This window comes from Arthrobacter sp. 01T414 (assembly GCF_056398965.1).
In genome coordinates this window covers 229,482-287,017 of the sequence record NZ_JBFTQK010000002.1, presented here as the reverse complement: position 1 = coordinate 287,017, position 57,536 = coordinate 229,482, and the positions used below count along the sequence as shown (strand labels likewise).

Below are 57,536 nucleotides of genomic sequence, written 5' to 3'. Positions count from 1 at the left end.
CCACGGACGCGAGCCCGGAACTGGCCACAGCCAACGGAGCGCGCGGCCTTGACTGAGTCCACGCCGCAGCGGCCGCAGGATCAGCCCGAGGAGCCTCCCTTCTCGCTCCGCGGTGGGATCCCGCTGGGCCGGATCGCCGGCATCCCAGTGGTGCTGGCCTATTCATGGTTCGCCATCGCAGCGTTCACCGTGATCGCTTACGGGCCCGTGCTGGAACATAACGACCCCAGCCTCGGCGCCACCGCCTACCTCGTGGCATTCGCCTATTCCGTGCTGCTCCTGATCTCGGTGCTGGTCCACGAGCTGGCCCACGCGCTCATGGCCCGGCTCTACCGCTGGCCCACCCGCAAGATCGTCCTCAATCTGTGGGGCGGCCACACCCAGTTCGAGGAATTCACCGCCTCGCCGGGACGGTCCGTCCTGGTCGCCATGGCCGGACCGGCTGCGAACCTGGTTCTCGCCGGTGCGGGCTGGTTGCTGGTCTCGGGCGGGCAGTTGGATGGCGTCGCGGACACACTGGCGAACATTTTCGTCTGGGCCAACCTGTTGATCGGCATCTTCAATGTGCTGCCCGGCCTGCCCCTGGACGGCGGCCGGCTCGTGGAATCGGCGGTCTGGAAGGCCACCGGCAGCCACGAAAAGGGAACCGTCGCGGCAGGCTGGGCCGGCAGGATCATTGTGATCGCCCTGGCCGTCTGGTTCGTCGCGCTGCCGCTGCTCAGCGGCAACCGCCCTGACACCTCACTCATGCTCATAACCCTGCTGGTTGGCAGCTTCCTTTGGATGGGTGCGTCCGCCTCGATCCAGCAGGCCCGCTACCGGAGCAGGCTGCACCTGGTCGACGCCGCAGCCCTCGCCGAACCGGCGCTCGGGCTGCCGGAGACGGCAACCGTCCTGGACGTGCTGCGGCACTCGCCGCAGGGCGTCCCCGGTGTCGTGCTTTACGGCCCGGACGCACGGCCGACCGCCGTCGTCGACGACTCCGCCGCGGCGGCCGTTCCGCCGGCGCTGGCCGCCACGACGCCGGCAACCGCCGTCGCCTACCCCCTCGCCGCCGGCGCCTACGTCAAGGAAACCGACCGGGGCGCCGAACTCCTGGCTTACCTGGCCCAGATCGAAGGCTCCGACTATGCAGTGGTCGACGACGCGGGCACCATTACGGGACTGTTGCGCCAGTTGACCGTGCTCAACGTCCTGACCGGGAAGCAGCCGAGCGGGTCCGTGGGTCCGCAGGCCGGGGTCGAGGGCCGGAATTAGGGCCAGACCCGGTAGAGTTACCTGCCGGTCGTGAATTCTCCGGCCCACGAACACGGGCCGGAGCCCGCCGCCCCAAACGCGGCCACCGAAGCTTTACAGGAGCGAGGAACACTTCATGAGCAGCGACACCGCCGCCAACGCCACCCCGAGCGGGAACAGCGCCGCCGCCAACAGGACGCCGGCCGGAGCTGCTGGGACAGCCGCCGCACCCTCCACCGCGCCCGTCGGCGCAAACCGCCGCCGCGGGCCCTTCCGCGAGGGCGAGCGGGTGCAGCTGACGGACGAGCGCGGCCGGATGAACACCATCAGCCTCGAAGCCGGCGGGGCGTTCCACACGCACCGCGGCTTCCTCAACCACGACGAGATCATCGGCAAGCCGGATGGCTCGGTTGTGGTCAACAACGTCGGCCAGCAGTACCAGACCCTGCGGCCGCTGCTCTCGGACTTCGTTCTCTCCATGCCGCGCGGCGCGGCCGTGGTCTACCCCAAGGACGCCGGCCAGATCGTCACGATGGCGGACATTTTCCCCGGCGCCCGCGTGGTCGAAGCCGGCGTCGGCTCCGGCGCGCTGTCCATCTCGCTGCTGCGCGCAGTGGGGGACAACGGCTACCTGCACTCCTTCGAACGGCGCGAGGAGTTCGCCGACATTGCCCGCGGCAACGTCGAGACGATCTTCGGCGGCCCGCACCCGGCGTGGCAGATCACCCTCGGCGACTTCCAGGAAGAAGTGGTCCGCACCGAGGCTCCGGGCTCGGTGGACCGCGTGGTCCTGGACATGCTRGCGCCCTGGGAGTGCCTCGACGCCGTCGCTACCGTGCTGGCCCCGGGCGGGGTGTGGATCAACTATGTCGCGACCGTGACGCAGCTGTCCCGGACGGCCGAGGCCATCCGCGCCGACGGCCGCTTCACCGAGCCGGATGCCTGGGAGTCCATGGTCCGCGGCTGGCACCTGGAAGGCCTCGCCGTGCGCCCGGACCACCGGATGGTGGCGCACACCGGTTTCCTGCTGGTCACCCGCCGGCTGGCCGACGGCGTCACGGGTATTTCCGTCAAGCGCCGGCCGTCCAAGACCGAATTCGACGCCGAGGACGTCAACGCCTGGACCCCCGGGGCCGTGGGGGAACGCGCCGTCTCGGACAAGAAGCTGCGCCGGGCCGCCCGCGACGCGATCGCCGGCACCAACGTCAAGGACACCCCCGAGGTTACGAACTAGTCCGTATTTCGGAAGTCTTCAGCAGCACCTGCCGACTTGGGGCTATGGTCTTAATAGAAGTACGGAAGGGGCTGATGCATGATGGAGACTCCGAACAACGACCACGGCCGGACGCCGGCGGAGGAGAAGGCCCTGGCGGCCGGGGATGCGGCCCAGGCCGCGGACGCTGCCGGCGGGGCCGAACAGGCGGGGGCGGCCGAGGTTGACCGTTTTGCGGCCAGCGAGCTCTCCGTTGCCGAACGCCAGGTCAATATCCTGCGCGACAAACTCCGCCACATCGACCGCCAGCTCGCCGCTGCCACGCAGAATAACTCCAAGCTCGTCGGCATGCTGGAAACGGCCAAAGCGGAGATCCTGCGCCTGAAGAACGCCCTGGACCAGGAGGGCCAGCCGCCCTACAGCTTCGGTACCATCCTGCAGCTGAACCCCAAGCGGCAGCCGACCGCCGGGAACAGCGGGCAGGCTGCCACGGAGGAATCCGTGGACATCTTCAATGCCGGCCGCAAGATGCGGGTTGGCATCAGCCCGCTCGTGAACCTGAACCAGCTCGCGGTGGGCCAGGAAGTCCTGCTGAACGAGGCGCTGCTGGTGGTGGCCGGGCTCGGTTACGAGCGGGCCGGGGACCTGGTCACGCTCAAGGAACTCCTCGGACCCGACCGGGCCCTCGTGGTGGGCCGGGCCGACGAGGAACGGGTGATCCGACTCTCCGGCGCCCTGCTGGCCCAAAAGCTGCGGGTGGGGGACGCGCTATCGATCGACAGCCGCACCGGCTACGCGCTGGAGAAGATCCCGCGCTCCGAGGTGGAGAACCTGGTCCTCGAAGAGGTCCCGGACATCACCTACCAGGACATCGGCGGCCTCGGCCCCCAGATCGAGCAGATCCGCGACGCCGTGGAACTCCCGTTCCTGCACCCGGACCTGTACCGGGAGCACGGGCTCAAGGCGCCCAAGGGCATCCTGCTGTACGGCCCGCCGGGCTGCGGCAAGACCCTGATCGCCAAGGCCGTGGCCAACTCGCTGGCCGCCCGGGCTGCCGAGCGCGCCGGCAAGACGGACATGAAGAGCTACTTCCTGAACATCAAGGGACCGGAACTGCTGGACAAGTACGTCGGCGAGACCGAACGCCACATCCGGCTGATCTTCGCCCGGGCCCGTGAGAAGGCCTCCGAGGGCAGCCCCGTGGTGGTGTTCTTCGACGAGATGGACTCACTGTTCCGGACCCGCGGCACCGGCATTTCCTCGGACGTCGAGACCACCATCGTGCCGCAGCTGCTCAGCGAGATCGACGGCGTGGAACGGCTCGACAACGTGATCGTGATCGGCGCCTCCAACCGCGAGGACATGATCKATCCGGCGATCCTGCGCCCGGGCCGGTTGGACGTGAAGGTCAAGATCCAACGCCCCGACGCCGAGGCCGCAGCGGACATCTTCAACAAGTACATCACCACGGACCTGCCCTTCCACGAGCAGGACCTCGCCGAGCACAATGGCGACGTCCAGGCGACCGTGGATGCCATGATCCAGCGCACCGTGGAGGCCATGTACTCCACCGAGAAATCCAATGAATACCTCGAGGTGACCTACGCCAACGGCGACACCGAGATGCTGTACTTCAAGGACTTTAATTCGGGCGCCGTGGTGCAGAACGTGGTGGACCGCGCCAAGAAGTCCGCGATCAAGGACCTACTCACCTCCGGGCAGAAGGGCCTGCGCATCGACCACCTGCTCCGCGCCGTCGTCGACGAGTTCCGGGAACACGAGGACATGCCCAACACCACCAACCCGGACGACTGGGCCCGGATTTCGGGCAAGAAGGGCGAGCGCATCACCTACATCCGCACCATCGTCCAAGGCAAGGCCGGCCAGGAGCCCGGGAAGTCCATCGAGACGATGCCCAGCACGGGCCAGTACCTGTGACGGCGGGACCTGCAGCGTCTTCGGGAGGACTGCCCGTCGGCGGCGCCATGCGGGTGATGGGTTCGGAGACCGAATACGGCATCCACGCGCCCTCCGCGCCGGGGGCCAACGCCACCATGATGTCGGCCCGGGTCATCCAGGCCTATGCCCAGGTGACGCGGCAACGCGCGGCCGGCGGCGCCGAGACCCGCTGGGACTACACCGACGAAGAGCCGCTGCACGACGCGCGCGGCTGGACCCTGGAGCGGAGCGAAGCCGAACCGGAACAGCTCACCGACCGGCCACCGGCCCTCGACGCGGAGGCCATCGCACTGGCCTACGGCCGCGCCGATCTGGACCACGACGGCGAGGACGAGTCCGGCTCGCTGCTCATGAACATGGTGCTCGGCAACGGCGCCCGGCTGTACGTGGACCACGCCCACCCGGAATATTCCAGTCCGGAAGTCACCAACCCGCGCGATGCCGTCACCTGGGACGCAGCCGGGGATCTCGTGGCGCTGGCCGCGGTGCGCCGGCTGGCCGCGGACCCGGACTTGCCGCCAATAAACCTGTACAAGAACAACACGGACAACAAGTCCGTTTCGTACGGTTCGCACGAGAACTATCTGATGCCGCGCTCGGTCCCCTTCGGCGAGATTGTCCGGGGACTGACGCCGTTCTTCATCACCCGCCAGATCATGTGCGGCGCCGGCCGCGTCGGCCTGGGCCAGGACAGCTCCCGGAACGGCTACCAGATCAGCCAGCGGGCAGACTTCTTTGAAACCGAGGTGGGCCTCGAAACCACCATCCGGCGCCCCATCATCAACACCCGGGACGAACCGCACGCCACCGCGGACAAGTACCGCCGGCTGCACGTCATCATCGGCGACGCCAACCTCAGCCAGGGCGCCAACTTCCTCAAGTTCGGCAGCACGGCCATGGTCCTTAGCCTGATCGAGGCAGGGCTGGCACCCCGCATCGAAGTCCACGAACCCGTTGCCGCCCTGCAGACGGTCAGCCACGACACGACGCTGACCGCAACCCTGCGCCTGCTCGACGGGCGCCGCGTGACTGCCCTGGACCTGCAATGGATGTACCTCGAAGCTGCCGCCAAACTCGCCCAGGACACCGGCGTGGCCGATGCCGTCGACGGTGACGGCCACACCCACGCCGTGCTTGAACGCTGGTCAGCGACGCTGACCGAACTGGACAGCGACCGGGCTGCCGCGGCGTCGACGGTGGAATGGCTCGCCAAGTACTCGCTGCTGGAGGGCTTCCGCCAGCGGGACGGGCTGGAATGGTCGGACGCCCGGCTGGGTTTGATCGACCTGCAATGGGCGGACATCCGTCCCGAGAAGGGGCTCTACCACCGGCTGCTGGCCCGCGACCGGATGCAGCGCGTCGTCGCCGATGATGCGATCGCCCGAGCGGTGACGGAGCCGCCGTCGGACACGCGCGCCTTCTTCCGCGGCCGCTGCGTCAGCCGCTTCGGCAGTGATTTGGTGGGCGCCAGCTGGGACTCCGTCATCTTCGATCTGCCCGGCCGCGGCAAGTTGCAGCGGGTCCCCACCCGCGAACCCCTGCGCGGCACCGAGGCCCTCACCGGAGGCCTGTTCGCCCGGCACCGCGAGGCCGGGCCGTTCCTGGCGGAGCTGTTGGGCCTGCCCCCGGGTTCGTAGGGCCAAAGACCCCCCGCACGGGCGTTGGGCGTGGCAGTATTGCTTACAGGATGTCCCGTGCACGAAGGGACATCCGGTGGGAAAAGGCAGTGGGATAGAAGGAGAACACGATGGCAGGCCAGGAACAGCAGCAGCCGCAGTCCCGCGACACCGAGGTCGAGGAGGACATCCGCCCCGCACCGCCGGCAGCACCCGAGGCGCAGGCCTCCGCCGCGACCCAGGGCGTGGACGACCTGCTCGATGAGATCGACGGCGTGCTGGAATCCAACGCCGAGGAGTTTGTCCGGGCCTTCGTCCAGAAGGGCGGCCAGTAGGCGCCCCGCCTCCGGCCGGTTGCGGACACTACTTGAGGAGAACCGAATCTGAGGAGACACAGGGCTGAGAGCCGGAAGTCGTTGATTCACTACGTTGAGGGAGTGCACCAGTGCAGGAAACATCAGCCAACCAGGTAGCAGCGAACGCGACGTCCTCATTCACCGAGCACCTGCAGCGTTCACGGCCCGACTTGCTGCCTTTCAACGCCCTCCCACACGGCCTCGCAGCCGCCCCCGCCGGCGCGCCGCTCCAGGCACCCCACGCGACCACCATCGTGTCCCTGACGTACGCCGGGGGAGTGCTGATGGCCGGTGACCGCCGCGCGACGATGGGCAACGTAATCGCCAGCCGACACATCGAGAAGGTTTTCCCCGCGGACCAGTATTCCGTGCTTGGCATCGCCGGAACCGCGGGCATCGCGCTGGATATCACCCGGCTGTTCCAGGTGGAACTGGAACACTACGAGAAGATTGAAGGCACGCAGCTGAGCCTGGACGGCAAGGCCAACCGGCTGGGCGCCATGATCCGCGGCAACCTTCCGATGGCGATGCAGGGCCTGGCAGTGGTCCCGCTGTTCGCCGGTTTCGACCGGCCCGCCGGCGTCGGCCGCCTGTTCTCCTACGACGTCACCGGCGGCCGCTACGAGGAGCAGGAACACCACACCGTCGGTTCGGGTTCCATGTTCGCCCGCGGCGCGCTGAAGAAGCTCTGGCGGCCCAACCTCTCCGAGGCCGAGGCCGTACAAGTGGCTGTCGAAGCTCTGTATGACGCGGCCGACGACGACTCCGCCACCGGCGGTCCGGACCCGGTCCGGCAGTTGTGGCCCGTGGTTTACATCGTGAACCGCTCCGGCGCCGTGAGGGTCCCGGAGCGCGAACTCGCGGCCGTGGCCGGGGCCATCATCGAGTCACGGGCCGCGGCCCAGCGGGAGGCCTGAGATGACCCAGCAGTTCTATGTCTCACCCGAGCAGCTGATGAAGGACCGGGCGGATTTCGCCCGGAAAGGCATCGCCCGGGGCCGCTCCGTGGTGGTCATCAGTTGCCGCGACGGGATTGCCCTGGTCGCGGAAAACCCCTCCCCGTCGCTGCATAAGATCGGCGAGATCTACGACAAGATCGCCTTCGCCGCCGTCGGCAAGTACAACGAGTTTGAGAGCCTGCGCCAGGCCGGGGTCCGGTACGCGGACGTCCGCGGTTACTCCTACGACCGCGAGGACGTCACAGCGAGGGGCCTGGCGAGTGTCTACGCGCAAAGCCTCGGCGCCGTTTTCACCGCCGAGCAGAAGCCCTTCGAGGTGGAGTTGGCCGTGACGGAGGTCGGGGACAGCCAGGAACTGGACCATCTTTACCGGCTGACGTTCGACGGGTCCATCGCTGACGAGCAGGGGTTCATCGTGATGGGCGGCCAGGCGGACAAGGTGTCCGAAGCCGTCGCGGCCGGCTGGCGCAGCGAATTGGACTTCGCCGGGGCCATCCGGCTGGCCCTGGCCGGGCTGGTGGCGGACAAGGAAACCGACGCGCTGCCGGCGTCGGCCGTGGAAGTGGCCGTGCTGGACCGCGGCTCCGAAAGCAGCCGCGGCACCCGCCGCGCTTTCCGCCGCCTTGACGACGCCGACGTCGTGGCACTGCTGGCTGAGGAGAACTGAAATGGACAAGCGCATCTTCGGAATCGAAACCGAATTCGGAATTTCCTACTCCAGCCCGGAGTCCCGGCCGCTGGCGCCGGAGGAAGTGGCCCGCTACCTCTTCCGCAAGGTAGTCAGCTGGGGCCGTTCCTCCAATGTGTTCCTCACCAACGGCTCCCGGCTCTACCTCGACGTCGGATCGCACCCCGAGTACGCCACCGCAGAATGCGACGACCTGGCCCAGCTGATTGCCCATGACCGGGCCGGCGAGCTGATCCTGGACGACCTCGTGGACGAGGCCCAGGAACGCCTGGCCGCAGAGGGGTTCAACGGAACCGTGTACCTGTTCAAGAACAACACCGACTCGGCGGGCAACTCCTATGGCAGCCACGAAAACTACCTCATTCCACGCCGCGGGGAGTTTTCCCGGCTGGCCGAGATCCTGATTCCCTTCCTCGTGACCCGCCAGCTGATCGCCGGGGCGGGCAAGATCCTGAAGACCCCGCACGGGGCCACGTTCGCTTTCTCCCAGCGTGCGGACCACATCTGGGAGGGCGTTTCCTCCGCCACCACCCGCTCCCGTCCCATCATCAACACCCGCGACGAGCCGCACGCCGACGCCGAGTTCTACCGGCGCCTGCACGTGATTGTGGGGGACTCCAATATGTCCGAAACCACGACCTTGCTGAAGGTCGGCACCGTGGACCTGATCCTGCGGATGATCGAGGCGGGCGTGATCATGCGGGACATGCGGATGGAGAACCCGATCCGGAGCATCCGCGAGATCTCCCACGACCTCACCGGCCGTGCACTGGTCCGCCTCGCCAACGGCCGGCAGCTCACCGCCTTGGAGATCCAGCGCGAATACCTGAACAAGGTGACCGAGTTCGTCGCGGACCGCGGCGCCCACAACGCGCACGTCCCGCTCATCCTGGACCTCTGGGAACGGACCCTCGACGCGATCGAGAGCGGTAACACGAGCACCATCGACACCGAAGTGGACTGGGCCATCAAAAAGAAGCTGATGGACAACTACCGCGAACGGCACGGCCTGGAACTCGACGCGCCCCGGATCGCCCAGCTGGACCTCACTTACCACGACATTTCGCGCAGCCGCGGTCTCTTCTACCTGCTGCAGGCCCGCGGGGCAGCGCGGCGGATCGTGGACGACACAGCCGTGAAGGATGCCGTCGACGCGCCGCCACAGACCACCCGCGCCAAACTCCGGGGCGACTTCGTCCGCAGGGCACAGGAGCTGGGCCGCGACTACACCGTCGACTGGGTCCATTTGAAGCTGAACGACCGCGCGCACCAGACCATCCTGTGCAAGGATCCGTTCCGCAGCGTGGACGACCGCGTGGACGCCCTGCTGGACTCTATGGGCTGACACCCAGCTTTCCGCGTTATTCTGGGTAAGGTGCCGTTTCACGGCTACCGCATGCTTTGCCGCTGGCTACCGTCCGGCGAAGCGTCCATCCTGCCCCGACGAAAGTTCTTACGTGCGCCGACTATTAGCAATTCTCCTCCCCGGACTGCTGCTGCTCACCGCTTGTGGTGGCGGCCAAGCCGCTGCCCCGGAGCCCACCAGCCAGTCCGCCGGCGAGACCGCGAAGCTGGACTCTGTGAAACTGACCGAGAACGGCGACAAGAAGGCCCCCAGCGTTGAGTTCGCCAAGCCGCTCGAGGTCAAGGAGTTCACCGCCAAGGTGGTCACCGAGGGTTCTGGTGACAGGCTGAAGGCCAACCAAATCGCAGACCTCTCCGTCGCCGGTTTCAATGGCACAGACGGAAAGTCGCTGGGGGACAACTTCAGCAAAGATCCCGAACCGCTTGAGCTGAGTGATCAGCTCAAGTCCGGCAACCCAGCCATGTACAACGTCCTCGTTGGCGCAAAGGTTGGATCCCTGATTGCTGTGGCCGTCCCCGGACAGCCAGCGGCGCAGGGCAACGCGGCGCAGCCGCCGCAGTTGCTCATCGCCAAGGTCGTGGGAGCCAAGGAAGCCCCAAAGCCCCTGAGCCAAGAGGAGACGGACAAGCTCGACAAGGACGGAAAGCTTCCTAAGGTCACTTTCAATAGCAAGGGTGTCCCTTCCGCAAGCATTCCGAAGACTGACCCGCCATCTGGGCTTTCCGTGAAGGTTCTCTCCGAGGGCTCTGGGGACAAGGTAGCCGCAACAGACACCATTGAGGCTAACTACACTGGTTGGCGCTGGGAGGACGGCAAGGAGTTTGAGTCCACGTTTGCAAAGAACCAGCCTGCAACATTCCCACTCACCGGGGTAATCAAGGGCTGGACTTTAGGACTCACCGATCAGAAGGTCGGTTCGAAGGTCCTGCTCACCATTCCTACTGATCTGGCCTATGGCCCGAACGCCGCGGCTCAGGGCAAGCCTGCTGGCCCCCTCGTGTTCGTAGTCGAAATCAAGGCCAAGAAGTAGCCAACCTACCCAAAAGGGCGCACCAACCCACCGATCAAGCCATCCAAGAAGGAGCAACCATGTCATTTGGACAGCGCAACCTCGACCGCCAGAAGCCGGAAATTGACTTCCCCGAGGGCGACGTACCCACCGAGCTCGTCATCACCGACCTGATCGAGGGCGACGGCGCCGAAGCCAAGGCCGGCGACACCGTTTCCACCCACTACGTCGGGGTGGCCTGGTCCACCGGCGAGGAATTCGACGCCTCCTGGGGCCGCGGCGCGCCGCTGGACTTCCGGGTCGGCGTCGGCCAGGTCATCCAGGGCTGGGACCAGGGCCTGCTGGGCATGAAGGTCGGCGGCCGCCGCCGGCTGGAAATCCCCTCCGAAATGGCCTACGGCTCCCGTGGCGCCGGCGGAGCGATCGGCCCCAACGAGGCACTGATTTTCGTCGTCGACCTCGTCGCCGTCCGCTAGTCCCCGCCGGCTCCCAGCCCTCACAAGCTCGGGCCGGGACCCTCGCCGGCGTGGGCCCACCCACAGGCTCCCAGCCCTCGCAAGTCCGCACCGGCTCCCTGCCCTCGCAGGCTCGGGCTGGGGCCCTCGCCGGAGCGGCTCCACGGGCCGGGACCCTCGCCGGCGTGGGCCCACCCACAGGCTCCCAGCCCTCGCAAGCTCGGCCGGGACCCTCCGCAATTCAGCGAAAGCGCGGTAACAATCGGAAAGTTCTTCCGGCTGTTGCCGCGCTTTCGGCGTTTCCGGGACGGATGCTTTAGTACCCTTGCGGAGTGTCCGCCTCACGTACTGAACGCCTCCTGAACCTGCTCATCGCCCTGCTCAACACCCAATACGGGCTGCGCCGCAGCGAACTGCGCGAGAAGGTCTACCACGACACCACCAGCTCCGAGGTCGCCTTCGGCCGGATGTTCGAACGGGACAAGGGCGAACTGCGCCAGTTCGGCTTCGAAGTCGAGACCGTCACGGACAAGGGCTGGGGCTCGGATGATCCGGCCACCACGCGGTACCGGATCGGCAAGGAATCCAACCGCCTGCCGGACGTCAGCCTCACCCCGGCGGAGTGCACCGTCCTGATCCTCGCGGCACAGCTCTGGGAACAGGCCGCCCTTGGGTCCGCCGCCCGGGACGCGGTGCGCAAGTTGCAGGCCGCCGGGGGCCTGCCTGACGCCGAACTCCCGCCCGGGGTGCAGCCCCGCATCAGGCCGGCCGGTCAGGCTTTCGAGGACCTCGTCGCCGCCATCCATAACCAGCACCCGGTGAGCTTCAACTACCTGGCCGGCAGTACCGGACAGGAAGAAACCCGCACCGTGGAGCCCTGGGGCCTGGGCAGCCGCTTCGGGCAGTGGTACCTCGTCGGCCACGACCGCGCCCGCGGGGACAAACGGTTCTACCGGCTCTCACGGCTGACCTCAGCCGTCACTGTGCTGGACCAGGAGTCCTTTACGCCGCCGTCGTCCTTCAACGTCCGCGAGCAACTTGCCGCGCTGCCCGAACTGCCCGTGCGCCACGCCCTTGTGGACGTCGCCGACGGCGCACTGCTGGGGCTGCGCAAGCACGCCGAGTCCGCGGCCAGCGCCGACGACGAAGGGGCTGCCGACAGCGGCTCCGCCGCGGTCCCGGCCCGGACCGGGTTCGACCGGCTCAAGGTGCCCTACCGCGACGTCGAAACCCTCGCTGAAGAACTCGCCTCCTACGGTCCCAAGGCCATCGCCGTCGCGCCCCCAGAGTTGCACACTGCCGTGCGCAGGCGACTGGCCGCGGCAGCGGCTTTCGCTGCGTCGCCGATCCCGCTGATCGAATTTCCGCCTGTGGCGCCGGCCAAACGGAGCCGGAAGCGCACCTCCGAGGACCAGCTCAAACGGATGCTCCAACTGGTGCCGTTTCTGGTGCACAACCAGGGCCTGCACATCAGCGAGGTCGCCGACCGCTTCGGTATCACCCGTAAGGAACTGGAAGATGACCTGCGGATCCTGATCTGCTCCGGCCTGCCCGAGGGCTACCCGGACGACCTGCTGGACATTCAGTGGGACGACGACCACGTCTACATAATCGAGGACCTCGACCTCAAGCGTCCGGTCCGTTTCACCGTGGACGAGGCCTGCGCGCTGCTCACCGGCCTGGAAGCGCTCAACGGCCTGCCCGGACTCGCCGAAGGCGGCACCCTGGAGTCCGTGACGCTCAAGCTCATGGCCGCCGCCGGCGAGGAGGGGCTCAAGGCCGCAGCCCTGTCCGGTCCCGAAGTGGCGCCGGAGGACTCCCGCACCCTTGAGACGGCACGCAACGCCATCCGTGACGGCGCGCAGTTGCGGCTGCACTACCTCTCCCCGCTGCGGGACGCCGTCACCGAACGGGACATCGACCCCCAGCGGCTCTACTCGCTGGACAGCACCTGGTACCTCGAGGCCTACTGCCATTCCGCGCAGGGCCCGCGGAATTTCCGCTTGGACCGGATCCAGAGCCTGGAGCCCAATGGAAACCCCGTGTCCTCGACCGCGGCCCCGGCGGACGGGTTCCCCGTCAAGCTGTTCACGCCGAACGACGACGACGTCGTGGTGGTCGTCGAGCTGACCCGGCAGGGCGCCGGACTCGCGGATGACTACTACGCCGAACGAACCGCGGAGCTGCCGGACGGCCACGTGCTGGCGGAAATCCGTTTCGGCAGTGCCGACTGGTTGCCGATGTTCGTGGCCCAGCACGGCGGTGCCGTCAGGATCCTGCAGCCACCGGTACTGGCGGCAGCGGCCGTCGGATGGCTCGACGCCGCCCTCGTGCAGTACGCAGAGGTTACGCGGACCGCCCCGCACGCCAGCTAGACTGAACAACATGCCTTGGTGGTCCTGGATCGTAATTTGGATAGCGCTCGTCGCGCTGTCGTTGCTGTTCTTCGGCGTGCTCGGCGTCCGGCTTTTCCGCCAGTTCATGGCCACGGTCAAGGAACTGGGCGAGGCAGGGGAGCGGTTCTCTAACTTTGCGTCCTCCCCGCTCACCTCCGGTTCAGCCGCTGTTCACGTAGCGGCCGTAGGCTCGGACAGCATTGACGCGGGAGCAGCATCCGTCCCGCGTGCGGAGCCTGGTTCTGCCGTTTTTGCTCCGCCTTCGTCGATGCGACATGATTACCATGCATCCAAAATCGCGCGCCAGGAAGCCCGGCGATTGCGCCGCGTCCGGCGCAAAGCGGAACGGGGCCAGCCGCAGGCACTGCGCGACATCGATCTGCGTTAGACAATAGGATGTACTCAAACGAAAGGACCACCCGGCATGAGGCTTGAAGGCTGGCATCTCATCATCATCATCGTCCTGGCCTTGGTGCTTTTCGCTGCACCGAAGCTGCCCGGAATGGCCCGCAGCCTGGGCCAGTCGATGCGGATTTTCAAATCCGAGGTCCGCGAAATGAAGAAGGACGGCACCCCGGAGGCGAAGGCCGATTCCGACGCCGTTGAAGGCAAGGTCGTGAACCACCCCCGGTCCGCCGGCACCGAAAGCCGCCCGGGCGAGGGAACCGACGTTCCGCCGCCGAACCGCGCCTAGAACCGCATGGCAGTAACCATGAGCCGCCGATCGAACCCCGAGGGCCGGATGGCCCTCCTCGATCATCTCAAAGAGCTGCGGAACCGGCTCTTTAAGTCGGCCATCGCCGTCGTACTTGGCACCGTCGTAGGGTTCCTCGTGTACCAGCCCATGCTGGCGGCGCTGATCAAGCCGATCCGCGACCTGAATGAGCATGAGGGCCGGCAGGCGTCGCTGWATTTCGACGGCGTGGCAAGCTCCTTCGACCTGATGATCCAGGTGTCCGTCTTCCTGGGCCTGATCGTCGCGAGCCCGATCTGGCTCTACCAACTCTGGGCGTTCATCGTTCCCGGCCTGCATAAGAAGGAGCGGCGCCTGGCGCTTTCCTTCGTGGCGGCCGCCGTGCCCTTGTTTGTCGGCGGCGTCCTGCTAGCCTGGCTGGTCCTGCCCAACGCGGTGCGGGTGCTGACCGACTTCACCCCCTCGGGCGGGTCCAACTTCATCAGCGCCCAGGTCTACCTCTCCTTCGTGCTGCGCCTGCTGCTGGCCTTTGGAATCGCTTTCCTGCTCCCGGTGGTGCTGTTCGGGCTGAACCTGGCCGGACTGATCAAGGGCAAGCAGCTGCTCAAGAGCTGGCGGATCACCGTGTTCCTGGTCTGCCTCTTCGCCGCCATGGCTGCCCCCGGTGCCGACGCCATGAGCATGTTCTACCTTGCCGTGCCCATGCTGGTGCTCTTCTTCACCGCCATCGGGCTGTGCCTGCTCAACGACCGCCGGCGTGAGAAGCGGGCTGCCAAGGTCGCCGCCGAGACCGAAGCCACGGCGGACCAGGCGACTCCCAGCTCCGAGCTGGAGAATCTCTAGCCCTCCGCCCACTAGGCTGGAAGCATGTCCTCACTACCCGGGCCGGAATCGCCGTCCGAGCGTTACCGCGCCAGCGCCGAGCGGGCCGCAGAAGCCAAAACCTACCTGGGCGGTTTTACCCGTTCGCTCGCGTTCGACCTCGATCCCTTCCAGCGCGAGGCCTGCCTGTCCCTGCAGGCGGGCCGCGGCGTACTGGTGGCCGCCCCGACCGGCGCCGGAAAGACCATTGTCGGCGAGTTCGCCATCTACCTGGCCCTGCAGCGCGGGCTGAAAGCTTTCTATACGACGCCGATCAAGGCCCTGAGCAACCAGAAATACACCGAGCTGGCGGAGAAGTACGGCGCCGCCCAGGTTGGCCTGCTGACCGGTGATACGAGCATCAACGGCGAGGCACCGGTGGTGGTGATGACCACCGAGGTTCTCCGCAACATGCTCTACGCCGGCTCGGAGACCCTCGATGACCTCGGCTTCGTAGTGATGGACGAGGTCCACTACCTCGCCGACCGGTTCCGCGGCGCCGTCTGGGAGGAAGTCATCATCCACCTGCCCAGCGAAGTTCAGGTCGCCTCGCTCAGCGCCACCGTCTCCAACGCCGAGGAGTTCGGCGCCTGGCTGGACACTGTCCGCGGCCAGACCGACGTGATTGTCTCCGAGCACCGCCCCGTGCCGCTGTGGCAGCACGTCATGGTGGGGCGCAAGATCGTGGACCTGTTCGCCGGCGACACCAGCTTCGACGAGATCGCGCCCGCCGGCGAGGACAATGTCGCCGCCACCGTGGAAACCGCTTCCGCGGAAAAAACTGCCACAGGCAAGGGCGCCGCGATTACCGAGCGCGCCGGCTACGAGGTCAACCCGGAACTGCTGTCCATGGCGCGGGCCGAGAGCCAGATGAACTTCCGCGGCCGTTTCGGGCACGGCGGCCGTAACCAGCGCCGCCAGCAGCGCGGCCAGCGCGATGAGGCGCCGCAGGGCGGCCCGCGCAGCCCGGTCCGGAAAGCCAGCCGCCCGCAGGTCATCGCCAGCCTGGACCGGATGGACCTGCTCCCGGCCATCACCTTCATCTTCTCGCGCGCCGGCTGCGACGCCGCCGTCGCGCAATGCGTCTCCGCTGGGCTCTGGCTGACCACAGAGAAAGAACAACTCATCATCGCCCAACGGGTCGACGAAGCCGCCCAGGACATCCCCTCGGACGACCTCGACGTGCTGGGCTTCTGGAGCTGGCGCGACGGGCTGCTCCGCGGCCTGGCTGCGCACCACGCCGGCATGTTGCCGACCTTCAAGGAAGTTGTCGAGAAGCTGTTCGTGGACGGACTGGTTAAGGCCGTGTTCGCCACCGAAACCCTAGCGCTGGGCGTCAACATGCCCGCTCGCTGCGTAGTGCTGGAAAAGCTGGACAAGTTCAACGGCGAAGCGCACGTGAACATCACCGCGGGGGAGTACACCCAGCTGACCGGCCGGGCAGGCCGCCGCGGGATCGACGTCGAGGGCCACGCGGTGGTGCTCTGGCAGCCCGGCACGGATCCGGCGGCCGTCGCCGGCCTTGCCTCCCGCCGGACCTACCCGCTGAACTCCAGCTTCCGGCCCACGTACAACATGTCCATCAACCTCGTCGCCCAGTTCGGCCGGCCCCGCGCCCGCGAAATCCTTGAGTCCTCCTTCGCCCAGTTCCAGGCGGACCGGTCCGTGGTGGGGCTCGCCAAGCAGGTCCGCAGCCGGGAGGAATCCCTGGCCGGATTCAGCAAGGCAATGAGCTGCCACCTCGGCGACTTCACCGAGTACTCCAGGCTGCGCCGTGCGCTCTCGGATGCGGAAACCACGGCCTCCAAGGGAACCTCACGAGCCCGGAAGTCGCTCACCGAGGACTCCCTCAGCCGGCTGCTGCCCGGCGACGTCGTCGACGTGCCCTCCGGGCGGGCCCCCGGCCTCGCCGTCGTGCTCAGCTCCGACCACCATTCGCGGGAACCGCGGCCGGCGGTGATGACACTGGACAACCAGCTTCGCCGCATTGGCCTGCACGACGTGGAGGGCCCGCTGTCGCCGATCACCCGGGTCCGGATTCCCAAGTCCTTCAACGCCAAGGTGCCCAAGTCGCGCCGCGACCTGGCGTCCTCGGTCCGCAACGCGATCCGGGAGAGCCGGCCACCTGCACCTCCGAACCGGAACGAGGACTTTGGCCGTGCCGCCGCCCTGCCCAACATGGAGAAGAAGATCGCGGAACTCCGCCGCGAACTCCGGGCCCATCCCTGCCACGGCTGCAGCGAGCGGGAGGACCATGCACGCTGGTCCGAGCGCTGGTGGAAGCTCCGGCAGGAGACCGACGGCCTGATCCGCCAGATCCAGGGCCGCACCAACACCATCGCCAAGACCTTCGACCGGGTCTGCGGAGTCCTCTCCAGCTACGGGTACCTCGAGACCTCGGATTCCGGCACGCTCTCGATCAGCCCCGATGGCCAGCGGCTCCGCCGGATCTACGGCGAAAAGGACCTGCTGATTTCCCAGTCCCTGCGGATGGGCGCCTTCAGCGACCTCGACGCGGCCGAAATCGCGGCCCTGGCCAGCGTGCTGGTCTACCAGGCCAAGCGCGAGGACCGCGGCCTGCGGCCCAAGATGCCGAGCGTCTCACTGGAGTCCGCCGTCGACACCGTGGTGCGCGAGTGGTCCGCCCTGGAAGACGTCGAGGAAGCCAACAAGCTGCCGCTGACGGGCGAACCCGAACTCGGCCTCGTCTGGCCGATCTTCAAATGGGCCAAGGGCAGGCACCTACAGGAGGTCCTCAGCGGTACGGACCTGGCCGCTGGTGACTTTGTTCGCTGGGTGAAACAGGTCATCGACCTGCTGGACCAGCTCGCCAAGATTCCCGGGCTGGAACCGCGCGTGGCCCGGCTGTGCGGCGACGCGATCAACCTCGTCAAGCGCGGCGTCGTCGCCTACTCGGCCGTCGCGTGACCGGCCCCTGACGGGCTTCTGACCCTGCTCGCCTCCGCCATCCCCGATGCCCCACGCCCGGCTCGCCGGCCCACGCTTTAAGGAGTTCCCAACCATGACCGCTTCATCTTCCGAGGCACCGCAGGCACCGCGCAAGGTGACGCTGTACCGCAACGGCTCCGTCTACACGGCGGCCGATCCCTTCGCGACGGCGATGCTGGTGGACGGTGACACCGTGGCCTGGGTCGGCTCCGAGCAGGCCGCCACGTCCATCGCTGATTCCTCCATGGAGATCATCGACCTGCAGGGTGCCCTCCTTGCCCCCGGCTTCGTTGACTCGCACGTGCACCTGACCGAAACCGGCATCGCCCTGGACTCACTCCGGCTCGGCGGTGTCCGCTCCGCCGCCGAACTGCTCGACGCCGTCGCAGGCTCGGCGGCCAGCGGTGACGGCACGGTGCTGGGGCACGGCTGGGACGAGACGCTCTGGGCGGATCCCACACTGCCGAGCCGCGAAGAACTTGACCGCGCCGCAGGAGGCCGGCCGGTGTACCTCTCGCGGGTTGACGTGCACTCGGCCCTGGTCTCCTCCGCACTGGCGGCCGCAACCGGCCTCGAAACCCTCGACGGCTTCGCCCCGGACGGGCAGGTCAAACGTGCCGCGCACACGGCCACGCGGCGAGCTGCCCGGGACCTGTCCGCCGAGGCCCTGCGTGGCTACCAGCGGGCAGCCCTGGCGGAGGCGGCGGCGAACGGCTATGTGGCGCTGGCTGAAATGGCGGCCCCGCATATCGGCAGCATCGAGGACCTGCAGCTGGCGGCCGGCTGGAACGCCGCGGGCCGGCCGGGCGACGCCGTGCCGGAGATCCTGCCGTACTGGGGCGAGCTGGCCGGTTCGGCGGAACAGGCCCAGTCCATCCTGGACAGCCTGGGCGTCCCGGTCCTGGGCCTCGCCGGCGACCTGAACCTGGATGGTTCCATCGGGTCCCGGACCGCCGCGCTGCGCAGCGATTACAGCGACGCGCCGGGGGAGCGGGGCACCCGCTACCTCTCGGTGGACGAAGCGGCCGCGCACCTCGCGGCCTGCTCGGTGCTGGGAATCCAGGCAGGGTTCCACGTGATCGGCGACGCCGGGCTGGACGCCGCACTGGATGCCCTGGACCAGGCCGCGGCCGAGGTCGGGGAACAGCGCGTACGGGCCGCCGGCCACCGTTTGGAGCACGTCGAAATCGCCGATTCGGCCGCTATCCAACGGCTGGCCAAGTATTCGGTGACGGTCAGCGCGCAACCGGTTTTCGACGCCCTCTGGGGTGGTACGGACAGCCTTTACGCGCAGCGGCTCGGCTCGCGGCACGCCGCGATGAATCCGTTCGGTTCCTTCTACTCCGCCGGGGTGCCGGTCTGCTTCGGCAGCGACAGCCCGGTGACGCCGCTGCAGCCCTGGTCCAGTGTGCGGGCCTGCCTGGAGCACCACAACGCCGATGAGCGGATCTCGGCCCGTGCCGCCTTCCTAGGCCACACGCGGGCCGGTTGGCGCGCCGCCCGGTACCGGAACCCGATGGCAGGCCAGCTTGTCCCCGGAGCCCCGGCGAGTTTCGCAGTCTGGGAAGTCGAAGAACTCATGGTCCAGGTGGCCGATGGCCGCGTGCAGTCCTGGAGCACGGACCCGCGCGCCCGGACGCCGCTGCTCCCGGCACTGGATACCGGCACCGACCCGGTCTGCCTGCAGACCGTGCGGGACGGCGTCGAGCTCTTCTCCAGCGGCTCGCTCGGCAGCTGAGCCGCCCCCGAGTGTGCTCGGCGCCACCTAAGCCGCGACCGGGGCAGTTGCCTGCATGCTGGCTATACTGGGAAGCTGTGCCTGTCCTCGGCTAACCGCCGGCTGTTCCGGCCCACTGACCGCTCCCTCCAAGGAAAGGCCTCGCTGTGCGTGTCCTCACGATCATCCCGACCTACAACGAGCTGGAATCGTTGCCCAAGACCCTCGGGCGCCTTCGCACTGCCGTGCCGGCGTCCGATGTCCTGGTAGTTGACGACAACAGCCCCGACGGCACGGGCCAGCTGGCAGATCGCATTGCCGCAGAGGATGACCAGGTCCACGTCCTGCACCGCGAGGGCAAGGCCGGACTCGGCGCTGCGTACATCGCCGGCTTCAAATGGGGCCTCGACGCCGGGTACGACATCCTCGTGGAGATGGACGCCGACGGCTCGCACAAGCCAGAGCAGCTGCCGCAGCTGATCGAGGCAGTGGAGCAGGGCGCAGACCTGGCCATGGGTTCCCGCTGGGTCCCGGGCGGCAGCGTCGTGAACTGGCCCCTGTACCGGCAGGCCATTTCCCGGGTCGGAAGCACCTACGCCAGGATCATGCTGGGCGTCAGGATCAAGGATGTCACCGGCGGTTTCCGTGCCTTCCGACGGAGCACCCTCGAGAAGCTCAACCTGGATTCGGTCGACTCGGTGGGCTACGGCTTCCAGGTGGACCTTGCCTGGCGCGTGGCCAAGCTGGGCCTGAACATTGTGGAGCGTCCCATCACCTTCGTGGAGCGCGAGCTGGGTGCGTCGAAGATGAGCGGCAACATTGTGGTTGAAGCCATGATCAACGTGACCAAGTGGGGCCTTGCCGCCCGCTGGAACACCCTCAGCCGCAAGCTTGGGCGCAAATAGCAAACAGGCTGCACAGAAAAGGCCGGGCCGGCACCTCGTGGAGGTGCCGGCCCGGCCTTTTTGGCGCTTAGCGCGGTTTCTAGGCCGAGCGGCGTTCGCCGCGGCGTTCCCGCAGAATGGTGAGCCGGTCTTCGAGGATCTGTTCCAGCTCGGGCAGGGAGCGGCGTTCCAGCAGCATGTCCCAGTGGGTGCGGACGGCCTTCTCGTTGCTGTTGACGGGGCGTTCGCCGTCGACCAGCAGTGCTTCTTTACCGGTCTTGGAAACCCAAACCGGGGGGATCTCCGCCTCGGAGGAGAACGTCACGAATACCTGCTCGCCATCCGCGCAACGGTACTCAACGCGCTGGCGCGGAGCCGGTTCGACGCCGGATTCGGTCTCCATGCTCTGTGCGCCAAGGCGCATACCCCGCAGGCTGCGATCGCTCATCTTTTCTCCCTTATGATCGGTTCGCAGGGCCGGACCCTGCGCTAGCCGGGGGCCACCAGGACCACGCCGGACTACTTTTTGCTTGGCGTTCCCCACTGCAGAAATCGTCAGTAGATACAACGCCGCGCGAAGCGTAATTGTTCCGGCAGGTTGAACCGCCCGGACAAATACTCAACTATACGCGGGTGCACGGCCGCAGGTAAAGCCGGGCCGCCGGGGCAGGGGAGCGGTGCCAAAAAGGGAGGCACCCGCCGGAGCAGATGCCTCCCGGTGCAACGCCGTTATAGAGAACCCGTCAGGCCTCCGGCGTAGTGCCCGGCGCCGTCGTCGTCGGTTCGGTCGAGCGGGCCGCCTGGCTTCCGAACAACCCGTCGGCGCGCGGATCCGGGTTGGTGCCGCCCAGCGCGCCGCCGATGCCCTTGAGCGCTTCGCCCACCTCGCTGGGGATGATCCACAGCTTGTTCGAGGTTCCTTCGGCCAGCTTCGGCAGTGTCTGCAGGTATTGGTACGCCAGGAGTTTCTGGTCCGGGTTGCCCTTGTGGATGGCGTCGAAGACCTTCTGGATGGCCTGGGCTTCGCCGTCCGCCCGCAGGATCGCGGCCTGCGCATCACCTTCGGCCTTCAGGATCGAGGACTGGCGCTGGCCTTCGGCGGTGAGGATGGCGGACTGCTTGGTGCCTTCCGCAGTGAGGATGGCGGCGCGGCGGTCACGCTCGGCGCGCATCTGCTTCTCCATGGAGTCCTGGATGGAGTGGGGCGGATCAATCGCCTTCAGCTCTACCCGGGAGACGCGGATACCCCAGCGCCCGGTCGCCTCGTCCAGCACGCCGCGCAGCTGTCCGTTGATCTGGTCGCGGGAAGTCAGAGCCTCTTCCAGGTTCAGCCCGCCCACAACGTTGCGCAAGGTGGTGGTGGTCAGCTGCTCGACGGCCTGGATGTAGTTGGCGATCTCATAGGTTGCTGCCCGAGCGTCCGTCACCTGGAAGTAGACCACGGTGTCGATGGACACCACGAGGTTGTCCTCGGTGATCACCGGCTGCGGCGGGAAGGAGACCACTTGTTCGCGCAGGTCCAGCAGGGGCAGGAGCCGGTCGACGAAGGGAATCAGGATGGTCAGGCCCGGGTTCAGCGTCCGCTGGTACTTGCCCAGGCGTTCGACCACGCCGGCGCGAGCTTGCGGAACGATCCGCACCGAGCGCACCAGCACGATTATTACGAACGCAACGAGTACCAGCAGCACTATTGCGACTGCGATATCCATACATCACCTTTTCCCCAGTTATGTGGTTTTGCTGTGCGCGGCAGCACCGCTGCCGCTGATCCTGCGGCCGGTTGCGGCAGCAGGAAGTGTTGTGGCCCTATCGGTCGGTCCGTGCCGGGCGCGGCCCCTACGGCGCCCCGGGGCCCGATTGCAGTTCCGGCTTCGGGACGACGACGGCGGTGGCGCCGTCGATGGCACTGACGACGGCGTGCTGCCCGGGTGCGAGTTCGCCGGTGTCCGTGCGGGCGCTCCAGACGTCGCCGCCGATCTTCACCAGGCCGCCGGTGGCGCTCACCGGCTCCATGACGAGCGCGGATTCGCCGATCAGGCGTTCGACGTTGCTGCGCTGGTCGGCCGGGCCGCTCCGCAGGTGCTTGAGCGCCACTGGCCGCACGAAGCCGATCATGAGCAGGGAAACGACGCTGAAGACTACGATCTGGAGCCAGAAGTCCGCGCCGGCGAAGGCGGTGAGCAGCCCGGCGAGGGCGCCGCCGCCAAGCATGATGAAGAACAGATCAAGGGTGAGCATCTCCACCACGGCAAACACCAGGAACACCGTGAGCCAGAGCGCCCACCAGTTTTCGGCCAGCCATTCGAACATCATTCCCCCTTAGTCACGCAGCGGGGGCTGCAGGCGCAGACCCTCCGTAACGTGGTTCCATCCTAAGCCGGACGGCAAGGATGGGGGCAGGGTGCCGGGATCAGCCCGGGAACGTGGCCAAGTCGTTACCCTCTACCGGGCAGTTGCGGGATTCTTCAGCGGTTCGAAGACACTGATCCGGAAACGCGCGGAGACCGCGGTGGGGGACGGCAGCCCTGCCACCCGGGCGGCCAAGGCAGCTGAATCCAGGTGGTGTCCGGCGGGTCCCATCAGGGCGAGGTTGGCGACGTCGGTGTGCGCCAGGTTCAGGTTTAGGTCCAGGTTCCGTCCCTCGTGCGAGCGGAAGTGCCCGGCGAGCGTGGCCGTAAGGCGCTCCTCCTTGGCCGGTTCGATGCCCAGCATGCCGGTCTCGCCGGCGATCTCGGCCAGGTGTCCGGGCCGGGGCGTCACCACGATCAGCCGGCCGCCCGGCCTGAGCACCCTGGCGAACTCGGAAGCGTTGCGCGGCGCGAAAACCACGGTGACGACGTTGACGGCGTCGTCCTGCAGCGGCAGCGGCTGCCACACGTCGGCGACGAGGTTGACCGCCTCCGGGTTCAGCCGGGCCGCCCGGCGCAGTGCGAATTTGGAGATATCTATTCCGACGGCCGAGGCCTGGGTTCGGTCCAGCAGGGCGCGAAGGTAGTGGCCGGTGCCCGTGCCCGCATCCAGGACCGCGGCGCCTGTCCCTGTCAGGAAGGGGGCGGCAAAGTCGGCGACGGCCTCGGCCAGGGGCCGGTAGTGGCCGGCGGACAGGAAGTCGAAGCGGGCCGCGACCATGTCCGCGGAATCCGCTTCGAACACCGTGCCCTTGCCGGTCAAGAAGTTGAAGTATCCCTGCCGGGCGGCGTCGAAACTGTGCCCGGCGGGGCAGACGAGGGAGCGTTCACGGCTACCTGCCGCAAATGGGCTCCGGCACACGGGGCACACAAGGGCGGCGAGGGAATCGGGCAGCATAGAGTCCATCGTAGGGCGGCAGCGTTCCGCCGGGCGCCGTGAACAGACGGCAACGCCGTGCCGGTGTGAGGTATTTCACCTCGGCGGCGGCAAGGGCTAGGCTCGCACTCGTGAAACCCGAACATTTGCCCCTGCTCAAGTCCGTTTCCGCGCCCGCCGTGCACCCTGATGGCTCCCGGGCCGTCGTGTCCGTGGTCCGCCCCGATTTCGACGCCGACGCCTATGTGGGCCAGCTATGGAATGTGCCCGTGGATCCGTCGCTTCGACCCCGCCGGCTCACGCGCGGCTTCCGTGACACTGCACCGCAGTTCTCCCCGGACGGGCAGGCGCTGGGATTCATCCGCGCCGCAGCCGGCGGCAAACCGCAGCTGTACGTCGTCGAAGCCCAGGGCGGGGAACCGATGCCCCTGACGGATGCGCCGCTGGGGGTCAGCGCCTTCACGTGGTCACCGGACTCCCGCAGCATCGTCTTCAGCGCCCGTACGCCAGAGGAGGGCCGCTATGGCACCGTCGACGGCGTCCCCGCCGGGGGCGAGGATGCCCGGCTGATCACGGATTACCAGTATCGGATGAACGGCGTCGGCTACACGGCGGACAAGCCCCTGCAGCTTTTCCTCCTCACCGTCCCGGACCTGGACGCGGAGCCCTCGGTGGCCGCCGCAGGCCGGGCGCTGAAGGCTGCGAAAGCGGCCAAAGCCACCGATGGCGGCAAGGCGGCCGCAGGCCTGCCGGAGCCGCGTCAGCTCACCACGGCCGCCACGGACCACAACGGTGCCAGCTACAGCACTGACGGCCGTGCCGTGTACTTCACTGCGGCACTGCACGAGGGCAGCGACAACGACCTGGTCAGCGGCATTTACAGGGTGCCGGCTGACCCCGGCTCCGGGGAAGTGGGCCCGGAGGCTGTGACGCCCGGTAATGGCGGCGACGCCGGACGGCTATCCGTCACCGCTGTCCGGCAAAGCCGGGATGGCGAGTGGTTGTACTTCCTGGCGCAGGATCTTGGCGCCGAGGGTACGGACTTCGTGGCCCGCAACACTGCCCTGTACGTGATGGCTGCAGGGGGCGGGGATGCCGTCCTGCTCAGCGATCCGGAGACCATGGATCTGGCCGGCGGCGGGATCGAACTGAACGGCCAGGACGGTGCCTTGGTTCTGAATAACGCGCGCGGCACCGTGCAGCTCCTCGAGTTCGGACCCTCCGGTCAACACGGGGTGGCGCTCGACGGCGAGCGCGTTGTCACCGGTGCGGCCGAGGGCTCGGGCACGCTGGTGCTGAGCTTCACCGATGCGGAAACCGCCGGGGACGTTGCCGTCCTTGAGGGAAACCAGTTGAGGGTTGTGAGCGATTTCTCGGCGCCGTTGCGGGACGACGCCGGGATCCTCGCCCCGCAGGAGCTGACCTTCGCGTCCGGGGACGGCTACCCGGTGCATGGCTGGCTGGTCCGGCCGGCAGGCGAGGGACCGCACCCGGTGCTGCTCAACATCCACGGCGGCCCGTTCGCACAGTTCACCGGGGCCCTCTTCGATGAGGCCCAGGTCTACGCGGCGGCCGGGTACGCGGTCCTGATGTGCAATCCGCGCGGATCTGCCGGCTACGGCCAAGCCCACGGCCGCTCCATCAAGGAACGTATGGGCACCGTCGATATGCAGGACGTCCTCGCTTTCCTGGACGGGGCGTTGCAGAAGTTCGAGGAGCTCGACGACGCTGCCCTGGGCATCATGGGCGGATCCTACGGCGGCTACCTGACGGCCTGGACCATCAGCCACGACCACCGTTTCAAGGCCTCCATCGTGGAGCGTGGCTTCCTCGATCCGGTGAGCTTCACGGGCTCCTCGGACATCGGCTGGTTCTTCGGCGGCGAGTACACCGGCCGCACCGCGGACCAAATGACGGCGCAAAGCCCGATGGCCCGTGTGGAGCAGGTCCGTACGCCCACCCTGGTCATCCACAGCGAGGAGGACCTGCGCTGCCCGGTGGAGCAGGGCCAGCGCTACTTCACGGCGCTCAAGCAACAGGGGATGGAGGCCGCCTTCCTGGTCTTCCCAGGCGAGAACCACGAGCTGTCCCGCTCCGGCACCCCGCATCACCGGCGGCAGCGCTTCGAGCAGATCCTGCAGTGGTGGTCACGGCACCTTCCGACGGCGGCCAATCCGGCTCCGGCGGTTGACGCGGCCGTCCTCTAACCGGCAGACTCGCCCGGCAGGAACCCCAGTTCCTGCCGGGCCAGCTCGATGTCCGGCTGAGCCCAGCGGGCGGAGTACTCGGCGTTGTTGCTCAGCGAGCGCAATTCTGCCCGGTCCAGGTACAGGATTCCGTGCAGATGGTCGGTCTCGTGCTGCACGATGCGGGCTTGCCAGCCAGTGAAGTCACGCTGCTGCGCGGAGCCGTCCACCGCAGTGAAGTCCAACCGCACCGACTCCGGACGCAGCACCGCCGCCTGCAGCCCATTCAGGGACAGGCAGCCCTCGTAGAAGGCCTTCTTGGCCGAACCGAGCGACACATAGCTTGGGTTCAGCATGGCGAAGAACGGCAACGGCTCCCTGCCCCGGGCCGCCGCCACCTCAGGGTCGACGTCGAACCGGTCCTCCAGCACGGCAATCTGCAGGGGGATGCCCAGCTGCGGTGCCGCGAGGCCGACCCCCGGCGCCTTGTGCATGACCCTGCGCATCAGGTCGATCAGCCTGCCAAGTTCATCGTCGTCGAGCTGGCCGGCGAAGGGGACCGCCTGCTGACGAAGAACCGGGTGGCCCACCTGAACGATAGGCGGGAGCACGCCTGCGTTGAGGATCTGGTCCACGGTTTCCCGCAGGCGCTCGGTACTGATCTCGGCGATGGGGGCGTTGGTGTTTGCGTCGTTCCTCGTGTCTGAAGACATGGCTACAGACTACTGGCGACCGCACGCTGAAGTGACGAAATCGTAAACGAGTCCCCGCAGTTGTGCCCCTGCCGCCACCTTCAGGACCCCGGCACGTCCCCCGACGGTGACCCGCAGGGGAATCAAGGTACCCACCTTGTCCTCAGCCACAGCGTGGGGATCGCACCTGGCCGGGCGGATACCGAGCCGCACCTCGCGTGCCGGGCCGGACGCGTCCACCCGAAGCCCGCGCGGCCACGGAGCGCTTGGATCCTCTTCCAGCAAGGTGGTCCCGCCGACGCTGTTGATCGTCAGGAATCCGTCCCGGGCAGCACCGGCCGGGTTTCGCGGGGTGATCACCAGCCGCAGGACGGCCGTACGGGCATCCGCGGACAATTCGAGGCGGGGACTGAAACTGAAGCTTGCCACCGCCGCGGCGGCCTGGGCAACGCAAAGCTCGGTGTTGTTCCGGGCCAGCACACCGAAGGGGTCGGAGGCGGCAAGGCTGAGCGTCTCTCCCGCTGTCCGGCCAGGGGCCATCCGGACCTCGACGACGGCGCCTGAGTCGGCCGGGCTCGACCCCGGCGGCACCTGCCCGGGTTCGGCCGCCTCCGGACAGGCGGCCGCCGGTAGCCGGGCCGGCAGGCTCTTCGCCTGGCCGGGCGGCAGCTCGATTCCTGCCGGCGCCGGCGCCCAGTCGATCCGGGCTACAAAAAGCGGACTCCGAAGCCCCGCCGCTGTCACGGTGACGGCTTCGCCGGTGGTGTTGGTGAGTTGGATCTCGATGATCTGCTTGCTGTAGTTGTCGCGGAACTGGCTGACTTCCGCAGTCAGCGGCCCGCTTGCGGCAGCCGCCGGCGTCGCCCCATTGCTAGTTCGTGCCGCGTCGGTGTGTGCCGGGCCGGTGGCCGCGCTGCACGATGCCACCGCGAGCAGGACCAGCACCGCGGCAGCCCGCCTGAGCTTTGGGGGGAGGCTTCCCATGCGGTCAGTCTAGGCCGCGGCACCCCTGCCGGCACGCCCTCGGCGCGGTTCGGCTAGTCTCGGTCCATGACTTCACCGACACCCCTGGACTGTGTGCTGGGCCTGCTTCGGGCCATCGAAGCCGGCGGCGGCGCCGAAGCGCTCGGCCCTTTCCTGGCCAACGAGTACACCCTGACCGAGGCGCCGCACCTGCTCGCTCCTGAGGGATCCATCCGGAGCCRTGACCAGGTCCTGGACGGTGCCGAGCACAGCGGAGAAATCGTTTCCGGGCAACGCTTCGAAGTCCGGCGCAGCACGTGCGAGGGTGGCCGGGTGGTTCTGGAGGCCGAGTGGTCCGCCACCGCAATGATGGATTTGCCGCACTGGGACAAAGGAGACGAGATCCGGGCGCGGACGGCTTCGGTGTTTGAGGTGCGTGAGGGCCGGATCATCAGACAGCACAGCTACGACTGCTACTTTCTGCCGAGCTAGGCGCCCGGCCCGGCCCGCCCTAATGCATGGTGAACCGGCGGGCCACGAAGTTGTTGACGGCCGGGACGGCAGCCGCGGCGGCGATCACACCGTTGCGTGCTGCCAGCGGTACGCGGCTGAGCGGCCGGCCCAGGGCCATGTTGATCTCCGACTGCCGCGCCGCGCGCGCCACGTGGCGCATCCTGTCCCGTTCAAAGGCCGCCAGTCCAGTGCGGTTCCCCGCCAAGAGCGCCGGCACGAGCGGCGCCAGCGCCAGGGCGTCGAGCCAGCCGAGGCTCATGCCCTGGCCGCCAATCGGGCTGATCTCGTGGGCCGCGTCGCCGATCAGGATGACGCGGCCCACCACCATCCTGCGGGCCAGCCGGGATCGCACACCGAAGCCGCTGAGCATGCTGTTGCTGCCGGGTTCGACGTCGACGCCGGTGCGGCGGTGCACCTCACGGGCGAGCCACGCGGCAGCCGCGCTTCCGGCCCCGGCATGGACCGCCTCCGGACCCAGCCGCGCCACCCAGCGGCGGAGTTTCCCCGGCATCGGAAACGATTCGACGATTCCGTCGCCGGCAAGGAACAGCGCGGCATCGGCCCCGAATCCGGTGTCGTCGGCGAAGTCGCCCATGAGGTAACGGTCCGGGTAGTCCCGGCGCCTCAGCGGCACGCCGAGCGCAGCCCGGGCCGTTGAGCGTACCCCGTCGGCTGCGATCACGAGGGGAGCCGCAATGCGTTCCTCCCCGCCGGCAGCCGAGGCCACAACCGTGACATGGGCGCCGTCGTCGTGAAGTCCCGTCACGCGTACGCCGCGGCGCAGTGCGTCGGCGTCGAGGTCCTGCACCCGCCTCTCAAGCGCGGCCTCCGTGGAACTCTGAGGCAGCGAAAGCACGAAGGGGAACCGCTCGGACACTCCGGCGAAGGACATCTCGGCCAGTGTGGTGCCCCGGTTGAGGGCCAGTCCGCGCCGGATCGCGACGCCGCGGCGGACGAGTTCCCGGTCCACCCCGATCCGGCGGAGAGCCTCCAGCGCCGGCGGGTGGATGCCGATGGCCCGTGAGTGCGGTTCCGGTCCGGTCCGCCGTTCCAGCACCCTGACCGTGACGCCGCGCTGCAGCAGCAGGGCCGCCATAAAAAGCCCGACCGGTCCGCCGCCGAGGATTACGACGTCACTCACACGCCGGCCCCGCCGCGGAAAACGGGTGTCTTCTCCAGGAGTAGCAGGTTGCGGAAGGGGGAGCGGGGCACCACGGACCAGCCGGCGGGCACGGTGGCGCGGAGTTCTGCCGCGGTGTAGCTGCGCCGGATTGATGTCAGGCCGTCCTCGCGGATGTAGGAGCCAAGGAACGGCAGGGCACCGGCCGAGAACAGCGCGTAGGCTACCGGACTGCGGCGGAGGTCGTTGTGCACGACGGTACCGGCGCTCAGGGCGGCCGAGTCGGCAAGGAACGCGGTCAGTTCATCGGCGCCGAGATGATGCAGCACGTGGTTGGAGACGACGACGTCGAAGCGGGCACCTTCGGCGAGCAGCTCCGCCGCAGTCTGCCGCCGGAACGTTACGCCGGCGCGGGTCCTGCGGCGGGCGGCAAACGCGGCGGCCCGCGGGTCCGGGTCGATGGCCGTGACCTCAAGGCTCAATCCGTCCCGGGCCGCCCAGCGGGACAGCAGCACTGGCACGTCGCCGCCGCCGCAACCGATGTCCAACAGCGTGGTGGGCGTGCCGGCGGTGAGCCTCGGCCGGAGGTGTTGCCGGTAGATCCCCCTCCAGCCGGATACGGCGCGATTCACCAAGGCGAACTGGGCGTAGGTCCGTCCCAGCCTTGCCGGATCGCAATCGGGACGGTCCATCTCCTCGATGGCGTCCAGGGCCCGAGTCCGCAGCAGCACCGGGGCGCCCCCGCTCAGGCCAGGGCCTGTTCCGCCCGGAGCGCCGTGGGCCGTTCCCGGTCGGCATCCCGGTCTGCATCCCGGTCGGCATCGTGGTCCGGCGTCCGCGGCGCCGTGATCTTAGTGAAGAGCGCGGTCTCCACCGTCAGCCCCGGCCCGAACGCCATCGAGCAGATCCGTTCACCGCCTTCACCGACACCGTCACTGCCGGCGTCGTCGTTTTCATCGTGGGGGTCGCCGCCACCGGCGGGGAGGTCGAGGATGTGCCGGATCACGAAGAGCACGGTGGCGCTGCTCATGTTGCCGTAGTTCCGGAGCGTCTCCCGGGCCGGAACGAGCTGTTCATCGGTGAGCTCAAGCCGGGACTGCACCTTGTCGAGGATGCTCCGGCCGCCAGGGTGGATGGCCCAGTGCCGGATATCGCGGTAGGGGAGTCCGATCAGCGACTCATCCCTGGACAGCAGCGGTTCCAGGGCGCCAATGATGTGGTCGTCGATGATGTGTGGGACGTAGGTGCCGAGCACCATTTCGAAGCCTTCGTCGCCGATGTTCCAGGCCATCGCTTCCTCGCCCACTGGCGTCAGGACCGTCTCGAAGTGGTCCAGGGTCATCAGGCCCGGCTCATCGGGAATTTCTCGGGCGCTGATGATGGCGGCAGCCGCGCCGTCGGCGAACAAGGCCGATCCCATGATCGTGTCCGGGTCATTGGACGTCCGGACGTGGAGGGAACAAAGTTCGGCGCAGACCACCAGCACCACGGCCTCAGGGTCCGCCTCGCAAAATGACTTGGCCGCGCGCAGTGCCGGGAAGGCGGCGTAGCAACCCATGAAGCCCAGATGGTAGCGCTGGACCGCGGGGTTCAGCCCGAGCGCGCGGACAATCTTGTAGTCAGGGCCGGGATTGAAGAAGCCGGTGCAGGAGACCGTGGCGAGGTGGGTGATGTCGCGGGCCTCGATACCCGGGCAGGCCGCCAGCGCCCTGTCCGCCGCCTCGATGAACAGCCTGCTGGCTTCGGTGGCAAAGATGTCGTTCCGGACTTTGGTGCTGGGACTGAGCAAAAGGCCGGTGGCGGGGTCGAAGAACTGCGGATTCTCCGCCCGGCTGCCGGTGGTGAGCTCCCCGACGGCGGTGTAGCGGGTGTCGATGGCGGCGGAGTCGAAACAGGTGCTGACCAGCCGGGAGCCGAGCCGGCTGAGTCCCGGCTGGGCTGCAAACACGTCGCGGGCTTCGGATTGGATCAATACGGTTGGCGGGACAGCAGTTTCCAGGGACCTCAGGTAGACCGTCATGGTTCATTCTCAGCGAGGTCGGCGGATAAGACAATGGATTGACCACAGTGTTCGGCTTGGCCGTCGGAGGATTAGCCCACCGTCTGTTCTAAGCTGGTGACATTGAGCCAGGCGACGCCGTCGGACACCCCAGGGCCGGCCACGCCGAACAGAGGGAGAGACGATGAGCATGGCCACCGGTACGGTTTCCCAGAGGCCCCCGCAGACGCCGGCGTCCCACATTGCCGACACGCATGACCTGATCCGCGTGCAGGGCGCCCGGGAAAACAACCTCAAAGACATCAGCGTCGAGATCCCGAAGCGCCGGCTGACCGTGTTCACCGGTGTCTCCGGCTCGGGGAAGAGCTCGCTCGTATTCGCCACCATCGCCGCTGAATCGCAGCGGATGATCAATGAGACCTACAGCGCCTTCGTCCAGGGCTTCATGCCCACGCTGGCGCGGCCCGACGTCGACCACCTCGAGGGACTCACGACGGCGATCATCGTCGACCAGGAGCGGATGGGATCGAACCCCCGGTCCACCGTCGGAACCGCCACCGACGCCCACGCCATGCTGCGAATCCTCTTCAGCCGCCTCGGGACCCCGCATGTGGGACCTCCCACGGCGTTCTCTTTTAACGTCCCCACCCGGAAAGCCAGCGGGGTGATGAGCACGGAAAAGGCAGGCGGGCGGGTTGAGAAAAGCGTTGTCCAGAACGCGGTCTATCTGGGCGGCATGTGTCCCCGGTGCGAAGGCATGGGCTCGGTCTCCGACTTCGATCTGACCGCCCTCTACGACGAGACCAAGTCGCTGGCGGAGGGCGCGCTGAAGATTCCCGGGTACAGCATGGACGGCTGGTATGGCCGCATCTTCAGCGGTTCCGGCTTCTTCGACATGGAAAAGCCGATCGGCAAGTTCACCAAGAAGCAGCTCCACGACCTGCTCTACAAGGAACCGACCAAGATCAAGGTCGAGGGCATCAACCTCACCTACGAGGGCCTGATCCCGAAGATCCAGAAGTCGATGCTCTCCAAGGACCCTGACTCCATGCAGCCGCACATCCGCGCCTTCGTCGACCGGGCCATCACCTTCACGAGATGCCCAGACTGCGACGGCACCCGGCTCAGCAAGGAAGCGCGGTCCGCGAAAATCAACGGTAAGAACATCGCCGACGTCTGCTCGATGCAGATCAGCGACCTGGCAGCCTGGGTCCGGGATTTGACGGAACCATCGGTAGCGCCGCTGCTCGGCGGACTGCAGCACCTCCTTGATTCCTTCACGGACATCGGCCTGGGTTACCTTTCGCTCGACCGGCCCGCGGGAACCCTGTCCGGGGGAGAGGCCCAGCGGACCAAGATGATCCGGCACCTCGGCTCATCGCTCACCGACATCACCTACGTCTTCGATGAGCCAACAATCGGCCTTCACCCGCATGACATCGAACGGATGAACGGCCTGCTCCTGCAGCTGCGGGACAAGGGCAACACCGTCCTCGTTGTCGAGCACAAGCCCGAAACCATCGCGATCGCGGACCACGTGATCGATCTGGGGCCGGCCGCGGGCAGCGGCGGTGGCGAAGTCGTGTTCGAGGGCACCGTCGAAGACCTGCGGGGGAGTGACACCACCACCGGCCGCCACCTGGATGACCGTGCCGCCCTCAAGGACTCCGTGCGCTCATCTTCGGGTTCGCTGGAGGTCCGCGGCGCTTCGACGCATAACCTCCGGGACGTCGACGTCGACATCCCGCTCGGCGTGCTGTGCGTGCTGACCGGCGTCGCGGGGTCCGGCAAGAGCTCGCTGGTCACCGGCTCGGTCGCGGGCAGGGACGGAGTGGTGGTCATCGATCAGGGTGCCATCCGCGGGTCGCGCCGCAGCAACCCGGCAACCTACAGCGGGTTGCTTGAACCGATCCGGAAGGCGTTCGCGAAGGCCAACGCGGTCAAGCCGGCGCTGTTCAGCTCCAACTCGGAGGGCGCCTGCCCCGGCTGCAACGGCGCCGGTGTGATCTACACCGAGCTCGGCGTCATGGCCACGGTGGAATCCACCTGCGAGGAATGCGAAGGCAAGAGGTTTCAGGCCTCGGTGCTCGAGTACACCCTGGGCGGGCGGAACATCGCGGAAGTACTGGCCATGTCCGTCACCGAAGCTGAGGAGTTTTTCGGCGACGGCGATGCCAAGACCCCGGCGGCCCACAAAGTGCTCGACCGGCTCGCCGACGTCGGCCTCGGCTACCTTAGTCTCGGCCAGCCGCTCACCACGCTCTCCGGCGGCGAGCGTCAGCGGCTCAAGCTCGCCACCCAGATGGCTGAGAAGGGCGAGGTCTACATCCTCGACGAGCCGACCACCGGTCTGCACCTGGCCGACGTCGAGAATCTGCTGGGGCTGCTGGACCGGCTGGTTGATTCGGGCAAATCCGTCATTGTCATTGAGCACCATCAGGCAGTCATGGCGCACGCCGACTGGATCATCGACCTCGGTCCCGGGGCCGGCCACGACGGCGGCAGGATCGTCTTCGAGGGCACGCCCGCGGAGCTGGTAGCCGCACGGTCGACGCTCACGGGGGAGCATTTAGCGGCTTACGTCGGGAAATAGTGAGTCAGCGATCGATATGAAGCAAGGCTCGCGGTAATTACTGTAAATTCGACTAATGGCGGACAATTATTGAGATGCGAAAATTGCTCTTTATATGTTTCAGTTGACATGTAAATAGAATTACTATTTTATTTGGGGGAGTAGCCCGCCGGTTCTTGCTTGCTAGGTTCGCGCGGGCGAGGGTTCAGGCGCCTAGGACCGGGGTCCCTAGTGGCTGTAGAGCCTTGGGTGCCGGAACTTAGAATCCGACGGCACACGCTTCTGCTTTGCCTCAGCGAGCGAGAGCTTTGCCTCAGGCAGCAGGATAATGTTATTCAGTCCTGGAATGAGCTGCGCGATCGAGCTTAGGTGAAAAGGAACTTTGTTCATTGTTGGACTTATTATTTGAGTCTTGACTGGAAAAGGGGCCTTCCAAGCAAAGTGGATGGGCCAGGGGGAGCAGGTACGAAATTGAGCAAGGGCCGCAAAGCATGGCTGGCTGTGCTGGCAGGCGCGATCGCCGTTGTCGCCGTCTTCTACCTATGGGCCTCATGGAAGAGCGATCAGATCATCACGGAGCTCCGCGCCATTGCCGACCGCCTGCAATCGGAGCCGGGGTGGGAGCGCCTGGATACCCAGGAGCCGGTGGGCGGCGCGCTGTGCATTCCTCTCGATGGACGTTGCTCCCAGTACGCGTACCGCTGGGACACTCACCGAAAGTACCGCGAGGGTGACTTGGAACGGTACGTTCAGCAGGTTGGTTTGCTCCCGCAGGAGTTTGAGCCGTGTGAGCGAAATCCCCGTGTGGATGCCGGCGGACTGAACTGCCGGGGCGTTGGGGTTATTGACGGGTGGAACGTACGAATCACGATCAGTGATTACGGTCCGGATGACGAGACCCACATCGTGCAGATCGTAGTCAACAGGTACGGCTACTGACCGCCTGCACCAGCGCGTTCCGCACGCCGTACGAGTTGCTGATTGCCACCAGGCGCAGTCCGGTGACCTATGAATGCAGGGCCGCAAGCCTTTCCTGGAGCTACTTCTACTCGTCCTGTCATAACGCCGATAATCAACATTATGTCAAGTAGAAGTGATCCAATTGCAGAATTTGCAGATTAGGACCCGGTGATACGCCTCCCCTATACCCGGCTTCCTGGGGCTTGAAATCCGCGCCATTGCAGGGATCCAAGCCTGTTCGACAGCGCGCCGGGCGTCTGGTCTGCGCGTCGAGTGGTCGACAGGTTCGAGGAGCAGCGAAGGCTGCTAATTCCGCGGATTTTCGGGGTTTCCTTGACATGGATTCGCATTTTATGCACGCTAAAAGCATTATTTGCAGACGTAGCGGAGGCGCGATGGACCCCGAGCAGGGCCGGCTGATCAGGCTTCCGCTGCGCCAGGACGCGGTGTCCGCGGATGCCGTGTTCGAGGAGATGCTCACGGGCTGGAAACGGCAGCAGTTGGCTCGGAACTTCACGGTCGGCACGATCCGAGGACGGGAAAGTCTTGTCCGGCGTTTCGTGGATCATACGGGGCATTTTCCGTGGGACTGGACCGTCGGTGACGCTGATGCTTTCTTCGCCCACGAGCGGTCGATCGTGAACCTGGCGTTTGCCACCATCCGGGCCTATCAGACTCATTTGAAGGTGTTCTGCGATTTCCTGACCGATCCTGCCTACGAGTGGGACAGCATCTGCATCCAGGCATTCGGCCGCTCCCCTGCCCAGATCATCACCGAGTTCAACCGCGCCCGCCATGGGCAGAACAACGAGCAGGCACCAGCCAAGCGGCCGTTCACCAGGTCCGAACTGCAGGGATTCTTCGATCTGGCGGATCTCGAGGTCGAACGGGTCCTGGCCTCCGGACGAAAGGGAGCGGTCGCCGCCTACCGTGATGCCACTCTGTTCAAAACGGCCTATGCCTGGGGCCTGCGGGCCAATGAGGTCACGCACCTGCAGACCGTGGATTTTTCCCGGAACCGCAGGGCCCCGCAGTTCGGCGAGTTCGGGGTCCTGCAGGTCAGATATGGCAAGGCGCAGCGCGGCTCGCCGCCCAAGCGACGCTCCGTGCTGACGGTTTTTGACTGGTCCCCGACCGTCGTGGACACCTGGATCCGGACCGGACTGCCGTGGCTGGCACCGGCGGTGCCGGAGGTCTTTCCCACGGCGAACGGGCTGCCGGTTCCCAAGTCCAACCTGCACCGCCGCTTCCGGGATTACATCGATGAACTCGGTTATCCGCCGGGCCTGGACATCCACTCCCTGCGCCGGTCCTATGTCACCCATCTGTTTGAGCACTTCGGCTTCGACCACACCTTCGTCCAGCGGCAGGTCGGCCACGAACACGCCTCGACGACGTCCCTTTATACGGCCGTCTCCAGCGACTATCAGACGAGTGAGCTCAACCGTGTGCTGGAAGGCATGATTGACAGAGCCGTCGGGCCGAAGGAGGAAAGACAATGAAACGCGACATCGAATACCGGTGGCGGGCCCGGGAGCTCATGGCCCGGCACGGCATGCGCAACACCCGCGAACTCGTGGCACCCCTGCGCGAGAGAGGCATCACCCTCTCCGAATCACAGATCTACCGCATGGTCAGCCAGAACCCTGAACGGATCTCCTTCCAGCTCCTGGCCGCCCTCTGCGACATCTTCGGAGTCGAGGCAAACGARCTGTTCACCTTCACGGCCACCGATGCCAGGACCAAACGCCAGAAACAGGCCGCCGCGTCCGGGGAAAACGTGGTCAGGTTTGCTGACGCCTACAAGCCTGTCAGGGCCAGGATCCTTGACGACGACTAAGCCCGGGACCCGCGGCCGGCCCCGGTCCCCCGGCGACCACCGGTGCGCCCGATGCGGACGCATGGCCGCCAAGATCCGCGTGACCTGGCCCGACGGACCGATCTGCGGGATCTGCTTCACCGCTGCACTGCGCACGCGCGGAACGTGCCCCGACTGCGGCGAAGACAGGCTGCTCCCCGGCAGGACCGCCGACGGCGCCGACATCTGCAGGGACTGCGCGGGCATCACCACCAACATGACCTGCGAGAGCTGCGGCACCGAAACCGAACGATTCCGCGCCGGCCACTGCATCCGCTGCGTCCTCCGCTCCGATCTGGATGCCCTGCTCCACCCCAACTCTCCCCCGGACTTGCGCCTCAAACGCCTCATCGGAGTGCTCGCCGACGCAGCGAGGCCCGAGAGCGTCTACACCTGGATGCGCGGGGCCAACAGCAAGGAACTCCTCACCGGTCTCGGCACCCGAAGCATCGCCCTCACTCACGAGTCCTTCGACGCGCTGCCCGCCTCACGCTCAGTGGAATACCTTCGCGAACTGCTCGTCCACCACGGCATGCTCCCGGACCGCGACCGCCAACTCGCCGCCTTCGAAGCATGGCTAACGGCCCGCATCCAGGACCTCTCCGAAACACCGCACATCCAGGCGCCCATCGAACGCTTCGCCCGATGGCACCACCTCAAACGCCTCCGCCAAATGGCCAGCCCCGGGAAGTCGCTGAACACCGCCGTCCGCTCCGCGAAACAGGAAATCACCGAAACCGGCAAGTTCCTTGCATGGCTACACGCGGAGCACGGACTCGCCATCGACGGCCTGAAGCAGACGCACCTGAACCAATACCTGAGCGAAGGGCCCACGACCCGATACGCCATCCGCACCTTCCTCGTCTGGCAGATCAAAAACAAGGAAATCGGCAGCCTTCAGATACCGCACCGCTACGCCGCCACCACGCCGCTCATCACCCAACAGCAACGCCTCACCCTCATCCGGCATTGCATCGAATCCACAGCAGCGCCCTTGGGATTCCGCGTCGCGGGGCTGATCCTGCTGCTCTTCGGCCAACCGGTCGGCAAGATCTCCGCTTTGAAATGCGCGGACCTGCAAGCCCTGCCCGACGGGCTCCACCTGAGCCTGGGCAACACCCCCGCGCTGGTTCCCGCCCAGATCGCCCCCATGTTCTGGGCCTACCTTAACGACCGGCCCAACCAACAGACCGGCAACGCCGGGAGCCAATGGCTCTTCCCCGGCACCCTCCCGGGCCAGCACATCCATACCGACGCGATGATGAGCCAGCTCCGCGCCCTCGGGATCGATCTCGGCGGCGCACGGAACACCGCCCTGCGCAGCCTCATCGAGGAACTGCCACCAACCCTGGTCGCAAACGCACTCGGCTACAGCTACCAAGTCATCCACAAACACGCCGTCGATGCGGCGATCCCGATGGCAGGCTACGCGGCGAAGCCCACCTCACTCGATAAGACCCGCGCCTGAAGCGTTCGTCACCCAAGTGCGCCGGCCGGCCAATTACTTCGTAAGCCGGCCAGGGTCCCAAGGACGTGCAGGAGGTTTGCGGAGAATGACCCAGAGCGGGAAAGCCATGATGACCAACATCAAGGCTGTTCGCCAGGACGCGCCGTCGACGGAAAGCGTTCTGATCAGCACGCCGGCGAACAGTATGAGTACCCACCAGGCCGTATAGAAGGCCCCACGTTCCCTGCGTTTCCACCAGCCAAGACGTCCCTCGACGTCGGTCGGGGGCTTACGGTCTGCGCTGGAGAACTGACCCACGAGGAGGCCGGTTATCGCCACCGCCACCACAGAGTACGAAAGGACACCGCTGGCCACGCCCGCAGAAAGAATGATCAGCACAACCAGCAGGAACACTCTAATCGCGCCCCGGACACGTGGGCTCAGTCTGATTCGGCTGCCACCACTCTCACCCTCCACGACATCCCCCTAAATACCGTGCACGACACAGCACCCGCACGCCTACCGCGCGCGGCCGACTTCTCACTCTGAAGGATACGCCGCTGGCAGAAGCGCCAATGAAGCAGACTGAGTTGTGGTGACTGCTCCGCCCACAGCGGGAACCTAATGTGTTGAAACGCCCAGCCAGTAGGACTCAGACGGATAAGTGCCGTTCCCGCTTGTACTTTGCTGATCACCCCTGATGAATCATTCTGACCCTCTCCCCGCTACTAGCCCTTACCGGGACATGGCGAGTAGGCGTCCTATCAGCGCACCACGGCTAGCCTACCGACCAATGATTCCGGCCAAGACGCCACTCCTGGCCATCTACTTCGATGATCACGGCCGGGACCGTGCCTCGCCGGAACAAGCGCCTCCTCTGTTCGATACGCGCTTCGCCCTGGAGATAGGCGCGCATAGCCAGGCAGATCCGCCGGAGCTCATCTTCCTTGTCTTGCTCCACGTCGTCCTCGTCAGGGGCGCCGGATGCCTGCACGTTCAGTTCGGGGATGAAAGCGTCCATCCACACGTAGGAGGCGCGAATGATTGCCGTTTGGTCCCGTTCAAGACCACTGATCACGCGGACTGCGGGGCGCAAAGGATCATCGTCGGAAGTCGCATCTTCCACGGTGAAGCTCTGGTCGAACACCTCAGTGACGACCCGATCAAGCATGGCTTTGATGTCGATGGGCACGGGGTCAGTCTCGCATAGCTCCCTCTCCCCCGATGCCACTCAGCGCTGGATCGGGCTACCGCGCCAACGGTGTGCCGCCCCGGGTACGTTGCCCCTTCGGGACTTTCGGGATCCAACAGCGCACTGCGGCGCGGTACTGCTCGAATTCTTGACCGAACCGAGCCCTGAGATCGGCTTCCTCCAGCGGCCTGACGGCGTAGTTCCACACCAACGAGCCCAGAATCGCATAGGCGATGACGAGCCATGAATGCATGACGAGGCCGACTGCAGCGCCCTGGACAATACCCGCGACCGCCATCGGATTGCGGATCCATCGGTAAGGACCCGCAATGACCAGCCGGTTGGGCATGGCTGAGGGCAGTGGCGTGCCGTGCCCACGCGTCGACATGACAACTGCCGACCAGATGCCCAGGATGCTGGCAAGCAGCAGCACCGCGGCGCCGGCGGCCCCGGCGAAGGATGGGAACGGGAGTGCCACCGCCCAGCGTCGTTCCAGGAACCCTATGGCGAGAGGAAGCACCACCAGGAAGAAGCCCCAGAAGACGACAATCTGCCCGAACGTTGCGACCAGATGGTTCGCCGCCGTCGGACGCCGGGCGGCGGGACGGAACGCGAACGGTCCGCGGATGATCCAGACAGTAGGTATGCGCCCAAGTACAACCGCACAAAGCGCGATCAGTGAGCCAGCGGCGGCTGCCCCCATGGTCACTACTCCCCAACCCGCCTCGGCCGTGATCGTCGCATACGCCGCCAGCGCGACCGCGACGACGCCGGTCCAACTGGCACTCACCACAGCCGCGGCGCGGAAGCCCAGGGCGGCCAGCCCCGAGGCGACGACGAACAGCGGAATGTCGAACACGGCGACGGCGGCAGCGTCGAGGCCGCCGAGGGTCGCGCGGCGAATCAGGGGCGATACAAGAACCGCGGCCCACCAGGACAGACCGGCAACAGCCTGGGCCGCGAAATACAAACGACCCCACCACAGGAACCGCCTCATTAACTCACCCCACGCAATAAGTCGTCCTTGTCCTCGACCGCTGGCAGCCTTCGAAGGCGACAGACGGGCCACTAGGAAGAGTTGCCGCCAGGCCGACGTCGATGCCGGCTACAGCCTACCCATCGATCACCGCTGTAGCTGGCTGCAGTCATGGCGCGGCATGGAAAAGCCCGCCGGTCCCCCACCGGCGGGCAATTATTTCTCCATGGAACGGCGGCCGTCCGGCCGCGATTCAAACCAATCTGCAGGATTGCGCGGCAGTCCCGCGCCGGTGTCACTTGTACTCGAGGCTCACCAGCAAGGCCTTGAGCTGCGTGTACTGCTCGGTTTGCATCCACGCCCTGGCAGCTCCACGGTTCTTGAACGCCGGGTTGTCGAAAAGAACCCGGCTGAACAGGCCGCCATTGGCTGTGGGGACCAGGTTGCACCACGAGGAGACGCCGTCGCCCTCCGCTAGAGAGCGCGGATCGGCCAGGCCCATGTTGTAGGCGTCGCCGTCGCCGTAGGATTCGACGGCGAACCCGAAGACCGGCCGGGTTCCATCCGGTGCCGCCATTGCAGGCACCACCGCCTGATCCAGCACCCGCCGGGTCGCGGGTCCGGCGGCGCAGCCAGCAGTGACTCCGTTGGCGAAGGACAGCAGGTCATTGCCTGCATCGTCGGCCACAACGGCTTCGATTCCGGGGAGCCCGCCGGGCGGGAGCATGGTGCGTACGGTCCACGTTGACGGGTAGTCGAAGGAGATATGCCCGTCCGGGAAGGTGAACGTTTTCAACGTCTCGGGTGCGTGCTTCGAAGCGGGTGCGGGAGCTGCCGCTCCCGGTGCCGTGCCGGTAGCCGAGGCTCGCGGGGCTGCGGTCGACGCCGGCGCAACGGCAAGCGTAGAAGTGAAGGGCTCAGTCGTGTCAGACACTGCCAGGTTGGGACTGGCAGCAGGGCTCGCTCCCGGCTGTGATCCACAGCCGGCGAGTATCAGGCTGACGGCAAAACCCGCCACGGTTGCTGCCGTGAAGAAGCCGGCGCGATTCGTTTTCATTGTGTAACCCCCAATATCTGTGAAGGCGGGCTGAACGTCCCGCTAGATACAAGGTTTCCCCGGCATGGCCAGGACTTACTGTCGTTCCAAAGAATCTTTCACAGCCGGCTCCGCGCTCCGGCCCTCAGCCGCTGGCTGCCCGGTGTCGACCCAATAGCGCCGTTTGCCGTTGCGGGTGTCTTCGTAGACGCCGCCGTTCTTTTCGATAGTCGCCCTGGATCCGGCATTATCCTCATCGCAGGTGATGAGGGCCCGGGAGATTCCGAGGTTCCTGGCGACGGGAAGCGCATCGGCCAGTGCCTTTGCCGCGTGGCCGCGGCGTCGTGCGGACGGCCTGACGCTGTAGCCGATGTGGCCGCCCTCGTTCAGGAGGAAACTGTTCAGCTCGTGCCTGATGGCCAGCGAGCCCAGGAATGTGTCGCCGTCAACGATCCACAGGTAGGTGCACGGGACGTACCCGGGTTTCCGGGGGCTTTCGGGCAGCGCATCGTCAAGGAGCGCACCGACGAAACGGCGGAAGGTGGCGGCGTCCGTGAGATCTTCCAGCGGCCAGTCTTCCGCGCCGCCGCCGTCCCTGTGGACGCCGTCGAACTCCGCTGATCCCTCCAGCCAGGAGGCGTGGTAGCTGACGTCCGGAGCAATAAGGCGGGCCATGACACGATCCTATCCGTCGCTAAGCAAGCTGCCCCCGCCGTCGAACCGCACGGCACTGGTCGCCACTACTCCGGCCGAACGCCCGGGAGCCGTGTGGTTCTCCCAGTAAAGATTCGTGTGCGCAATGACGAGCTCCGGCGGCGGCGCACCCCAGTCCGACAAGTCCTCGGTGGTGTGCGCGTCACCCACCAGGGTCACGTCGTAGCCGCGCACAAACGCTCCGTGGATGGTGGACCGGATGCACTCGTCCGTCTGCGCTCCCGCAACGAGTAGTCGCCCGACGCCGGCGGCGGCGAGGACTTCCTCAAGATCCGTAGCCTCGAAGGAATCACCGTAGGACTTGTGCACCAGCGGTTCGTGCTCGGCCCGGGACAGCTCAGGGACGTACTGCCAAGCCTCACTCCCCCGCTCCAGCTGCGCATCAGAATGCTGGACCCAGACGATCGGGACGGTGGCTGCACGAGCCTTGGCGACCAGCTCGGCGATGTTCGCGACGACGGAATCGCGCCGGTGTGCGCCGTCCACCACTCCGTTCTGCACATCGATCACCATCAGGGCCGTGTTGGGCCGATTAGACAGCGTTGTCATGATCAACTCCTTGCTCGAAGCTCGGGTTCCTCCGGTCATCATGCTAGGCCGCGGCAGCGTCCGGCAATGGCCGCAGCTAGGCTTAATGCATGCCCTCCACCACTCCCCTGCTCCCCCACCCGCGGTCGACTGCCAGGTCGGCGGTGCTGGCAGCCGCCGCGGACACGGTCCTCATCCTGCTGTTCGCCGCCATCGGACGGGACGCACATCAGCGTGGTGAGATCATCACTGGCGTCCTGGCGACGGCGTGGCCTTTCCTCGCCGGCGCGGCCGTGGCCTGGCTCGCCCTCCGGTTGTGGCGGGCTCCCCTGGCACTGTGGCCCGCCGGCGCCGCCGTCTGGCTGGGAACGGTGGCCGTCGGCATGCTGCTTAGGGCGCTCACCGGACAAGTGGTGGTCCTGCCGTTCGTGATTGTCGCACTGCTCAGCCTGGCCGTTTTCCTGCTTGGTTACCGGCTGCTGTTCGCGGTCACCCGGCGATTCCGGGCACGCCGCCAACGAGCCTGATGGACTAGGCTGGCAAGCAGATGGCGCGGCCTCATGGGCCGGGCAAGAACCCAGCAATGGCGCAACAGATCTGAGAGGTCCCCACGTGATCACCGCTTTCGTCCTGATCAAGACCGACGCTTCGGCTATTCCGGAGACGGCTGAAAAAATCTCCGCCATTCCCGGCATCAGCGAGGTCTATTCGGTGACCGGCGAGTGGGATCTGATCGCGATCGCCCGCGTCGCCAAGCACGAGGAGCTTGCGGACGTCATCGCCGACAAGCTCTCCAAGGTCCCCGCCGTGGTGCACACCACCACGCATATCGCGTTCCGCGCGTACTCCCAGCACGACCTCGACGCGGCCTTTGCCCTCGGATTCGAGCAGTAACTAGCGCCTTAGCCGCGGGACAGGGCAACCCAGCGGTCCAACACCGCGGCTGCCGCGCCCGTCTCGATGGACTCCTCGGCCCGCTTCATCGCGGCGGCCATCCGATCGGTCAGCGGGCCTGAGGCGTCCAGGTCGAACGACACCAGGCCGGCAGCGGCGTTGAGTAATGTGGCATCCCGGGCCGGGCCCGGCTGGCCGGCCAGCACCGATCGCACGACGGCGGCGTTGGCGGCCGCATCACCGCCACGGAGTTCCTCCACGGTGGCCTGGCGGATCCCGAGCTCGCGCGGGTCGAATTCCTGCTCAACGACCTCGCCGTCCCTGATTTCCCAGATGCGGGACGGACCCGTGGTGGTCAGCTCGTCCAGCCCGTCGTTACCCCGGAAAACCAGGCCCCGGCTGCCGCGCTTGGCGAGGACACCGGCCACCAACGGTGCCATCCGTTCATTCGCGACGCCGACGGCCGACGCCTGAACATGCGCAGGGTTGGTCATCGGTCCCAGGAAATTGAAGGCCGTGGGCACACCCAGTTCCCGGCGTGCGACGGCTGCATGGCGCATCGAGGGGTGGAAAACCTGGGCGAAGCAGAACGTGATTCCGGCCTCTTCCGCGTTCCGCGCTACCCGCGGGATGGGAAGGTCCAGCCGGACCCCCAACGCTTCCAGGACGTCGGCGGAGCCGGAGCTCGACGACGCCGCCCGGCCGCCGTGCTTGACCACTTTGGCTCCTGCGCCGGCGGAGACAAGGGCCGCCATGGTGGAGATGTTGACGGTATTTAACTGGTCGCCGCCCGTGCCGACGATATCCAGCTTCTCTCCCGCGATCTCGATCGGGTTGGCAGAGTCAATCATCGCCCCGACGAGGCCGGTGAGTTCGTCCACCGTCTCGCCCTTGGCCCGCAGCGCCACCAGGAAACCCGCCACCTGGGCCGGGGTTGCCTCGCCGGACATGATGGAGCTCATGGCCCACTCAGTATCGCCGGCGGTGAGGTCCGTACCGTTGATGAGGGCGCCGATGAGGCGCGGCCAAGTCTTAGCTACAGCCGGTGCAGATGCCTGAGAAGTCACGTTCCGATGCTATCGAGCCGGGGGCTGCAATGCCCAATGCGAAGGGGGTCGGGAACTTTTCCGCGCGATTTCGCGTCTTTGTAGAAAAAGTCCCCCCAAAACGCGGTTTGCGTTGGGCAGGACGGACTTTTACAGACATAATGTCTATGTGACATCTGCGACCCATGCCCCCAGTACCCCGGCGCACCCGACGCTGAATCGCCCGAACATGGTTTCCGTTGGAACCGTCGTCTGGCTGTCCAGTGAGTTGATGTTCTTCGCCGGTCTCTTTGCCATGTACTTCACACTCCGTTCGACTTCCGGACAGATGTGGGCCGAAGAGACAGCCAAGCTCAACTTCCCCTTTGCGCTCGTAAACACGATCGTCCTCGTGGCCAGTTCCTTTACTTGCCAGATGGGCGTCTTCGCCGCCGAACGGCTCCAGCCGCGCAGGCTCGGCGGTCCCCTGAGCTTCACCCGCTGGGGAATGAACGAGTGGTTCACACTCACATTCATCATGGGTGCGTTCTTCGTGGCCGGCCAGGCGACCGAGTACGCCATGCTCGTCTCCGAGCACGTCTCGCTTTCTTCCAACGCCTACGGTTCCGCGTTCTACATGACCACGGGCTTCCACGGCCTGCACGTCATCGGCGGCCTGATTGCCTTCCTGCTCATCATCGGGCGTTCTTTCGCCGCGAAGAAGTTCGGACACTTTGAGGCAACCTCCGCGATCGTCACCTCGTACTACTGGCACTTCGTCGACGTCGTTTGGATTGGCCTCTTCCTGGTCATCTACGTCCTCAAGTAGCCCCACTTGTCTCTCTTTCTACAAGAGATAGAATTTCAAGAAGCGGCTCCCGGAGCCAACGCAGGATCGAATAAAGGAACCACCACGTGAAGGCACTCTCGCAGAAGCGACGTCACCCACTGGCAGCAGTTGCACTGTTGCTGATGGGCCTCCTCATCACTGGTGGGCTGTACGCCGTTGCCACCACCGTCAACCAGGCCAAGGCCGACACCACGAGCTTCAGTGCAAGCGACGCAGAAGAGGGCGGCAAGCTGTTCGCCGCTAACTGCGCCACCTGCCATGGCATGGGTGCCAGTGGCTCGCAGGCAGGCCCGTCGCTCGTCGGCGTCGGCGCTGCCGCTGTTGACTTCCAGGTTGGCACCGGACGTATGCCCATGCAGATGAACGGCCCGCAGGCTTACAAGAAGCCCGCCCAGTTCAACGAGGAGCAGACCCACCAGCTCGCGGCCTACGTCGCTTCGCTCGGCCCCGGCCCGTCCATCCCGGAGGCAGGTGTCCTCGATGAGAAGGGCGACGCCGCCAAGGGTGGCGAGCTGTTCCGCACCAACTGCGCCATGTGCCACAACGCTGCTGCCGCCGGCGGTGCGCTGACCCGAGGCAAGTTCGCCCCGGCTCTCGCCGACGTCTCCGGCAAGCACATCTACGAGGCCATGGTCACCGGCCCGCAGAACATGCCGGTCTTCTCCGACGCCAACGTCTCCCCCGAAGGCAAGCGCGACATCATCACCTTCCTGAAGCAGATCGAATCCAACGGCTCCCCCGGCGGCAACGACCTGGGCGCCCTGGGTCCGGTTTCTGAAGGCCTGTTCGTGTGGATCGCCGGCCTCGGCGTCATCATCGCCTTTACCATTTGGCTGACTTCGCGGACGTCCTAGGCGCACCGCGGCACCTGTAAGAATTTTCTGCTGATCCGTCAGCAGTTTGAATTGAAAACTAACTCGACATTGGTCGAGACGAGAGAAGGATGAGGCGAATTATGGGCAACCATAGTGACGGCAGTCCGAACCACTCGGGCACCGTAGCTACGGCTGGTCAGAATGAGGTGGAGAAGTTCCAGGATCCTGGAATTCCCCCGCATCGTTTGCGCCTGGCTGACACGGACCCGAGGGCCGCAAAGCGAGCGGAACGGCAGGTGGCCATTCTGTTCGGTGCCTCCGTCGTTGGCACCCTGATATTCCTGGTGGCGTACTTCGCCATCGATCTTGGAGCTGACTCCTCGATCGCCACCATCCGGCTGCAGAACACCCTGCTGGGCATTGGCACCGCCTTTGCGATGCTGGGTATCGGCACCGGTATCGTGCACTGGGCCAAGGCCCTCATGCCGGACCACGAAGTGTCGGAAGAGCGCCACGCCATCCGCACCGAAGAGGACCGCCTGGCCGCAGTCCGGATCGTCGACGACATCGTCGAGGAAACCGGCATCAAGCGCCGGCCGCTGATCCGCAACACCCTGCTCGGCGCCGTCGCCCTCGCTCCCCTGCCGGCCCTGGCCGTCTTCGGCGACCTTGGTCCGCGTCCGGACAACAAGCTGGCCCACACCATGTGGGCTCCGGTTGGCGGCAAGACCAAGCGCCTCACCCGCGACCCCGATGGCACCCCCATCAAGGCCTCGGATGTCACCATCGGCTCCGCCTTCCACGTCATCCCGGAGGGTCTCAACGAGCTGGAGGAAGGCAAGCTGAACGAAAAGGCCAAGTCCGTCGTCCTGCTCATGCGCCTGAACCCGGAATCCCTCAAGCCCTCCCCGGGCCGTGAGGACTGGAGCTACAACGGAATCGTTGCCTACTCCAAGATCTGCACCCACGTTGGTTGCCCTGTTGCGCTGTACGAGCAGCAGACCCACCACCTGCTCTGCCCGTGCCACCAGTCAACCTTCGACCTGACCCAGGAATGCAAGGTTATCTTTGGCCCGGCCAGCCGGCCGCTCCCGCAGCTGCCCATTGCCGTAGACGACGAGGGTTACCTCTACGCTACGAGCGACTTCAAAGAACCTGTTGGACCTAGCTACTGGGAGCGTGATGAGCATGAGCGCAACATCAACAGCTGACACCCCCACCTTCGTCGCCAAGACCAAGGGCGGCCGCATTACCGACTTTGTTGACCAGCGCGTTGGCGGTTCCGGAATGCTTCGGGAATTCGGCCGCAAGGTCTTCCCGGACCACTGGTCCTTCATGTTTGGCGAAGTTGCCCTGTACTCCTTCGTCATCCTGCTGCTCTCCGGCACGTTCCTGACCTTCTTCTTCGACCCGTCGATGGCCGAAACCCACTACCAGGGTTCCTACCTCCCGTTGAAGAACGTCGAAATGTCAGTGGCCTACAACTCCTCGCTGAACATCTCCTTCGATGTCCGCGGCGGCCTGTTCATGCGCCAGGTCCACCACTGGTCGGCCCTTCTGTTCGTGGCCTCGGTCTCGGTACACATGCTGCGCGTCTTCTTCACCGGCGCCTTCCGCAAGCCGCGCGAGATGAACTGGGTGGTGGGCAGCGTGCTGCTCATTCTGGCCATGGCAGCCGGCTTCACCGGCTACTCGCTCCCCGATGACCTGCTCTCCGGCAACGGCCTGCGCATCATCGACGGCGTGATCAAGTCCATCCCTGTGATCGGCACCTACATCTCGTTCTTCCTCTTCGGCGGAGAATTCCCGGGCACCGCAATCATCGGCCGCCTGTACATGCTCCACATCCTGCTGGTTCCGGCGCTGATCCTGCTGATGATCGCCGTGCACCTCTTCATGGTGGTCGTGCACAAGCACACCCAGTACCCCGGCCCGGGACGCAACGACGGCAACGTCGTCGGCTACCCCCTCGGCCCGGTCTACGCGGCCAAGGCCGGCGGCTTCTTCTTCATCGTGTTCGGTGTCATCGCCCTGATGGCCGGTTTCTTCACCATCAACCCGATCTGGAACTACGGTCCGTACGACCCCTCCCCCGTCTCGGCCGGTACCCAGCCTGACTGGTACATCGGTTTCGTTGACGGCGCACTGCGCCTGATGCCGGGCACCTTCGGGAACTGGCACGTCGAGCAGGTCTGGTTCGGCCACGTCTTCACCTTCAACGTGCTGCTTCCGGCCCTGGTCCCGGCGGGCATCCTGTTCACCGTGATGTTCACGTACCCGTGGATCGAACGCTGGATCACCAAGGACGACCGCGAGCACCACGTCCTGGACCGTCCGCGCAACGCCCCGACCCGTACCGCCATCGGCATGGCCGGCTTCGTCTGGTACTGCGTGATGTGGGCTGCTGCAGGTTCCGACCTCATCGCCACGCACTTCCACGTGGCACTGAACGACGTCACCTACTGGCTCCGCGCCCTGTTCTTCATCGGCCCGGTACTCGCTTTCATCATCACGAAGCGCGTCGCCTTGGCCCTGCAGCGCAAGGACCGCGAAATCGCCCTCCACGGCCGCGAAACCGGCCGGATCGTACGGTTGCCGCATGGTGAGTTCATCGAGGTCCACGCCCCGCTGGACGAATACAAGCGCTACAAGCTGGTCGGCTTCGAATCCCCGTCGCCGCTCCCGGCCGAGCCCAACAGCCACGGCATCGTGGATCGCAAGGAGAAGCGCCGCGCGCTCCTCTCCAAGTGGTTCTTCGAGGACCGTGTAGCCCCGGCAACCCCGGCGGAGCTTGCAGCTGCGCACGGGCACCACGGCACCCACGAGTCGATCGACGCGGCTGCCGAGCAGAAGACGCTCAGCCACTAAGTCACGACGCTAGCCAACAGAAAGGCCCGGTCCACCAGGACCGGGCCTTTCTTGTGTTGCAACGGCTCCGTGTTCCAACGGACCCATCAACCGAACGCGGGGTCAGGGGCGGTAGCCGGAAGCGTAGTTCCGGGTGGGCCGCACGCCAGGGCGCTGCAGCGGCACCCACAGCTTGTACCGGTCGGCCCGGTAGTAGGAGACCGAGTAGTCGACCATCGCACGCGCGACGAAGGCGTGGCGCTGGATCTTCAGCAACGGCGAACCGACCTCGACGTTCAGCAGGCGGGCAGTGGACGGGGATGCTGCGGTTGCCTCGATCATGTCCTCACCCCACTCCATCACCAAGCCGTAGCGTTCGCTCAGGACGTTGTAGAGCGACGTCGGCGGCTCGCCATCGAGCAGCCCAGGCACGCGGTGGGCCGGAATGAAGTTCTCGTCCACGCTCATGGGCTCGCTGTCGGCGAGCAAGAGGCGCCGGAACCGCACAAGCGGAGTGCCCTCCTCCAGCTGGAGTTCGCGGGCCAGGAACGCGCTGGCATTGATCTGCTCGAAGCTCAGCACCTTCGCCGCCGGGACCATGCCGCGGCGCTGCATTTCCTCGCTGTACGACGTCAGCTTGACCTGAAGGTCCAGCTTTGGCTTGCGGACGAACGTACCGAGGCCTACCACGCGCTCGATGACCTCCTCACCCACCAGCGCGTCGATGGCCTGGCGTACCGTCATCCTGGCCAAGCCGAAGCGTTCGGAGAGATCCCGCTCCGAGGGGAGCGCCGAGCCCGGCGGGCAGGAGCTTGCGATGTGGGCGCGGAGGATCTCGCGGAGCTGGACATAGATCGGCGTACCGCTGTTCCGGTCAATGTCGCCGGCCATCCGGGCCGCGTTAGAACCCACGGAGGCACCTGCTGCAATCGTTCATACCTTAAGCCTAGGGCACTTCGGCGGCAGGTCTAGACCACCGCACGGTCCCGGTTCGCCGGGGTCCTCTCCCACGGCTACGCTGGGATATGCCCCTGCCGAACGGCTGTCCCTGGACCCGCGGGCGGGCCACCACGCTACGCCGCCGGCGCCACCCGGCGCCTGAAGAACTTGAGGAGCTCCATTGCCAGCACGCAAGGCCATCGTCCGGGCCTCGATCGGGCTGCACGCCCGGCCCGCGGCCGCGTTTGTCCGGGCCGTGATGCGGAGTGGGTTCGCCGTCACGATCAGCAAGGACGGCAGGCCGGGCGTGGACGCCCGGTCCCTGCTGGAGGTTATGACGGAAGACTTCGCTTGCGGCTGCGAAGTGGAGCTGTCTGTCCGGCCCGAGACGGTCCCGGAAGATTCGAGCCTGGACGACGCCGAGCGCGCCCTGACGGAACTTTGCTCCCTGCTTGAGTCGCAGGCCGGCTGACCCGGCACCAAACGGCCGCAACCCGCAAAACACCCGGAACGCACAAAACGACGGCGGGCCCCACCACAATGGTGGGGCCCGCCGTCGTCGTTTGTTGGTGACTGGCGCTAGTGCGCGTGGTCACCGCGGCTGTACTCGTAGACCCAGCCCACAAGCGCAACCACGGCTAGGCCGCCGGCGATGAAGGTGATCCAGAACCCTACGGCCAGGCCGAGGAACCCGCCTGCGCAGGAAAGGCCAAGGACCAGCGGCCACCAGCTCCAGGGGCTGAAGTGGCCCTGCTCGCCGGCGCCTTCGTGGATCTCAGCGTCGCTGCGGTCCTCAGGGCGCWGTCCGACGCGCTTGCCGGTGAAGCCGAGGTAGGCGCCGATCATGCCGGCGAGGCCTGCCAGCAGGAGCACTCCGAGGATGCCGACCCACTCCGACCAACCCGTCAGGAAGCCGTAAACGATCGAGACCGGTACGAAGAAGAAGACTCCGAATCCAAAAATCCTTGATTCGATTTTCACTGGGCTTGGTCCTTCTGGTCGGCGTTACCGAGCGCCGCTGCTGCCGGAGCAGGAGAGTCGACGGTGTAGTACTGGGACAGTTCGGGGTGGTGCAGGTCCAGGGCCGGACGTTCCGAACGGATTCGCGGCAGCGAGGTGAAGTTGTGCCGCGGCGGCGGGCAGGACGTCGCCCACTCAAGCGAGGCGCCGAAGCCCCACGGGTCATCGACCATGACCTTGTCGTTGCTACGCCAGGTGATGTAGACGTTCCAGAAGAACGGGATCAGCGAAGCCCCGAGGAGGAAGGACGAGTAGGTGGAGAATTGGTTCATCCAAGTGAAGTTGTCCTGCGGCATGTAGTCCGCGTAGCGACGGGGCATGCCCTCGACACCGAGCCAGTGCTGGATGAGGAAGGTGCCGTGGAAGCCCAGGAACAGCATCCAGAAGTGGATCTTGCCCAGACGCTCGTTGAGCATCTTGCCGGTCCACTTCGGCCACCAGAAGTAGAAGCCTGCGAACATCGCGAAGACAACGGTGCCGAAGACAACGTAGTGGAAGTGTGCCACCACGAAGTAGGAGTCGGAGACGTGGAAGTCCAGCGGCGGCGAGGCCAGGATGATGCCGGTCAGGCCACCGAAGAGGAAGGTCGCGAGGAAGCCGATGCTCCACAGCATTGGGGTTTCAAAGGTGATGGAACCCCGCCACATGGTGCCGATCCAGTTGAAGAACTTCACGCCGGTCGGAACCGCGATCAGCATCGTCATGAAGGAGAAGAACGGCAGCAGCACCGAACCGGTGACGTACATGTGGTGTGCCCACACGGTCACGGACAGGGCGGCGATGGAGATCGTGGCGTAGACAAGACCCTTGTAGCCGAAGATCGGCTTGCGGCTGAAGACCGGGAAGATCTCGGAAACGATGCCGAAGAACGGCAGCGCGATGATGTACACCTCGGGGTGGCCGAAGAACCAGAACAGGTGCTGCCAGAGGACGGCACCGCCGTTTTCGGGATCGAAGATGTGGGCGCCGAAGCGGCGGTCCGCACCGAGGGCGAACAGGGCGGCGGCCAGCGGCGGGAAGGCCATGAGCACCAGGATGGCGGTGACCAGGGTGTTCCAGGTGAAGATCGGCATCCGCCACATGGTCATGCCCGGGGCGCGCATGCAGATGATCGTGGTGATGAAGTTGACGGCGCCGAGGATGGTGCCGAAGCCGGAGAGCGCCAGGCCGAAGACCCAGAGGTCACCGCCCACGCCGGGGCTGAAGGTCGTGTTGGACAGCGGCGCGTAAGCGAACCAGCCGAACGACGCCGCACCCTGCGGGGTGATGAAGCCGGACACCGCGATCGTGGAGCCGAACAGGAAGAACCAGAAGGCAAGCGCGTTCAGTCGCGGGAAGGCGACGTCGGGGGCGCCGATCTGCAGCGGCATGATCACGTTGGCGAAGCCGGCGAACAGCGGCGTCGCGAACATCAGCAGCATGACGGTGCCGTGCATGGTGAAGAGCTGGTTGTACTGTTCCTTGGTCTGCAGGATCTGCATGCCCGGTTCGAACAGCTCTGCACGGATCAGCAGCGCCATGACGCCGCCGAAGCAGAAGAACACGAAGGACGCGATCAGGTACATGTACCCGATGGTCTTGTGGTCGGTGGAGGTGATCCAGTTGACGACGATGCGTCCCTTGGATTTTGGTACTACGGGAGCCTCAAGGATCCCGGAGGGCTGAGAGTAGGTCGTAGCCACTTCGCGCTCCCCTTACTTGTTCTCGGTCGGGGCCGGGTTGCGGTCGTACTCTTCGCCGAGCAGTCCGGTGTTGCCGTCCTGGCGGAGCTGGTCCAGGTGGGCCTTGAACTCCGAGTCGGAGACGACCTTCACGCGGAACAGCATTTCGGAGTGGTACTCACCACAGAGTTCGGCACATTTGCCGTCGTAGGTTCCCTCTTTGGTGGGGGTGAACCGGATGTAGTTGGTCTTGCCCGGGATCATGTCGCGCTTCTGCAGGAAAGCGGGCACCCAGAAGGAGTGGATGACGTCGCGGGCGTTCAGCTCCAGGTCAACCGACTTGTTGACCGGCAGGTAGAGCGTGGGCAGCTTTTCCTTGTCCACGTCGTTGCCGGTGAGGTGTGCCTGGACGCCAGCTTCGTGGACGTCGCCGGTGACGACTTCGCCCTTCTTGTAGTTGAAGTCCCAGGCCCACTGCTTGGCGCGCACGTCGACAACGACGTCGGCCGGCTGGTCCCGGTTGTCGATCGCCTGCTGGTCGCGGTCGGTGAAGTAGAAGAACACCAGGACCATGAAGAGCGGGATCGTGAGGTAGAAGACCTCGAGGGGCAGGTTAAAGCTGTTCTGGCGGGGGAAACCAACGGTGCCCTTGCGCCGCCGGTAAGCGACGATGCACCAGATCATCAAACCCCAGGTAATGATGCCGACGACCAGCGCGGCAATCCATGAGTTGACCCAGAGGTCCATGATGCGGTCAGTGTGGTTGGTGGTGCCACGCTCAGTGGGCAGCCACCCTTTCTGTACCTCTGGTGAACATCCAGTCAAAGCCAACGCGCCGGCTAGTGCCAAGCCAGTGATCGTAGTGATCTGTTTGCGTCGGCTGCCGGTTCGGTTCTGCGAACTCACAGACGGCCCTTCCTACTTGTTGCTGTCGCCCGGCCGCCGATGGCGTTCCGGGCACACTAAAAGTTTTACTACTCGGTGTAGAGCTTACCGCTCCCCGCGAGTTTTCGCCCACATGTCCGCGCCGTGCCTTGGTGGAGTTTTGGACGCTTTCGGCGCCCCTCCCCCGGACGGCACTAAGGCCGGGCTGATTGCCCGGCCTTAGACCTTAGTGGAAGGAGTCCCCGCAGGCGCAGGATCCGCCCGCATTCGGGTTATCGATGGTGAAGCCTTGCTTCGAAATGGTGTCCTCGAAGTCGATGCTGGCGCCACTGAGGTAGGGGACGCTCATCTTGTCGACAACGACCTCGACGCCGTCGTAGTCGCGGACGGCGTCGCCCTCGAGGAGCCGCTCATCGAAGTAGAGCTGGTAGATCAGCCCGGAGCAACCGCCCGGCTGCACGGCGACGCGGAGCCGAAGATCAGTGCGGCCTTCCTGTTCCAGCAGGCTGCGGACCTTGCCGGCAGCGACGTCGGTCAGCTGGACCTCGTGGCTGGCCAGTTCCTGGTCCGCCTGGACGGTGGTGTCGGCGCTGTTTTCATTGGTTGTAGTGCTCATGGCCTACCTTCTTACGACGGTCGTGGCGGCTCCGCCTGCGCGGTGCCCGCCCCTACTTAAACGGTATGGGCTATAGCTACATGCTACGTCGATCAGACCTGTAGCTCTAACTCCTGACGTAACCGTCAACGCCGGCTGGATGTTCCCCGGAAATGACGGATCCACGGAGCAACTGCCCCGGCCCGATGCGCCGCCCGCTCAGGCCAGGCCTTCCGCGTTCAACCGGGCCAGCAGGAGCGCCTCGGCCACGATTGCGTTGCGGAAGTCGCCAAGGTGGAGCGACTCGTTGGCGCTGTGAGCCCGTGAATCGGGATCCTCGACGCCGGTGACCAGGATCTGCACGTCCGGGTACAGCTCGGTCAGGTCGGCGATGAAGGGGATGGAACCGCCGATCCCGGTCTCGACAGCCGGTACGCCCCAGGCCTCACCGAGTGCCCACATCGCCATGCTGGCGGCGGTGGAAGAGGTGTCCGTGAGGAAGGCGTTTCCGCTCTCCCCCGGAGTGAATACCACTTCGGCGCCGAACGGAGCGTGCGTTTCGACGTGCCGGCGCACCGCGTCCATGGCCTCGGCCGGGTCCTGGCCCGGTGCGAGGCGCAGGCTGAACTTGGCCCGGGCCCGCGGCAGAAGGGTGTTGGAGGCGACGTCGACGGCGGGCGCGTCGAAACCAATGATGGAGAGCGCGGGCTTGGTCCACATCCGCGAGGCGATGCTTCCGGTGCCGGCGAGCTTGACGCCGTCGAGCACCGAGGCGTCCTTGCGGTACTCCTCCTCGGTGAGGTCCACTTCGGCGTCGTCACGGCTGACGAGTCCCTCGATCGCAACGCTGCCTTCCTCGTCGTGCAGGGTGGCGATGAGCCGTGCCAACAGTGTCGGGGCGTCCAGCACGGGTCCGCCGAACATGCCGGAGTGAACTGCGTGGTCCAGCACCTTGACCTCGATGGTGCCGTCGACCAGGCCGCGGAGGCTCGTGGTGAGGGCCGGGATGCCGACCTTCCAGTTGGATGAGTCTGCGACGACGATCACGTCGGAGCGCAAGAGTTCCTGGTGGGTTTCCAGGAAGGCACGGAACGTCGGGGAGCCGGCTTCCTCTTCACCCTCAAAGAAGAAGGTCACGCCCAGGCCCAGCTCCTCCCCCAGTACCCGGGTCACGGCGGAGTAGGCGGCGACGTGGGCCAGGATGCCGGCCTTGTCATCCGCCGCGCCGCGGCCGTAGAGCCGCCCGTCGCGTTCGACGGCGGTAAACGGTTCGGTCTCCCAGAGCGAGAGGTCGCCGGTGGGCTGTACGTCGTGGTGGGCGTAGAGCAGGATGGTCGGCTTGCCTGCCGCAGCGGGGCGGCGCGCAACGACGGCCGGGCCGCCGGGGGTGCCGTCCTCCTTGTCACAGCGCAGGATCCGGACGTCCTCGAAGCCGCTGGCGCGGACCAGCTCGGCGACGGCGTCGGCACTGGCGTTCAGTGGAGCGGGATCGAAGCTGGGCCAGGCGATGCCCGGGATGGCCACGAGCGCCTTTAGCTGCTCGACGGTCTGGTCGAAGGATTCGGTAACGGCCTGGCGGAGGGCTGCGGCGTCGATGGCGCCGCCGGCTGAGGGCTGCGGGGTCCCCGCGGGTGATGAAGTCATGGCCAAAACACTACCCGTGTCCCGGATCACGACAAATGCGCCACGGCGCTACGGCGGAGGCTCCGGACCCGTTTGTCCCCGGCCCGCGACGCCGCCCTCTGCGGCTTGATTGTCGCCCTTAAGGCCCGGTGTGTGCTGGGTCTCGGGCGCGTCATCGCAGGGTATTCTGTAGGGGTGTTTGGACGTAAAAAGGAAGCGCCCCTGGCGCAGGACGTAGTTGACCAGCAAGTTGCCGAGGCCGCGGCCCGCGATGCCGCCATCGGCAAGGGCGCGCCCACGCCCAAGCGGAGCGCCCAGGTGGCTGCCCGCAAGCGCCCCTTGGTTCCGGAGGACCGCAAGGCCTCCAAGGCGGCAGAACGCACCGCGATTGCGGACCAGCGCCTCAAGATGCGCCAGGCCATGGACACCGGCGACGAGAAGTTCCTGCCGCTGCGCGACAAGGGACCGCAGAAGCGTTTCGCCCGCGATTACGTGGATGCCCGTTTCAGCCTTGGCGAGTACCTGATGTTCGGCGCCCTTGTCTTTGTCATCATCTCCTTGCTGGTCCCGGCGAGCAGCGAGCAGATGATCTACGTCCTCGGCGGTTTCTGGGTCATGTTCCTGGCCGTGTTCGTGGACGTGTTCATCCTGTCCAGGAAGCTCAAGAAGCGCCTGGCCGAGAAGTTTGGCGAGGTTGAGCGGGGCACCGTCTGGTACGGCTCCATGCGCTCCCTGCAGTTCCGCCGCCTGCGCCTTCCCAAGCCCCAGGTGAAGCGCGGCGAATTCCCCGTTTGAATCCGGCCATCGAAAAGCCCCCGGCAGTGTTCTGCCGGGGGCTTTCGTGTGTCCGGGGTCCTTGGCGGYGGTCCGGGCTTCAGACGGCCGGTTAGCGGCGGGCCGGACGCTTGGCCAGCTCGCGGTTGATGTTCGCCGCCCAGAAGGGGCCCTCGTACAGGAAGGCCGTGTAGCCCTGGACGAGGGTGGCGCCGGCCTCGAGGCGCTCCCTCACGTCCTCTGCCGTCTCGACCCCGCCGACCGAGACCAAGGTGAGCGCACCGCCGGTCGCGGCCTTGAGCCGAGCCAAAACTTCGAGGGAGCGCTGACGGAGCGGGGCCCCGGAGAGGCCGCCGGCGCCGCACGCCTCTATCTGGTCCGGGCTGGAGACCAGCCCGGTGCGGGCGATGGTGGTGTTGGTGGCGATGATGCCGTCCAGCTTCAAGTCCAGCGCCAGCCGGGCAACATCGTCGATGTCCTCATCGCTGAGGTCCGGGGCAATCTTCACCAAGAGGGGCACATGCCGGCCGGCCGCGCTGTCCGCCGCCTCCCCCACGGCGGTCAGCAGGGGGCGCAGGGTATCGACATCCTGCAGCAGGCGAAGGCCGGGTGTGTTCGGGGAACTCACGTTGACCACCAGATAGTCGGCGGCCGGGGCCAGGCTACGGGCACTGACCAGGTAGTCCGCCACGGCGTCTTCGAGCTCCACGACCTTGCTCTTGCCGATATTGACGCCGATTACCGGGCGGATCCCGGGGTAGCGGCGCTGCAGGGCTGCGCGGGCGGCGCGGAGCCGGGGCGCCACGGCTGCGGCGCCGTCGTTGTTGAATCCCATCCGGTTGATCACGGCCCGGTCCTCGATCAGGCGGAACAGGCGCGGGGCCGGGTTGCCCGGCTGGGCCTGCCCGGTGATCGTGCCAACTTCGATGTGGCCGAAGCCAAGGTCGGTCAGCGCTTCGATGCCGTGGCCCTCCTTGTCGAAGCCCGCGGCGAGCCCGAACGGCGAGGGGAAGGTCAGGCCGAATGCCTCGGTCCGGAGCGAGGCCGGCGGCGCGGTGAACCGGTGCAGCACGCGGCCGGCGCCGCAACGGTTGGCCAGCCGGATGCCCAGGAACCCGATCTTATGGGCGCGCTCGGCGTCCATCCAGGAGAAGGCGAGCCGGAAGAAGGTGGGATATACGCGCATGCTCCTAGTTTTCCGGTTCCGGC

At 66.3% G+C, this 57,536-nt stretch carries 55 protein-coding genes (1 of these 55 only partly in view); 33 read left to right on the top strand and 22 right to left on the bottom strand.

Going from position 1 to position 57,536, the window contains the following annotated elements; translation table 11 throughout:
- From AC1DK9_RS06785 to AC1DK9_RS06700, 18 genes are all read left to right on the top strand, one after another.
- Positions 1–56 carry the final stretch of an HAD family hydrolase gene (locus AC1DK9_RS06785; RefSeq protein ID WP_476915625.1) on the top strand. The gene continues 643 nt to the left of window position 1, outside the view, so only the last 56 of its 699 coding nucleotides appear in the window; its start codon lies off the left edge, out of view; it ends in the stop codon at positions 54–56.
- Positions 49–1,257 carry a site-2 protease family protein gene (locus AC1DK9_RS06780; protein WP_476915403.1) on the top strand — a complete coding sequence of 403 codons (1,209 nt, stop codon included), beginning with the start codon at positions 49–51 and terminating at the stop codon, positions 1,255–1,257. The genes AC1DK9_RS06785 and AC1DK9_RS06780 overlap by 8 nt, the downstream gene beginning before the upstream one ends.
- Positions 1,258–1,372: 115 nt before the next feature.
- A complete protein-coding gene (locus AC1DK9_RS06775; protein WP_476915402.1) occupies positions 1,373–2,470 on the top strand; it encodes a tRNA (adenine-N1)-methyltransferase in 1,098 nt (365 codons plus the stop codon).
- An 81-nt stretch (positions 2,471–2,551) separates the two neighbouring features.
- Positions 2,552–4,387: a proteasome ATPase gene (gene arc, locus AC1DK9_RS06770; RefSeq protein ID WP_476915624.1), complete on the top strand. Its 1,836-nt coding sequence runs from the start codon at positions 2,552–2,554 to the stop codon at positions 4,385–4,387.
- A gap of 47 nt (positions 4,388–4,434) precedes the next feature.
- Positions 4,435–6,045, top strand: coding sequence for a depupylase/deamidase Dop (gene dop / locus AC1DK9_RS06765; RefSeq protein WP_476915623.1), 1,611 nt, complete (start codon positions 4,435–4,437; stop codon positions 6,043–6,045).
- A gap of 110 nt (positions 6,046–6,155) precedes the next feature.
- On the top strand, positions 6,156–6,359 hold the full coding sequence (locus AC1DK9_RS06760) for a ubiquitin-like protein Pup (RefSeq protein WP_476915401.1): 204 nt from the start codon (positions 6,156–6,158) through the stop codon (positions 6,357–6,359).
- A gap of 110 nt (positions 6,360–6,469) precedes the next feature.
- A complete protein-coding gene (gene prcB / locus AC1DK9_RS06755) occupies positions 6,470–7,297 on the top strand; it encodes a proteasome subunit beta (RefSeq protein ID WP_476860672.1) in 828 nt (275 codons plus the stop codon).
- A 1-nt stretch (position 7,298) separates the two neighbouring features.
- On the top strand, positions 7,299–8,006 hold the full coding sequence (gene prcA, locus AC1DK9_RS06750) for a proteasome subunit alpha (protein ID WP_476860671.1): 708 nt from the start codon (positions 7,299–7,301) through the stop codon (positions 8,004–8,006).
- A 1-nt stretch (position 8,007) separates the two neighbouring features.
- The gene (gene pafA / locus AC1DK9_RS06745) at positions 8,008–9,372 is read left to right on the top strand and encodes a Pup--protein ligase (protein WP_476915400.1); all 1,365 of its coding nucleotides are present in this window, start codon (positions 8,008–8,010) and stop codon (positions 9,370–9,372) included.
- A gap of 112 nt (positions 9,373–9,484) precedes the next feature.
- On the top strand, positions 9,485–10,423 hold the full coding sequence (locus AC1DK9_RS06740) for an FKBP-type peptidyl-prolyl cis-trans isomerase (RefSeq protein WP_476915399.1): 939 nt from the start codon (positions 9,485–9,487) through the stop codon (positions 10,421–10,423).
- A gap of 59 nt (positions 10,424–10,482) precedes the next feature.
- Positions 10,483–10,878 (top strand): FKBP-type peptidyl-prolyl cis-trans isomerase, encoded by a 396-nt coding sequence (locus AC1DK9_RS06735; RefSeq protein WP_476915398.1) that lies wholly within the window; start codon positions 10,483–10,485, stop codon positions 10,876–10,878.
- Positions 10,879–11,189: 311 nt separating this feature from the next.
- Entirely contained in the window at positions 11,190–13,232 is a 2,043-nt protein-coding gene (locus AC1DK9_RS06730) for a helix-turn-helix transcriptional regulator (protein ID WP_476915397.1), read from the top strand.
- A 10-nt stretch (positions 13,233–13,242) separates the two neighbouring features.
- Positions 13,243–13,641: a hypothetical protein gene (locus AC1DK9_RS06725; RefSeq protein WP_476915396.1), complete on the top strand. Its 399-nt coding sequence runs from the start codon at positions 13,243–13,245 to the stop codon at positions 13,639–13,641.
- A 36-nt stretch (positions 13,642–13,677) separates the two neighbouring features.
- On the top strand, positions 13,678–13,947 hold the full coding sequence (tatA, locus tag AC1DK9_RS06720) for a Sec-independent protein translocase subunit TatA (RefSeq protein WP_441417786.1): 270 nt from the start codon (positions 13,678–13,680) through the stop codon (positions 13,945–13,947).
- A gap of 48 nt (positions 13,948–13,995) precedes the next feature.
- Positions 13,996–14,790 carry a twin-arginine translocase subunit TatC gene (tatC, locus tag AC1DK9_RS06715; protein ID WP_476915622.1) on the top strand — a complete coding sequence of 265 codons (795 nt, stop codon included), beginning with the start codon at positions 13,996–13,998 and terminating at the stop codon, positions 14,788–14,790.
- 24 nt (positions 14,791–14,814) lie between these two features.
- On the top strand, positions 14,815–17,736 hold the full coding sequence (locus tag AC1DK9_RS06710) for a DEAD/DEAH box helicase (protein ID WP_476915395.1): 2,922 nt from the start codon (positions 14,815–14,817) through the stop codon (positions 17,734–17,736).
- A gap of 94 nt (positions 17,737–17,830) precedes the next feature.
- The gene (locus AC1DK9_RS06705; RefSeq protein ID WP_476915394.1) at positions 17,831–19,495 is read left to right on the top strand and encodes an amidohydrolase; all 1,665 of its coding nucleotides are present in this window, start codon (positions 17,831–17,833) and stop codon (positions 19,493–19,495) included.
- 146 nt (positions 19,496–19,641) lie between these two features.
- Positions 19,642–20,379, top strand: a complete 738-nt coding sequence (locus AC1DK9_RS06700) for a polyprenol monophosphomannose synthase (protein WP_476860663.1) — start codon at positions 19,642–19,644, stop codon at positions 20,377–20,379.
- A gap of 79 nt (positions 20,380–20,458) precedes the next feature.
- Here the strand turns inward: AC1DK9_RS06700 and AC1DK9_RS06695 are convergent, their stop codons facing one another.
- The 4 genes from AC1DK9_RS06695 to AC1DK9_RS06680 form a co-directional block, all read right to left on the bottom strand.
- Complete coding sequence (locus AC1DK9_RS06695) at positions 20,459–20,806, bottom strand: RNA polymerase-binding protein RbpA (RefSeq protein WP_136322768.1); 348 nt, start codon at positions 20,804–20,806, stop codon at positions 20,459–20,461.
- A 295-nt stretch (positions 20,807–21,101) separates the two neighbouring features.
- Positions 21,102–22,067, bottom strand: a complete 966-nt coding sequence (locus AC1DK9_RS06690; protein ID WP_476915393.1) for an SPFH domain-containing protein — start codon at positions 22,065–22,067, stop codon at positions 21,102–21,104.
- A gap of 127 nt (positions 22,068–22,194) precedes the next feature.
- Positions 22,195–22,668, bottom strand: coding sequence for an NfeD family protein (locus AC1DK9_RS06685; RefSeq protein WP_476915621.1), 474 nt, complete (start codon positions 22,666–22,668; stop codon positions 22,195–22,197).
- 132 nt (positions 22,669–22,800) lie between these two features.
- A complete protein-coding gene (locus AC1DK9_RS06680) occupies positions 22,801–23,664 on the bottom strand; it encodes a methyltransferase domain-containing protein (protein ID WP_476915392.1) in 864 nt (287 codons plus the stop codon).
- 110 nt (positions 23,665–23,774) lie between these two features.
- Between AC1DK9_RS06680 and AC1DK9_RS06675 the strand changes: the two genes are divergently transcribed.
- Complete coding sequence (locus tag AC1DK9_RS06675) at positions 23,775–25,850, top strand: S9 family peptidase (protein WP_476915391.1); 2,076 nt, start codon at positions 23,775–23,777, stop codon at positions 25,848–25,850.
- Here the strand turns inward: AC1DK9_RS06675 and AC1DK9_RS06670 are convergent.
- Positions 25,847–26,542 carry a peptide deformylase gene (locus tag AC1DK9_RS06670; RefSeq protein WP_476915390.1) on the bottom strand — a complete coding sequence of 232 codons (696 nt, stop codon included), beginning with the start codon at positions 26,540–26,542 and terminating at the stop codon, positions 25,847–25,849. The genes AC1DK9_RS06675 and AC1DK9_RS06670 overlap by 4 nt on opposite strands.
- Before the next feature lie 9 nt (positions 26,543–26,551).
- Positions 26,552–27,505, bottom strand: coding sequence for a hypothetical protein (locus tag AC1DK9_RS06665; protein ID WP_476915389.1), 954 nt, complete (start codon positions 27,503–27,505; stop codon positions 26,552–26,554).
- Positions 27,506–27,571: 66 nt separating this feature from the next.
- Between AC1DK9_RS06665 and AC1DK9_RS06660 the strand changes: the two genes are divergently transcribed.
- On the top strand, positions 27,572–27,976 hold the full coding sequence (locus AC1DK9_RS06660; RefSeq protein ID WP_476915388.1) for a nuclear transport factor 2 family protein: 405 nt from the start codon (positions 27,572–27,574) through the stop codon (positions 27,974–27,976).
- A 19-nt stretch (positions 27,977–27,995) separates the two neighbouring features.
- Here AC1DK9_RS06660 and AC1DK9_RS06655 read toward each other — a convergent pair whose 3' ends face one another.
- From AC1DK9_RS06655 to AC1DK9_RS06645, 3 genes are read right to left on the bottom strand one after another with little or no spacing between them, the layout of a single operon-like run.
- Positions 27,996–29,138 (bottom strand): FAD-dependent oxidoreductase, encoded by a 1,143-nt coding sequence (locus AC1DK9_RS06655; RefSeq protein WP_476915387.1) that lies wholly within the window; start codon positions 29,136–29,138, stop codon positions 27,996–27,998.
- A complete protein-coding gene (locus tag AC1DK9_RS06650; protein ID WP_476915620.1) occupies positions 29,135–29,809 on the bottom strand; it encodes a class I SAM-dependent methyltransferase in 675 nt (224 codons plus the stop codon). Before AC1DK9_RS06650 ends, AC1DK9_RS06655 begins: the two co-directional genes overlap by 4 nt.
- A 53-nt stretch (positions 29,810–29,862) precedes the next feature.
- Positions 29,863–31,137 (bottom strand): type III polyketide synthase, encoded by a 1,275-nt coding sequence (locus AC1DK9_RS06645; RefSeq protein ID WP_476915386.1) that lies wholly within the window; start codon positions 31,135–31,137, stop codon positions 29,863–29,865.
- 163 nt (positions 31,138–31,300) lie between these two features.
- Between AC1DK9_RS06645 and AC1DK9_RS06640 the strand changes: the two genes are divergently transcribed.
- The 5 genes from AC1DK9_RS06640 (at position 31,301) to AC1DK9_RS06620 (ending at position 37,974) form a co-directional block, all read left to right on the top strand.
- A complete protein-coding gene (locus AC1DK9_RS06640; RefSeq protein WP_476915385.1) occupies positions 31,301–33,709 on the top strand; it encodes an ATP-binding cassette domain-containing protein in 2,409 nt (802 codons plus the stop codon).
- A 450-nt stretch (positions 33,710–34,159) separates the two neighbouring features.
- Entirely contained in the window at positions 34,160–34,627 is a 468-nt protein-coding gene (locus tag AC1DK9_RS06635) for a hypothetical protein (protein WP_476915384.1), read from the top strand.
- A gap of 224 nt (positions 34,628–34,851) precedes the next feature.
- Positions 34,852–36,150, top strand: coding sequence for a tyrosine-type recombinase/integrase (locus AC1DK9_RS06630; RefSeq protein ID WP_476915383.1), 1,299 nt, complete (start codon positions 34,852–34,854; stop codon positions 36,148–36,150).
- Positions 36,147–36,488: a helix-turn-helix domain-containing protein gene (locus tag AC1DK9_RS06625; protein ID WP_461841819.1), complete on the top strand. Its 342-nt coding sequence runs from the start codon at positions 36,147–36,149 to the stop codon at positions 36,486–36,488. The genes AC1DK9_RS06630 and AC1DK9_RS06625 overlap by 4 nt, the downstream gene beginning before the upstream one ends.
- Before the next feature lie 61 nt (positions 36,489–36,549).
- A complete protein-coding gene (locus AC1DK9_RS06620; protein WP_476915382.1) occupies positions 36,550–37,974 on the top strand; it encodes a site-specific recombinase in 1,425 nt (474 codons plus the stop codon).
- A gap of 757 nt (positions 37,975–38,731) precedes the next feature.
- Here the strand turns inward: AC1DK9_RS06620 and AC1DK9_RS06615 are convergent.
- From AC1DK9_RS06615 to AC1DK9_RS06595, 5 genes are all read right to left on the bottom strand, one after another.
- On the bottom strand, positions 38,732–39,145 hold the full coding sequence (locus AC1DK9_RS06615) for a hypothetical protein (RefSeq protein ID WP_476915381.1): 414 nt from the start codon (positions 39,143–39,145) through the stop codon (positions 38,732–38,734).
- Between the two features lie 55 nt (positions 39,146–39,200).
- Entirely contained in the window at positions 39,201–40,142 is a 942-nt protein-coding gene (locus AC1DK9_RS06610) for a methyltransferase family protein (protein ID WP_476915380.1), read from the bottom strand.
- A 274-nt stretch (positions 40,143–40,416) separates the two neighbouring features.
- Positions 40,417–41,055: a hypothetical protein gene (locus AC1DK9_RS06605; RefSeq protein ID WP_476915379.1), complete on the bottom strand. Its 639-nt coding sequence runs from the start codon at positions 41,053–41,055 to the stop codon at positions 40,417–40,419.
- Positions 41,056–41,253: 198 nt separating this feature from the next.
- Entirely contained in the window at positions 41,254–41,832 is a 579-nt protein-coding gene (locus AC1DK9_RS06600) for a GNAT family N-acetyltransferase (RefSeq protein ID WP_476860649.1), read from the bottom strand.
- A 9-nt stretch (positions 41,833–41,841) separates the two neighbouring features.
- A complete protein-coding gene (locus AC1DK9_RS06595; RefSeq protein ID WP_476860648.1) occupies positions 41,842–42,420 on the bottom strand; it encodes a cysteine hydrolase family protein in 579 nt (192 codons plus the stop codon).
- A gap of 89 nt (positions 42,421–42,509) precedes the next feature.
- Here AC1DK9_RS06595 and AC1DK9_RS06590 point away from each other — a divergent pair, with 89 nt between their 5' ends.
- Both AC1DK9_RS06590 and AC1DK9_RS06585 read left to right on the top strand, forming a co-directional pair.
- Positions 42,510–42,926 (top strand): DUF3054 domain-containing protein, encoded by a 417-nt coding sequence (locus tag AC1DK9_RS06590; protein WP_476915378.1) that lies wholly within the window; start codon positions 42,510–42,512, stop codon positions 42,924–42,926.
- Positions 42,927–43,011: 85 nt separating this feature from the next.
- A complete protein-coding gene (locus tag AC1DK9_RS06585) occupies positions 43,012–43,293 on the top strand; it encodes an Lrp/AsnC family transcriptional regulator (protein ID WP_146337532.1) in 282 nt (93 codons plus the stop codon).
- Positions 43,294–43,301: 8 nt separating this feature from the next.
- On the opposite strand, the gene trpD is transcribed toward AC1DK9_RS06585, so the two are convergent.
- Positions 43,302–44,360, bottom strand: a complete 1,059-nt coding sequence (trpD, locus tag AC1DK9_RS06580; RefSeq protein WP_476860646.1) for an anthranilate phosphoribosyltransferase — start codon at positions 44,358–44,360, stop codon at positions 43,302–43,304.
- 148 nt (positions 44,361–44,508) lie between these two features.
- On the opposite strand from trpD, the gene ctaE reads away from it, so the two are divergent.
- The 4 genes from ctaE to qcrB all read left to right on the top strand — a co-directional run bounded on the left by ctaE (position 44,509) and on the right by qcrB (position 48,851).
- Complete coding sequence (ctaE, locus tag AC1DK9_RS06575) at positions 44,509–45,147, top strand: aa3-type cytochrome oxidase subunit III (RefSeq protein ID WP_175323631.1); 639 nt, start codon at positions 44,509–44,511, stop codon at positions 45,145–45,147.
- A gap of 86 nt (positions 45,148–45,233) precedes the next feature.
- Positions 45,234–46,022 carry a cytochrome bc1 complex diheme cytochrome c subunit gene (gene qcrC, locus AC1DK9_RS06570; protein WP_476860645.1) on the top strand — a complete coding sequence of 263 codons (789 nt, stop codon included), beginning with the start codon at positions 45,234–45,236 and terminating at the stop codon, positions 46,020–46,022.
- A 101-nt stretch (positions 46,023–46,123) separates the two neighbouring features.
- Complete coding sequence (qcrA, locus tag AC1DK9_RS06565) at positions 46,124–47,194, top strand: cytochrome bc1 complex Rieske iron-sulfur subunit (protein ID WP_476860644.1); 1,071 nt, start codon at positions 46,124–46,126, stop codon at positions 47,192–47,194.
- Positions 47,172–48,851, top strand: coding sequence for a cytochrome bc1 complex cytochrome b subunit (gene qcrB, locus AC1DK9_RS06560; RefSeq protein ID WP_476915377.1), 1,680 nt, complete (start codon positions 47,172–47,174; stop codon positions 48,849–48,851). Before qcrA ends, qcrB begins: the two co-directional genes overlap by 23 nt.
- Positions 48,852–48,953: 102 nt before the next feature.
- Here qcrB and AC1DK9_RS06555 read toward each other — a convergent pair whose 3' ends face one another.
- Complete coding sequence (locus AC1DK9_RS06555; protein ID WP_476860949.1) at positions 48,954–49,721, bottom strand: GntR family transcriptional regulator; 768 nt, start codon at positions 49,719–49,721, stop codon at positions 48,954–48,956.
- Between the two features lie 229 nt (positions 49,722–49,950).
- Between AC1DK9_RS06555 and AC1DK9_RS06550 the strand changes: the two genes are divergently transcribed.
- Complete coding sequence (locus AC1DK9_RS06550) at positions 49,951–50,241, top strand: HPr family phosphocarrier protein (RefSeq protein ID WP_476915376.1); 291 nt, start codon at positions 49,951–49,953, stop codon at positions 50,239–50,241.
- A gap of 107 nt (positions 50,242–50,348) precedes the next feature.
- Here AC1DK9_RS06550 and AC1DK9_RS06545 read toward each other — a convergent pair whose 3' ends face one another.
- The 5 genes from AC1DK9_RS06545 to AC1DK9_RS06525 form a co-directional block, all read right to left on the bottom strand.
- The gene (locus AC1DK9_RS06545) at positions 50,349–50,750 is read right to left on the bottom strand and encodes a cytochrome c oxidase subunit 4 (RefSeq protein ID WP_476915375.1); all 402 of its coding nucleotides are present in this window, start codon (positions 50,748–50,750) and stop codon (positions 50,349–50,351) included.
- Positions 50,747–52,471, bottom strand: coding sequence for an aa3-type cytochrome oxidase subunit I (gene ctaD / locus AC1DK9_RS06540; RefSeq protein WP_476860640.1), 1,725 nt, complete (start codon positions 52,469–52,471; stop codon positions 50,747–50,749). Before ctaD ends, AC1DK9_RS06545 begins: the two co-directional genes overlap by 4 nt.
- 12 nt (positions 52,472–52,483) lie before the next feature.
- Complete coding sequence (ctaC, locus tag AC1DK9_RS06535) at positions 52,484–53,356, bottom strand: aa3-type cytochrome oxidase subunit II (RefSeq protein ID WP_476860639.1); 873 nt, start codon at positions 53,354–53,356, stop codon at positions 52,484–52,486.
- A 205-nt stretch (positions 53,357–53,561) separates the two neighbouring features.
- Entirely contained in the window at positions 53,562–53,951 is a 390-nt protein-coding gene (locus tag AC1DK9_RS06530; protein WP_138769282.1) for a HesB/IscA family protein, read from the bottom strand.
- A gap of 198 nt (positions 53,952–54,149) precedes the next feature.
- Positions 54,150–55,574, bottom strand: a complete 1,425-nt coding sequence (locus AC1DK9_RS06525) for a M20/M25/M40 family metallo-hydrolase (RefSeq protein WP_476915374.1) — start codon at positions 55,572–55,574, stop codon at positions 54,150–54,152.
- A gap of 174 nt (positions 55,575–55,748) precedes the next feature.
- Between AC1DK9_RS06525 and AC1DK9_RS06520 the strand changes: the two genes are divergently transcribed.
- A complete protein-coding gene (locus AC1DK9_RS06520) occupies positions 55,749–56,348 on the top strand; it encodes a DUF3043 domain-containing protein (RefSeq protein WP_476860637.1) in 600 nt (199 codons plus the stop codon).
- A 91-nt stretch (positions 56,349–56,439) separates the two neighbouring features.
- Here the strand turns inward: AC1DK9_RS06520 and AC1DK9_RS06515 are convergent, their stop codons facing one another.
- Positions 56,440–57,513, bottom strand: coding sequence for a quinone-dependent dihydroorotate dehydrogenase (locus AC1DK9_RS06515; RefSeq protein ID WP_476860636.1), 1,074 nt, complete (start codon positions 57,511–57,513; stop codon positions 56,440–56,442).
- Between the last annotated feature and the right edge of the window lie 23 nt (positions 57,514–57,536).

What these genes read in the sequence shown, in the direction of transcription:
- dop (WP_476915623.1), top strand. Translation starts at nt 4,435, where the DNA reads ATGCGGGTGATGGGTTCGGAGACCGAATACGGCATCCACGCGCCCTCC.
- AC1DK9_RS06760 (WP_476915401.1), top strand. Translation starts at nt 6,156, where the DNA reads ATGGCAGGCCAGGAACAGCAGCAGCCGCAGTCCCGCGACACCGAGGTC.
- prcA (WP_476860671.1), top strand. Translation starts at nt 7,299, where the DNA reads ATGACCCAGCAGTTCTATGTCTCACCCGAGCAGCTGATGAAGGACCGG.
- pafA (WP_476915400.1), top strand. Translation starts at nt 8,008, where the DNA reads ATGGACAAGCGCATCTTCGGAATCGAAACCGAATTCGGAATTTCCTAC.
- AC1DK9_RS06735 (WP_476915398.1), top strand. Translation starts at nt 10,483, where the DNA reads ATGTCATTTGGACAGCGCAACCTCGACCGCCAGAAGCCGGAAATTGAC.
- AC1DK9_RS06725 (WP_476915396.1), top strand. Translation starts at nt 13,243, where the DNA reads ATGCCTTGGTGGTCCTGGATCGTAATTTGGATAGCGCTCGTCGCGCTG.
- tatA (WP_441417786.1), top strand. Translation starts at nt 13,678, where the DNA reads ATGAGGCTTGAAGGCTGGCATCTCATCATCATCATCGTCCTGGCCTTG.
- AC1DK9_RS06710 (WP_476915395.1), top strand. Translation starts at nt 14,815, where the DNA reads ATGTCCTCACTACCCGGGCCGGAATCGCCGTCCGAGCGTTACCGCGCC.
- AC1DK9_RS06705 (WP_476915394.1), top strand. Translation starts at nt 17,831, where the DNA reads ATGACCGCTTCATCTTCCGAGGCACCGCAGGCACCGCGCAAGGTGACG.
- AC1DK9_RS06695 (WP_136322768.1), bottom strand. Translation starts at nt 20,806, where the DNA reads ATGAGCGATCGCAGCCTGCGGGGTATGCGCCTTGGCGCACAGAGCATG.
- AC1DK9_RS06690 (WP_476915393.1), bottom strand. Translation starts at nt 22,067, where the DNA reads ATGGATATCGCAGTCGCAATAGTGCTGCTGGTACTCGTTGCGTTCGTA.
- AC1DK9_RS06685 (WP_476915621.1), bottom strand. Translation starts at nt 22,668, where the DNA reads ATGTTCGAATGGCTGGCCGAAAACTGGTGGGCGCTCTGGCTCACGGTG.
- AC1DK9_RS06680 (WP_476915392.1), bottom strand. Translation starts at nt 23,664, where the DNA reads ATGCTGCCCGATTCCCTCGCCGCCCTTGTGTGCCCCGTGTGCCGGAGC.
- AC1DK9_RS06670 (WP_476915390.1), bottom strand. Translation starts at nt 26,542, where the DNA reads ATGTCTTCAGACACGAGGAACGACGCAAACACCAACGCCCCCATCGCC.
- AC1DK9_RS06665 (WP_476915389.1), bottom strand. Translation starts at nt 27,505, where the DNA reads ATGGGAAGCCTCCCCCCAAAGCTCAGGCGGGCTGCCGCGGTGCTGGTC.
- AC1DK9_RS06650 (WP_476915620.1), bottom strand. Translation starts at nt 29,809, where the DNA reads ATGGACCGTCCCGATTGCGATCCGGCAAGGCTGGGACGGACCTACGCC.
- AC1DK9_RS06645 (WP_476915386.1), bottom strand. Translation starts at nt 31,137, where the DNA reads ATGACGGTCTACCTGAGGTCCCTGGAAACTGCTGTCCCGCCAACCGTA.
- AC1DK9_RS06640 (WP_476915385.1), top strand. Translation starts at nt 31,301, where the DNA reads ATGAGCATGGCCACCGGTACGGTTTCCCAGAGGCCCCCGCAGACGCCG.
- AC1DK9_RS06620 (WP_476915382.1), top strand. Translation starts at nt 36,550, where the DNA reads ATGGCCGCCAAGATCCGCGTGACCTGGCCCGACGGACCGATCTGCGGG.
- AC1DK9_RS06610 (WP_476915380.1), bottom strand. Translation starts at nt 40,142, where the DNA reads ATGAGGCGGTTCCTGTGGTGGGGTCGTTTGTATTTCGCGGCCCAGGCT.
- AC1DK9_RS06600 (WP_476860649.1), bottom strand. Translation starts at nt 41,832, where the DNA reads ATGGCCCGCCTTATTGCTCCGGACGTCAGCTACCACGCCTCCTGGCTG.
- AC1DK9_RS06595 (WP_476860648.1), bottom strand. Translation starts at nt 42,420, where the DNA reads ATGACAACGCTGTCTAATCGGCCCAACACGGCCCTGATGGTGATCGAT.
- AC1DK9_RS06590 (WP_476915378.1), top strand. Translation starts at nt 42,510, where the DNA reads ATGCCCTCCACCACTCCCCTGCTCCCCCACCCGCGGTCGACTGCCAGG.
- qcrA (WP_476860644.1), top strand. Translation starts at nt 46,124, where the DNA reads ATGGGCAACCATAGTGACGGCAGTCCGAACCACTCGGGCACCGTAGCT.
- qcrB (WP_476915377.1), top strand. Translation starts at nt 47,172, where the DNA reads ATGAGCGCAACATCAACAGCTGACACCCCCACCTTCGTCGCCAAGACC.
- AC1DK9_RS06555 (WP_476860949.1), bottom strand. Translation starts at nt 49,721, where the DNA reads ATGGCCGGCGACATTGACCGGAACAGCGGTACGCCGATCTATGTCCAG.
- AC1DK9_RS06530 (WP_138769282.1), bottom strand. Translation starts at nt 53,951, where the DNA reads ATGAGCACTACAACCAATGAAAACAGCGCCGACACCACCGTCCAGGCG.
- AC1DK9_RS06525 (WP_476915374.1), bottom strand. Translation starts at nt 55,574, where the DNA reads ATGACTTCATCACCCGCGGGGACCCCGCAGCCCTCAGCCGGCGGCGCC.
- AC1DK9_RS06515 (WP_476860636.1), bottom strand. Translation starts at nt 57,513, where the DNA reads ATGCGCGTATATCCCACCTTCTTCCGGCTCGCCTTCTCCTGGATGGAC.